Below are 57,516 nucleotides of genomic sequence, written 5' to 3' on the forward strand. Positions count from 1 at the left end.
TGCGACCGTGATCGATGTCGGCATCAACCGGATCGCGGCACCGGAGCGAGGCGAAGGCAAGAGCCGGCTGGTGGGCGATGTCGCCTATGGTGAAGCCTCAGAAATCGCTGCCGCCATCACGCCGGTTCCGGGCGGTGTCGGCCCGATGACGATCGCGATGCTGATGGCCAATACCGTCATCGCAGCCTATCGCTCAGCCGGCAGAAAGCCGCCGAAGTTTTAGGCCGGTGCGACACCGGTCGAGGCGCGCACGATCAATTCGGCTTTCCACAATTCCTGCGCCGGAAATGTCTCCGTATGCTTGATTTCGCCGATCAGCCGTTCGGCGATGCGCACGCCGGCTGCACGCAGTGACGAGCGCGTGGTCGTCAGCGGCACGGTGAAGTTCTCTGGCTTGAGCAAGGTCAGCACGTCGTCGTGGGCGATCATCGATATGTCTTCGCCCAGTTTCAGCTTTGCCTGATTGATGGCGCGAACGGCGCCGAGCGCCAATACGGTACTCGAGCAGAGCACCGCAGTTGGGCGCTTGTCCCTCTCCATTTGCAGGATGCGCTCCATGGCTAGCAAGCCCTGTTCATCCGTCATCGGCGTATGGCTGACGCAGGTTTCGTCGAGCGCCAGGCCACGCTCGGCAAGGGCTGTATCCATGCCGTTCTTCCGGCGAATGGCGAAATCGAAATAGATCGGGCCGTTCAAGAGGGCGAAGCGCCGGTGTCCGAGCTGCAGAAGCAGCTTCGTGGCGTCATAGAAGGCGGCTTCGTTGTCGATGTCGAGGAAGGGATAGTCGGGCTCGGAGCCGATGGAGCGTCCATGCACCAGGAAGGGCATGGATAGAGACTTCAGCATCTCCAGGCGCGGATCATGACCACGCATATAATTGACGAAGAGGGCATCGACATTGCCGCTGGCCGCCAATCGCCTGAGGGCGCCGACTTCGTCATTCGGATCAGCAGGCGTCAGGACGAAATGGAAATCGTGCCGCAAGGCCTCTTCTCCCAGTCCCGTCAGGAACTCGCTGAAATGCACGTCCGAAGAATTGCCGGGCGAAGTCGGCATCACAAGTCCGATCGAGCCGGCCTTGCCGGTCGCAAGTCTTTGGGCTGCCTTGTTGGGCCGATAGCCGGTTTCGCGAACCGCTTTGAGAACGCGTTCGCGAGTTTCGCGATTGACTTCCGGATATCCGTTCAAGGCCCGGCTGACTGTCGTCTGCGACAGCCCGAGCATCTGCGATAGCTGTTTCAGATTCACGGTATTCCAGCTCCTCCCACTGCACGCCGCCAAGATGCCGAGACAACCTCCTGAAAAGCCCCAGGCTTCCAAAGCGCTTTCAATTATGTAACAGGAGAAGTGCGCGAGACAAGATAAATAGCAAAAAATCGATCTGTATTCCATGTTGCAGCGCGAGAATTGCTGTGTACATCCGCCAAAATCTGAAAATCGCTTGACTTTAGCCCGCGCTCAATGGATGAGAGAGGTAGCCAAAGCGCTTTGAGGAATGGAGCGCGTAGCACAAGACCGTGTTTGGGCTCATGGGTTTCGTTATTTGGGAGGACAACGCATGAAAAAGATGTTCTTGATGACCGTTGCTGCCGCTGCCTTGGTGGCCGGTACGGCGATGGCGGCCGATCTGAAGTTCCAGCCCGGCCAGGACTCCAAGTTCAACTGGAAAAGCTACGACGAGTTCAAGTCGGCGCATGCCGACCTGAAGGGCGAGACGCTGACCATCTTCGGCCCCTGGCGTGGCGAGGACGAGGCTCTCTTCACCAGCGTCCTCAAGTACTTCACCGAAGCGACCGGCGTGAACGCCAAATATTCGTCCTCGGAAAACTACGAGCAGCAGATCGTCATCGACACGCAGGCCGGTTCGCCGCCGAACGTCGCCATCCTGCCGCAGCCGGGCCTTCTCGCGAACCTTGCCAGCAAGGGTTATCTGACGCCGCTCGGCGATGATCTCGCAAGCTGGGTCAAGACCAATTACGGTGCCGGCGACAGCTGGGTCGGCTACGGCACCTACAAGGGCAAGGACGGCAAGGACGCCTTCTATGCCTTCCCCTACAAGGCCGACCTGAAGTCGCTGGTCTGGTACGTTCCGGAAAACTTTGAGGAAGCCGGCTACAAGGTCCCGACGACCATGGAGGACCTGATCAAGCTTTCGGATCAGATCGTCAAGGATGGCGGCACCCCCTGGTGCATCGGCCTCGGTTCGGGCGGTGCCACCGGTTGGCCGGCAACCGACTGGGTCGAAGATCTGATGCTGCGCCTCAACACGCCGCAGGATTACGATCACTGGGTCGATAACTCGCTGAAGTTCAACGATCCGAAGGTCGTTGCGGCGATCGAGGAGTTCGGCAAGTTCGCTAAGAACCCGAAATATGTTGCCGGCGGCGTTGCGGCCGTTGCCTCGACCGACTTCCGCGACAGCCCGAAGGGCCTCTTCACGGTTCCGCCGAAGTGCTACCTGCACAAGCAGGCATCCTTCATTCCGTCCTTCTTCCCGGAGGGCACCAAGCTTGGCCAGGATGCGGACTTCTTCTACTTCCCGCCCTCCGCCGCGCATCCGGAACTCGGCAAGCCGGTTCTCGGCGCCGGCACGCTCGCTGCCATCACCAAGGATTCGAAGGCTGCACGCGCCTTCATCCAGTTCCTGCAGACGCCGATCGCCCAGGAAGTCTGGATGGCCCAGTCCGGCTTCCTGACGCCGTACAAGGCCGTCAATACCGCGGCGTATGCCAACGACACACTGCGCAAGGAAGGCGAGACCCTGACCACGGCCACCACTTTCCGCTTCGACGGTTCCGACCTGATGCCGGGCAAGATTGGTGCGGGTTCGTTCTGGACCGGCATGGTGGATTTCGTCGGCGGCAAGTCTGCTCAGGATGTAGCCGACGGTATCCAGAAGTCCTGGGACGCCATCAAGTAAGACATCATAGCCCTATCGCCGCCGGCAACTTGCCGGCGGCGCCATACTGCATATGACGACGCGCCCTTCAGCGCGGCCGATGCCCGACTGATGGACAAAAGCAGATAATTCGGGGAGGGAAGGGATGTTTTCGCAGATCGTATCGGCGATTGGCGCCATGATATTCGGCGTTGCCATTTGCGCCGCTTATTTCTGGTTTTCCAACAAGCTCTTGGACTTGATCTTTCCGGCAAGGGAAGGGGACGACGTTCATCGGGCGGCCGTCAACCTTCGCCGCCGCGGTCTCATTCGCCCCTGGCTGTTCCTGGGGCCGGCACTGTTCCTGCTCGTTGTCTATCTCGTCTATCCTGTCGTCGCGACCTTCATTCTATCCTTCTACGGGCCCGATGGCAGCAAGTTCGTCGGCGGCGCCAATTATCTCTGGGCGCTCAACGACACCGAATTCCGCCAGTCGATCTTCAACAACATTCTCTGGCTTGCCGTCGTGCCGGCCGCCTGCACCTTCTTCGGTCTTGTTATCGCCGTGATGACCGACCGCATCTGGTGGGGCAATATCGCCAAGGCCGTCATCTTCATGCCGATGGCGATCTCCTTCGTCGGCGCGTCCGTTATCTGGAAGTTCATCTACGAATATCGCGGCGGCACCGACGCGCAGATCGGCCTTCTGAACGCCATCGTCCAGCTGTTCGGCGGCACGCCGGAAGTCTGGATCACCATTCCGTTCTGGAACAACTTCTTCCTGATGGTCATGCTGATCTGGATCCAGACCGGCTTTGCCATGGTCATCCTCTCGGCGGCTTTGCGCGGCATTCCGGAGGAGACAATCGAAGCCGCCGTCATCGACGGCGCCAATGGCTGGCAGATCTTCTGGAAGATCATGGTGCCGCAGGTCTGGGGCACGATCGCCACCGTCTGGACCACCATCACCATCCTCGTTCTCAAGGTGTTCGACATCGTTCTCACCATGACCAATGGTCAATGGAACACGATGGTGCTCGCCAACCTGATGTTCAACTGGATGTTCCGTGGCGGCGGTGACAGCGGCCGAAGCGCCGTTATCGCGCTCGTCATCATGGTCGCGGTCACGCCGATCATGATCTGGAACATTCGCCGTGCAAACGCTGAGACGAAGGGGCGCTGACATGATTGGAAATCTCGGTCGCATCGGCCCCGCTCGCATCTTCGTTCATGCCGCGGTGCTCCTCATCGTCCTTCTCTGGCTATTGCCGACGCTCGGCATTTTCGTCACTGCGCTGCGTGATAAGGACCAGATCGTCGCTTCCGGCTGGTGGACGGCCTTTGCCGGCTCGTCGCGCACAACGGCAGCCCGCCTCGACGGTCCGGACAAGGCAAAGCCGGACGGCGCAAATTTCGTGATTGCAGGTACCCTTAATGTGGAAGGCGACGGCAAGATCCAGTCCTTCGGCCTGCGCGTGCAGGAGCCGGCAGCCTACAAGGCAGGCTCCCCCGCCGAGATCGAGAACGGTGAAACGCTGACGATCAACTCTGATGGCAGCTATCGCTATCAGAAGAACGGCGCGTTTGGAGCGGATGCCCGGGCCAAGCGCGTCTATTTGACCGTTGCCACGCCGCCGCAATTCACGCTCGACAACTATCGCAACGTACTGGGCGGCGAGGGTATCGGCCAGTCCTTCATCAATTCGCTGACGGTAACGATCCCCGCAACCGTCATTCCGATCCTGATCGCCGCTTTTGCGGCCTATGCATTGGCCTGGATGGAATTTCCCGGCAGGGCGATCCTGATTGCGCTCGTCGTCGGCCTGATCGTCGTGCCGCTGCAGATGTCGCTGATCCCGCTCTTGCGCATCTATAACGAAATCGGCCAGTTGTTCGGCGTGTCGTCGAAGACCTATCCCGGCATCTGGCTGGCGCACACGGCCTTCGGCCTGCCGCTCGCCATCTATCTCCTGCGCAATTACATTGCCGGTCTGCCCAAGGAGATTATCGAATCCGCCCGCGTCGATGGCGCCAGCGATTTCGACATTTTCGTCAAGATCATCCTGCCGCTGTCCTTCCCGGCGCTCGCTTCCTTCGCGATCTTCCAATTTCTTTGGGTCTGGAATGACCTTCTGATTGCCATGGTGTTCCTCGGCACCGACAAGGATCACCTCGTACTGACCGCCGCCCTCAACGCGCTGCTCGGCTCGCGTGGCGGCAACTGGGAAATCCTGACGGCTTCGGCCTTCGTCACCATCCTTATCCCACTCCTCGTCTTCTTTGGTCTGCAGCGCTATCTCGTGCGCGGTCTGCTCGCCGGGTCGGTGAAGGGGGGCTGATTCAAAAACACGCACTTACTACAGGACCCATTCAGCATGAGCATTGCTCTTCAATCGGCTTCGGAAGTTGACAAGGACTGGTGGCGCGGCGCCGTGATCTATCAGATCTATCCGCGTTCCTATCAGGACTCCAACGGTGACGGCATTGGCGATCTCAAGGGCATCGCCGTCCGCCTGCCGCATGTCGCGTCGCTTGGCGTCGATGCGATCTGGATTTCGCCGTTCTTCACGTCGCCGATGCGCGATTTCGGCTATGACGTCTCCAATTACGAGGACGTCGATCCGATCTTCGGTTCGCTTGCCGATTTCGATGCGATGGTGACGGAAGCTCATCGCCTGGGCATCAAGGTGATGATCGATCTCGTGCTGTCGCACAGCTCGGACCGCCATCCCTGGTTTGTCGAAAGCCGCTCGAGCAAGAATAACCCTAAGGCCGATTGGTATGTATGGGCTGATGCCAAGCCGGACGGCACACCGCCCAACAACTGGCTGTCGATCTTTGGCGGCTCTGCCTGGGCGTGGGATCCGACCCGCATGCAATATTACATGCACAACTTCCTGACTTCGCAGCCGGATATGAACCTGCATAATCCTGAGGTGCAGGACCGCTTGCTTGACGTCGTCCGTTTCTGGCTTGACCGCGGTGTCGACGGCTTCCGTCTCGACACCATCAACTTCTACTTCCACGACAAGGAATTGCGCGACAACCCGGCGCTGGAGCCTTCGCGGCGAAACGCATCCACAGCGCCGGCCGTCAATCCCTATAACTTCCAGGAGCATCTCTACGACAAGAACCGTCCCGAGAACCTGGAATTCCTGAAGCGCTTCCGCGCCGTGCTCGACGAATATCCGGCGATTGCCGCCGTCGGCGAAGTCGGCGATAGCCAGCGCGGCCTCGAGATTGTCGGCGAGTACACATCCGGCGGCGACAAGATGCACATGTGCTACGCCTTCGAATTCCTGGCGCCGGACGCTCTTTCGCCGGATCGCGTCGAAGAGGTGATGAACGACTTCGACACGGCAGCTCCGCAAGGCTGGGCTTGCTGGGCCTTCTCCAACCACGACGTCGTGCGCCATGTCAGCCGCTGGGGCAATCTGGTGGCCGACCGCGATGCTTTCGCCAAGCTCTATGCGGCGCTGCTGCTGACCCTGCGCGGCTCCGTATGCATCTATCAGGGCGAGGAACTGGCGCTCACGGAAGCCGATCTCGCTTATCAGGATCTGCAGGATCCCTACGGCATCCAGTTCTGGCCCGAGTTCAAGGGCCGTGATGGCTGCCGGACGCCGATGGTCTGGGACAGCCAGGTGGCGCAGGGCGGCTTTTCCACCGTCAAGCCGTGGCTGCCGGTCCCGGTCGAGCACATTCTGCGCGCCGTCAGCGTCCAGCAGGGGGATGAAAATTCGGTGCTGGAGCAGTATCGCCGCTTCCTCGCCTTCCGCAAGCAGCATCCGGCCTTCGCCAAGGGCGAAATCGCCTTTTCGGAGCCGCAGGGCGACGTGCTGATCTACACCCGCACTTATGCCGGTGAGACCATTCTCTGCGTCTTCAACATGAGCCCTGTCGAAACGCTGGCAACCTTGCCTGATGGCAATTGGCAGGCGTTGACGGGACATGGATTTACCAGCAACAACTACGGTAACAAGATCGATATTCCGGCCTGGGGCGCCTATTTCGCGCGTCTTGCCTGACCTTTGGGAGGAGGAAGCATAATGACTGGACTTGTTCTGAAGGATATCAAGAAATCCTACGGCAGCGTGCACGTGCTGCACGGCATCGATCTGGAGATCAACGAAGGCGAGTTCATTGTCTTCGTCGGCCCCTCCGGCTGCGGCAAGTCCACCTTGCTCAGGATGATTGCCGGGCTGGAGAGCATCACCGCCGGGGATATGATGATCGCCGGGCAGAAGGTGAACGAGGTGCCGCCGTCACGGCGCGGCATCGCCATGGTCTTCCAGTCCTATGCCCTCTATCCGCATATGACCGTCTATGACAACATGGCCTTCGGCATGCGCATTGCTGGCGAAAGCAAGCAGGAGATCGACCGCCGCGTGCGTGCGGCGGCAGCGAGCCTGCAGCTCACGCAATATCTGGAGCGTTTGCCGAAGGCACTCTCGGGCGGTCAGCGGCAGCGCGTCGCCATCGGCCGCGCCATCTGCCGCAACCCCAAGGTCTTCCTCTTCGACGAACCACTGTCCAACCTCGACGCCGCCCTGCGTGTGGCGACCCGCATCGAGATCGCCAAACTTAGCGATTCCATGCCCGAGACGACGATGATCTACGTCACGCACGACCAGGTGGAAGCCATGACGCTTGCCGACCGGATCGTCGTGCTGTCGGCGGGCCGGGTCGAGCAGGTCGGCGCTCCCCTTGAGCTCTACGAGCGCCCGGCCAACCTGTTCGTTGCAAAATTTATCGGCTCGCCGGCCATGAACATCATCCCGGCAACGGTAACCGAAACAGGCGCTGCGACGACGGTGACGCTGACCGGCGGCAAATCGGTAACGCTGGACGTGCCGACAGAGGCCTCCGAAAAGGGCAAGACCGCGAGCTTCGGCGTACGTCCGGAAGATCTTCGTCTCGCGACGGGCGATGACTATCTCTTCGAAGGCGAGGTTTCCATCGTCGAGGCGCTCGGCGAAGTGACGCAGCTCTATATTGAAGGCCTCGTCGATGGCGAGCCGATCATCGTCAAGATCCCCGGCATTGCCGATATTCATCGCGGCCAAAAGATGCGTTTTGCCGCCGACCGTCAGAAGCTGCATCTTTTCGACGCCAGCGGCCACTCCTATCGCAAGTAGGCGCTTACCGGATGCCCCGGCCCAAGTAAAAATGAACAACAAAATTCATCTTGGGCCGGCGCACTCAAACCTTCTGTTAAAGACCGGCTGATAGTCTCCTTTTCATAATATACTTCAGGGGTCTACCAAGATGGCCGCGTTCGGCAGAGCTAATTCAGGTCAGCATTTCCTTAACAAGGAAGAATCCTTCATGTATGACCGCGAAGTGCGGTTTCGCATGGAAGATACCATGAATGCCGCCCGCCTCGAATACACTGAAAAGGGCGTGATGAATCTTGCGTCGCGCCGCTGCGATATTATCCGTATCTCGCAGAGCAGCGCGGTTCTTGCGATCCTCACCCAGTATAATCTGCCGAAGCAGTTCTACCTGGATATTCCTGACGCCCGCATCACCAAGGTCGGCTGTGTGCTGATGAAGGTCTTCTCCAACAACACGGTGGAAGTTCGCTTCCTGCGGCTTCTCACGGAGAAGGAAATGAACAAGATCTTCGTCTACAGCACGCATCCGGCTCATAAGAACCGCGTGCTCGACATCAGATCCTGATCGACGACCCACAAGAAACGGCTTAGCGCGATCCGTTCGGCTGACGGATCAGATTTCCGTTCGCCATTTCGAAAGCGCATCCTCAAGATACTTGATCAGCGGCAGCCTGCCATTTTCCTGCAGCCATTTGTTGACCGAGAGGCGAAGCGGGCTCACTCCGATCATCGAAACCAGCTGCAGACCGTCGCGGTCCCTAGTCGGGAACAGTTCGCACAGGGCTTGGTAGGCGATTTGCTCAAGCTGCAAAGAGTTGCCCCGCGAACGGGCGCGCAAGGTCTCGCTTTGACGTAAAAGCTTGGCAGTCTCCAGAAGCCGCGGCGCTTCCGCCTCGATGCGGGCCACGAGTCCCAGGGTGGCTTGATGGATGACCTCAATGGGTCGCCCGGCTGAGGCATTCTCCATGATGCCAGTCCGCAGTGCGTCCATATATCGGCGCTGATGCGCCAGAAGAATATCGTCCTTGCTTTTAAAGTAATAAAAGAAAGTCCGGCGAGAAATCCCAGCCGCTGCCGCAATCTCGTCGATCGTCGTTTCCTGATAGCCTTTCGCGAGAAAGGATTTCATTCCGACGTCCGCTATGCGTTGAAAGGTCAGGCGGCGCTTCTGTTCGCGCAGCCCTTCCGGCTTTGAGGTTGCATTCTGCATCGGGCCATTCTGGCATGAGTCGCAACGCCGCTCAAATCATCGGCATGCCCCACGGGCCGCTCCTGGCAATCTCAATCTCAGGTGAAATAAATTCTCCGCTTCGCTTCTCGATTGCCGCAAATTGGCCGATATTAATATTACACTCAGTGCGATATTTAATGATGATGCTGATGTTCATAACCCGGTACAGGAGCGCAAACATCAATGCCAGTCGCTACACTCTCAAATCATGCTGTAAGCAGCGCCTATGGTCCGTCTGCCGCTGAAAGCCGTCGGAGGGTTGATATGTGGTCGATCGCCGTGCTGATGAGCGTGCTGGGCGGCTGTGCCTCCGCACCGCTGGATCGGGCGGGATCTTTGCGATCTTATGAGGGACTGACCCGATCGGACGGGCTGGTCGCACACTCGCTTCTAAGGGTAAGCAAGGATGATGTTCTTGCGGCCAAGACCGTGAAGATCATTCCCACGGCCTTTTCGATGCGCGCGGAAAGCGCTGCTTTCACACCCAAACAGCGCGATCTTGTCACCAATGCCGTCGATAGAGCGCTTTGTTCCGGATTGAGTGAACGCTTCGCCGTGGTCGGTCTATCTGAGCCGGCAGATCTCACCGTTCGCGCCGTCGTGACGCAGGTAAAGGCAACGAATGCAGCCGCCGTCGGAGTCTCGAAAATTGCCTCTGTGGGCAAGAGCGTGTTGTTGCCGGGTGTACCGGTGCCCGTTCCGCGTATTCCGATCGGCATGGGCAGCCTCTCGCTGGAGGCGGAGGCTTTCAATCCGCAGGGTGCGCAGAAGGCTGTCATGATCTGGGGACGTGGTGCTAACGCATTTTTTGATTCGGGCACCGTCGCCAAGGAAGGGGATGCCTACAGCCTCGCCGCCAAATTCGGTGGCGATTTCAGCAAGATGCTGGTCAAGGGCAAGACGCCGTTCGGCGCGGCGCCCTCCTTTCCATCCAGGGCGAAATTGGCGTCACTCGTTGGCCGGGCATCGAAAGACGACGCCTGCAGGGTATTCGGGAAGTCGCCGGGCGTGACGGGCTTCGTGGGCGCGCGCCTTGGTCTTCCGCCGGCATGGACGGACAAGGCTCCGCCGGAAGCAGGAACCACAGCATCCAAAGCTCCTTGATCAGCCTTCGATACCGTCCTGCCGAAATCCGGCGGACAATCTCAGTGGCGGAACAGGACGCTTGCACCCTGATCCGCCGGTCCCGCGGCGTGGCGGAACGGAACGAAGAGCTCCCGGCCCATACCGAATTCATTCTCCGAGAGATCGGCCACGACCGGCTCGCGCTCCGCCATATCGGCGGCATCGACCAGCACCTCCAGCGTACCGGCAATCGCATCGATGCGGATGATGTCGCCTTCCCTGATGCGAGCGATCGGGCCGCCCTCGACGGCTTCCGGTGTCACATGGATGGCGGCAGGCACCTTGCCCGATGCGCCCGACATACGGCCGTCGGTCAAGAGCGCCACGCGGAAACCACGGTCCTGCAGCACGCCGAGCGCCGGCGTGAGCTTGTGCAGCTCGGGCATGCCGTTGGCCTTCGGTCCCTGGAAGCGGACGACGGCCACGAAATCTCGGTTCAGCTTGCCGTCCTTGAAGGCTTGCTGCATTTCCAGCTGATCGTGGAAGATCACGGCCGGCGCTTCGATGATGTGGCGCTCCGGCTTGACGGCGGAGATCTTGATGACCGCCTTGCCGATATTGCCCCGCAGCATCTTCAGGCCGCCATTGCTTTGGAAGGGTGTGTCGATGCTTGCCAGCACCTTCGGGTCGTGGCTTTTGTCCGGGGCGGGTTCGCGCACGACATTGCCGTCGGCGCCGAGCTTGACGTCGATGGAGTAGCTGTCGAGGCCCTGGCCGTAGACGGTGCGGACGTCGTCGTGCAGCAGACCCTTCTTTAGGAGCTCCTTGATGAGGAAGCCCATGCCGCCGGCGGCGTGGAAATGATTCACGTCGGCAAGCCCGTTCGGATAGACGCGGGCGAGCAGCGGGATGATGTCGGAAAGCTCGGAAATATCCTGCCAGGTGAGCACGATGCCGGCCGCGCGCGCCATGGCGACGATGTGCATCGTGTGGTTCGTCGAGCCGCCAGTCGCATGCAGGCCGACCACGCCGTTGACGATCGAGCGTTCGTCGATCATCTCGCCGGCCGGTGTGAACTCATTGCCCATGGCGGTGATGGCGAGCGCGCGCTTGGTCGCCTCGCGCGTCAAGGCTTCGCGCAGCGGCGTGCCGGGATTGATGAAGGAGGCGCCCGGCATGTGGAAGCCCATGATCTCCATCAGCATCTGGTTCGAATTCGCCGTACCGTAGAAGGTGCAGGTGCCGGGACCGTGATAGGACTTCGATTCTGCCTCCAGCAATTCGGGGCGGCCGACCTTGCCTTCTGCATAGAGCTGGCGCACGCGCGACTTCTCGTCGTTCGGCAGGCCCGAGGTCATCGGCCCGGCCGGAATGAAGACGGCGGGCAAATGGCCGAAGGAGAGGGCGGCGATGACGAGGCCGGGGACGATCTTGTCGCAGACGCCGAGGAAGACGGCCGCATCGAACATATTGTGTGACAGGCCGACGGCTGCCGACATGGCAATCAGGTCGCGCGAAAAGAGCGAGAGCTCCATGCCCGGCTGTCCCTGCGTGACGCCGTCGCACATGGCCGGCACGCCGCCGGCAACCTGGGCAATGCCGCCCGCTTCGGCCGCCGCTTCGCGGATGATCGCAGGATAGGTCTCGAAGGGCTGATGCGCCGAGAGCATGTCGTTATAGGAGGTGATGATCCCGAGATTGGGCACCTGGTCTCCCGCCAGTGCGTCCTTCTCGGTGGGGGAACAGATGGCGAAGCCATGCGCAAGGTTGGCACAGCCTAGCACGGAGCGTTGCGCTCCCTTGGTTGCAGCACTGCGCAGGCGGTCCAGATAGCGCTCGCGCGTCGGCTTCGAGCGCTCGACGATACGTGCGGTAATCGCTGATATGCGGGCGTCAGCGGCCATGGTCGATCTGCCTCCGTCTGTTCTGCGCAATGCCCTTGATACCTATTCGCCAGAGGGCACGGCGCGGGGTCTAAAAGTCAATGCTTTGCCGTTGCGCCCGAGGGGCACATGGCGCAGCACAGGTTGCTGTGTCTGTCAGGGTTCGATGACCAGGCCTTCCGGCCGTATCACGGAGCCCAATAAATCTCGACCGGGGAAGCCGCCCGGCGCAGCATGGCGCGGATCGGCATCTCGGTTTCTTCGCCCGGCGCTTCGGCCTTGGCCAAAACATCCTTCTTTCCTTCTCCCTCGATATGGAGCACCAGCAATCGGGCATCCTGAAGGCTGGAGAAAGTGAAGGTCAGCCGCGGCTCGCCGGCACCTTCCGCTTCCATCGTGATGATACCACGCGGGGTGTTCGGATCGAGTGCGGTCTTGAGATTGCTGCCGCCCGGAAAGAAGGAAGCCGTGTGGCCGTCATTGCCCATGCCGAGGATGGCGACATCGAAGGGATGGCCGATAGCCTCGGTCTTTTCGGTGGCGATGACGGCGGCCTCCTCGACGGAAGCCGCAGCCTGATAGAGCGGAAGGAAGTTGGCGGCTGCCGCCTTGTCCTTCAGCAGGTTTTCCTGGACGAGCAGATGGTTCGAACGCGGATTGTCCGCCGGCACGAACCGCTCATCGACGAGGGTGACCGTCACCTTGCCCCAGTCGATCGAGTGCGATGACAGCGCTTGGAAAAAGGCCTTCGGCGTCGAACCGCCGGAGACCGCGATGCTTGCGGAGCCGCGGACGGTAATCGCAGCCGAAAGCGTTTCGGCCACCTTGTCCGCGAGCTTGCCGGCGAGTTCGGCACCATTGGCAAAAGCATGCATGTTGGCTGTCATCGTTCTCGTCCCGGTTTAGATATCGTCGTGCCAGGTACGGCCGTCACGCTCGATGAGCGCAATAGCCTGGCTCGGACCCCAGGTGCCGGCCGTATAGCCCTGCACCTGCTGGCCAGCGTGTTCCCAGCCCTTGAGGATCGGATCGACCCACTTCCATGCGGCTTCCACCTCGTCGCGGCGCATGAACAGCGTCTGGTTGGAGCGGATGACGTCCATCAGCAGGCGCTCGTAGGCATCCGGATTGCGGACGTTGAAGGCCGAAGCAAAGCTCATGTCGAGCGAGACGTTGCGCAGGCGCATGCCGCCCGGACCCGGGTCCTTGATCATCAGCGACTGCTTGACGCCTTCGTCCGGCTGCAGGCGGATGATCAGCTGGTTGGCAACGATGCGGCCGGCGGCCTGATCGAAGATGGTGTGCGGAATGTGCTTGAAGGTGATGACGATCTCCGACATGCGGCCGGCCAGGCGCTTGCCGGTGCGGATGTAGAAGGGAACGCCCGCCCAGCGCCAATTGCCGATCTCGGCCTTGATGGCGACGAAGGTTTCGGTGTTAGAAACGCCGCCTTCCAGCTCGTCGAGATAGCCCTTGACCGGGCCGCCCGCCGAAGCGCCGGCGCGATACTGGCCGCGAACCGTCGCCTGCTCGACGTTCGACGCGTCGATCGGCTTCAGTGCGCGCAGAACCTTGAGCTTCTCGTCGCGAACGGCTTCCGAATCCATGGAGGAGGGGATTTCCATTGCGGTCAGGCAAAGCAGCTGCAGGATGTGGTTCTGTACCATGTCGCGCAGGGCGCCAGCCGTATCGTAATAGCCGGCGCGGCCTTCGAGGCCGACCGATTCCGCCACCGTGATCTGCACGTGGTCGATGTGGTTGGCGTTCCACAGCGGCTCGTAGAGCGCATTGGCAAAGCGCAGCGCCATCAGGTTCTGCACGGTTTCCTTGCCGAGATAATGGTCGATACGGAAGATCTGCTCTTCCTTGAAGACCTTACCGATGGTGTCGTTGAGCTGCAGAGCCGAGGCAAGATCGCGGCCGATCGGCTTTTCGACGACGATGCGGGTCTGCTTGGTGATCAGCTTGTGATCGTGGATCTTCTGCGAGATGTCGCCGAAGATGCCCGGAGCGACAGCGAGATAGAAGGCGCGCACGCGCTCCTTGCCTTCGTCCAGGATCTTCTTAAGCTGATCCCAGCCGGCATCGCTGCGAGCGTCGACGGGCACGTAGAACAGGCGAGCCAGGAACTTCTTGACCTCGGCGTCGTCATATTCGCCCTTCTTCAGGTGTTCTTTGAGGGCGGCATCTGCAAATTTGCGGTATTCTTCATTGGAAAGCGCGCTGCGCGAAGCGCCGATGATGCGCGTCGGCTCGGAAAACTGGCCTTCGACCTGACGATGGTAAAGAGCGGGCAGGAGCTTGCGTTCGGCAAGGTCGCCGCTGCCGCCGAAAACGACATAATCAAATGGTTCAACGGGAATGATCTGGCTGCTCATGAGCTATCTCTCAATCGGTCTTGGTTGAGGCCCCTTTTAATCTAATCGATTTAAAAAGGCCAGTGTGCATCGCAAAAATCAGATGCGGCTTTTTGGAGCGGATTGCCGGCGGAAGAAATTATCCTCCGGTTTTCAAAACCTGTCGCGCAACGCAAACCATGAGAGCGCCAGGAACAGCAGAGGCGCCCGCATGCGCGCACCGCCGGGGAAGGGCGGTATGTTCAGCTCTCTGAAGAGATGAAGTTCATCCGCATTCCCGAGAACCGTTTTCGCATAGAGTTTACCGCAATAATTTGACAACATTACCCCATGGCCGGAATAGCCGCCGATCGATGTGACACCCGGCATGACCTCGCGCACGAAGGGCTGGCGCGGCATGGTGATGCCGACCGAGCCGCCCCAGGCATAATCGATGCTGATATCGCCAAGAGCCGGATAGATTTCGGTGATTTGCCGGCGGATGTGCTGCGTTATGTCGCGCGGATTGTCCGCTGTATAAGCCTCGCGCCCGCCGAAGAGCAGGCGTCCATCTTTGGATTTGCGGAAATAGCGCACGACGAATCGCGAATCGGCGACGGCCTCATTGCCGGGCAGTACCGCCGGAAAGCGGTCGAGCGGTTCGGTCGCGCCGATGAAGGAGCGGATCGGCATGACGTGACTTGCTGTCACCGGCTCCAGATTGCCGATATAGCCGTTGCAGGCGATCAGCACCCGGTCGGCTGTGATCTCGCCGCCATCCGTTTCGACGATCGTCTTGCCGCTGGCTTGCCGAAAACCCTTCGCCTTGGTCATTTCAAAGAGCGACGCACCGGCCTCTGCCGCGACGCGGGCAAGGCCGATGAGCAGTTTCAGGGGATGGATATGACCCGTGCCCATATCCCGAACGCCATAGAGATAGAACGACGACCCCAGCCGCTCCTGGGTTTCGGCCTCATCCATGAATGTCATGTGCGGATAGCCGTAGCGCGTCGCTGCGATCTCCGCACTGTCCATATAGTCACGCTTGTAGCTGCGCTTGTGCGTGACATTCATCTGGCCGGGCAGGAAATCGATGTCGATGCCATGCTCGGCGGAAAAATCGAGAAGATGCCGCTTGGCGTCCTCGGCCAGATCGAACAGGGCCTTCGACCGCTCATAGCCGATCTTCTCTTCCATCTCTTCCGGCCACCAGCGCTGGCCGGTGCCGAGCTGCCCGCCATTGCGGCCGGAGGCGCCGTCGCCGAAGCGGTTGGCATCGATCAGCACGACCTCCGCGCCACCTTTGGCAAGATTGTATGCGGCCTGAAGACCGGTATAGCCGCCACCGATAATCGCGACATCCGCGCGGCGCGAGCCGTCGAGCTTCGGATAGCTCGCACGCGGGCCGACGGTCGCTTGGTAGAAGGAAAGGCCGGGCGCGATCGGGCTTTGCCATGTTTCCTGCAGCGTCATGGGCGCCTCCTTCACACGTTGAGCAGAAGGAATTCCCGCTCCCACGGGCTGATCACCTGCATGAAGGTTTCGAATTCGCCCCGCTTGACGCCGGCATAGATGTCGATGAAGTCCTTGCCGAGCACCTCCTCGAAGGCCGGCTCGTCCTCAAGCAGCGCAATGGCTTCCAGAAGGCCGCGCGGCAGGTCGATCGAGCCTTCATTGGCCGAATCCTCGGTCGGCGCGGTGGGTTCCACCTTTTTCATGATGCCGAGCAAGCCGGAGGCGAGTGAGGCGGCGAGTGCGAGATAGGGATTGGCGTCGGAGCTCGGCAGCCGGTTCTCGACGCGCCGCGCCTGCGGATCGGAAACGGGAACGCGGAAGGCGGTTGTGCGATTGTCGTAGCCCCAGGCATTGTTGACCGGGCACGACATGTTCGGCGCCAGCCGTCGATAGGAATTCACATAGGGAGCGAGCATTGCGAGCGCATTCGGAACGTAGCGCTGCATGCCGCCGATGAAATGAAAGAACTCCTGCGAAGGGCTGCCGTCCGGATTGGTGAAGACATTCTTGCCGGTCTCGATGTTCACGACCGACTGATGGATATGCATCGCCGAGCCGGCCTGGCTCTGCATCGGCTTGGCCATGAAGGTCGCGTAGATGCCGTGCTTCAGCGCCGCCTCGCGAATGGTGCGCTTGAACATGAACACCTGGTCGGCAAGTTCGATCGGGTCGCCATGGCGCAGGTTGATCTCGAGCTGCGCCGGACCCTCTTCATGGATCAGCGTATCGATCTCCAGACCCTGCTTCTCCGAGAAATGGTAGATGTCATCGATCAGTTCGTCGAACTCGTTGATGCCGGCGATCGAATAGCCCTGTCCGCCGAGGATCGAGCGGCCGGAGCGGCCCTTCGGCGGGTGCAGCGGATAGTCCGGATCGTCATTCTTGGCGACGAGATAGAACTCGATTTCCGGCGCCACCACGGGCTTCCACCCGCGCTCGCGATAGAGCCCCATGATCCGCTTCAGCAGATTGCGCGGCGTGTAGGACACCGCATGTCCTTCCGAATTGACGATATCGCAGATCACCTGCGCCGTCGGATCGCTCTCCCAGGGCACGACCGAAAGCGTCGAAAGGTCCGGCACCAGCTTGAGATCGCTGTCGCGCGGTTCGTAGCGGAAGCTTTCGGTCTCCTCCGGATACTCGCCGGAAATCGTATGGCGATAGATCGCGGAGGGCAGCGCCAGCGACGTGTTGGAGGTGAATTTCGACGTCGGCATCATCTTGCCGCGCGGCACGCCGGCGAGATCCGGCGTGATGCATTCTATGTCCTCGATCCCGCGTGCCCGCAGCCATTGCGCCGCTTCCTTCCAGTTTGCCACGCCGCGTGCCGATCTCAGAGAAGGAGGTACTGTAGGAGCTTTCGAGACGGGTATGGAAGCTTTCAGCGGGGTCTTTCTCGCGGGCATAAAACACCGTATTTGGGTTGATCGACGACTGCATCATAACTGCAGTTTGCCAATTGGCGAGGGGGAAACCGCTCGGACTTTCGCCGTATGATGGAAACATGGCGAGAGAGCGCGGCGAAGAATGAAGGGCTAAAGCGTGGCTGGCAGATATGATGTGATCGTCCTCGGTGCGGGCGCGGCAGGCATGATGTGCGCCATCCGCGCCGGCCGGCGCGGGCGGTCCGTCCTCGTGCTTGATCACGCCGCGGTGCCGGGTGAAAAGATCCGCATTTCCGGCGGCGGCCGCTGCAATTTCACCAACATCCATGCCGGCCCGAAGAACTTCCTGTCGGCCAATCCGCACTTCGCCAAATCGGCGCTCGCCCGTTTCACACCGCAGGATTTCATCGCCATGGTCGAACGCCATGGCATCGCCTGGCATGAGAAGACGCTCGGCCAGCTCTTCTGCGACAGCAGCGCCAAGGACATCATCCGCATGCTCACAGACGAGATGCGCGAAGCGGGCGCGCAACTGCGATTGCGAACGGAAATCGGCGATATCGAGCAGACCGCCGTCGGCTATCGCGTCAGCACCTCGGAAGGCGCCTTCGACGCATCCTCGCTTGTCCTCGCCACCGGCGGCAAATCCATTCCAAAGATGGGCGCCACCGGCTTTGCCTATCGCATCGCCGAGCAATTCGCGTTGCCTATAGTCGAAACCCGACCGGGCCTCGTGCCGCTGACACTCGATCCGCAATTGCTTCAGCGCCTCGCCCCGCTTTCCGGCATTGCTGCGCCCGCCGAGATCCGCCATGGCAAGACGGCGTTCCGCGAGGCCCTGCTCTTTACCCATCGCGGCCTCAGCGGCCCCGCCATCCTGCAGATCTCCTCCTATTGGCGGGAGGGTGAGGAGATCATGGTCGTGATCGAGCCCGATATCGATGTCTTTGCGCTTCTCAAGAAAGCCAAGCAGGGGAATGGCCGACAGTCGGCGCAGACCGCGCTTGCGGAAATCCTCCCGAAGCGGCTGGCCCAGTATGTCGTCGAGAGCGAAGGCATCTCCGGCAACATGGCCGATCAATCCGACAAGCGCCTGCAGCAGCTCGCGGCAGCCATCCAGTCATGGAGCCTCAAACCCTCGGGCTCCGAAGGCTATCGCACGGCGGAGGTGACGCTCGGCGGCATCGATACAGCTTGCCTCGATTCGCGGACGATGCAGGTGAAAACCATTCCCGGCCTCTTCTTCATCGGCGAATGCGTCGACGTCACGGGTTGGCTTGGCGGTTACAATTTCCAATGGGCGTGGGCTTCCGGCCATGTCGCCGGCGAGGCGGCCTGAATTGACCTTGCCAACAGGCCGCGAAACGGGCAAAGAGCATCTCCAGCGCGAAAATACTCAATGGAGACAATCATGACGTTTAAGGCTCTGCTATTCCGCGGCACAGTTCTTTCAGGTATCGTTACGGCCATGGCGATGCCGCTTGGCATGCTTACCGTCACGGCGTCCGTTGCGAGCGCTGCTTCTGCGCAATGTAAGAAGCTGGATCCGAACGGTCAGGATGCAGGCGGCGATACGAATTTCGCCATTGCGATCCGCGACAAGAAAGGCGATGTCGTCAAGAAGATGCTGGCCTGCGGTGCCAAGCTGGACATGAAGACGACGGAGGGCTGGTATCCGCTCCATACCGCGGCCTATTACGGTCCTCCCGAAATGATTGATTTGTTGGTTTCCAAGGGCGCCGACGTCAACGCGCCCGGCGATTACGATGGCTGGACACCGTTGCACATGGCGAGCCAGCAGGATGATCCGGCTGTCGTCAAGGCATTGTTGAAGAATGGCGCCGACAAGACCATCAAGTCTGCCTCCGGCAAGACGGCTGCGGAAACGGCGACGGATCCTGCTATCGCCGCATTATTGAAGTAGCGCGCTTCGGCCACAATTCGCGCATCTATTACGGTTAGCCGCGAGGCTTGCGGCCAACATCTGGTTTTCACGTTTTCTTTTCCTACATTTCTGTTTTGTATATTGCCTGTTGCGAAAACGGCCTTTTGCCGGTTATCGTGTCAGTGCGAAAATGGGAATATACTCATGAACAGAACACATCGTCGCGCTCGCGCCATTGCAATCGCTCAGACCCGTGACAATGCCAAGCTTCTGGCGGCAAGACTGTTGATGTTGGCGACCGGCGTGACAGCCGCTTGCATCGCTTATCTTGCCGTACGCGGCTTCTGAGTACAGCCGCCCCATTGTTCCTGGCTGCCGCCCTGCGGCAGCGTTGGCTCGCGCATATAGATAGGCCTTATCGCCCGCTTTTCAGCGTTTGGTTGTATGCTGTGGGTCGCACTACATCCTTATCTGAAAATTAATTAATCACACACACAATCTCACTCGATTTCTTGGGGCGCTCCACCGCAAGCTGGAGCCGAAGCAATGATTGCTTCCTGACTTATACTCAGGAACCCCGCCTGCGGATATTTCAAGAACGATGGTTATACATCCGGTCAGCGCCGAGGCGGCGTCGACGGGGGAGCGGTGTGAGGTCTGGGCCAAAATGTTCATTGACAAGATATTGTCGCGTTTCAACATCAGGACGAAGGTTCTGATATTCGTCCTGCCGTTCGTCATCAGCATTTCTGCCGTAGGCCTTACCGGGCTTTATGCGTCGGGCCTGCTTCAGGGACGTATGGAGATTTCCAACAGCGTCCTGCAGTCCTTGACCGGGTTCAAGAACCTGTATGGTTCCATGGATGATTTCCTGCGCATCACCAACACTCGCCAGCGCGACAAGCTCTATGAAGACATCAAGTCGCAGCAGAGCGTGCTCAATTCGACGCTGAGTCAGCTCGCTCCGGAGGCGGAGGGCCGCGACAACCTCACCGAAGCGACGACAAAGACCGCCGACATGTCCAACCTCGTCGGCAGGCTATGGTCGCTGCACGAGCAGGAACTGTCCCTGCGCAAGACGATCGACGACGGCCAGCGCGCCCTGATCAGCGCCCGCTTCAACGTCAATTTCAACAGTCAGCAGCTTGAAGACCAGATGCGCAAGGATCAGGCCGATGCGACCTCGACCCTGCGCTCGGCCGATCGGTTGCTGAAGGGCGGCGACCTGCTGGTTGCCGTGGCGCAAGACTTCAATAATGCGGCGACGCCGGCTGACAAGGTCAAGCTTCTGAAGGATCGTCTGCCGGATCTGAACAAGGCGCAGCGGTCGATCGACCTCGCATTGCCGCAGAACCAGAAGAGCGTCGTCCAGTCGCTGACGGGCACAATCAAGGATCTCGCCGCCTTTACTGAAAGCACCGATGCTCCGACCGATGACACGATCACCAATATCGGCCGGCTGCTCTCGCGCTTCCGTCAGACCTCGACCTACACGCAGCTGACGGCGACGCAGATGATGCGCCAGGCGACCACGACCTTCGTGTCCCTCGACGCCCGCGTCGCACAGACCAATTCGGTTCTGCAGGACACGCGCCGCCTGCAGGATTCCATCTATTCCCTGCAGCTCGTATTGGCGGATTTCAACGCCAATACCAACAAGGACAATCTCGTCCGCCTGCGTCAGGAAGTCTCAAAGCTCGGCGGCGATATCGATACGCTGAACCAGAGCGCCAAGAGCATGGATTTTGCCGGCGACATCGACTCGGCCATTCGTCCGGCGATCAAATCGATGGATGACGCCGGCGGCAAGCTGGTCGATACGATCAACCAGCGGATCGCCGAATATGCCGGCGCCCGCCAGCAGCTCGATCAGGTCTGGGGCCAGCTCACCGCCTTCGCCGAGACTCAGAAGCAGAGCGCCGGTAGCGAGCGCAACCAGGCAAATTCCATATCTATCCTGGCAACCGCACTCGGCATCATCCTTTCGGTTGCCGGCGGCATCGCGCTCGTCCTGACCCTGCAGCGACCGATCGGCCAGATCACCGCCGCCATGCGCCGCATCGCTGACGGTTTGCTCGAAACTTCGATCTCCGGCGAGCAGCGCCGCGACGAAATCGGCGATATGGCCCGAGCACTCGGCATCTTCAAGGAAAACGCCATCTCGAAGATCCGTATCGAGGAACAGAGTGATGAGGAGCGTGCGGCCGCAGAGCATGAACGTCAGCGCAACGACGCCGAAAAGCGCGAGCTCGACCGGCAGATCGACTATGCCGTCAGCGAGCTTGCTGCCGGTCTCGAGCGCCTTGCTCAGGGCGATATTTCGGCAACGATCGAAACGCCGTTCATTGGCCGTCTCGAACAGCTCCGCCAGGATTTCAACAGTTCGCTATCGCGCCTGCAGCAGACGCTGAGTCAGGTGCGCGACAATGTCGAGATGATTCAGAGCAACGGCAACCAGATGGCTGCTTCTGCCGAGGCTCTGTCGAAGCGCACCGAGCAGCAGGCGGCGTCTCTCGAGCAGACCGCCGCGGCCGTTGACGAGATCACGGTCACCGTCCGTTCGTCCGCCGAGCGGGCCAAGGATGCGGATGCCATCGTGCGCGAAGCCAAGCGCAGCGCCGATGACAGCTCTGTTGTTGTCGGCAACGCCATCGACGCGATGACCCGGATCGAAGATGCATCCCGCAAGATCGAGCAGATCATCGGCGTCATCGACGAGATCGCTTTCCAGACTAATCTCCTGGCGCTCAATGCCGGCATCGAAGCCGCCCGTGCCGGCGACGCCGGTAAAGGTTTCGCCGTGGTCGCCATGGAGGTGCGCGAGCTGGCACAGCGCTCGGCCGCTGCCGCCAAGGAGATCAAGGGTCTCATCAACAAGTCGACCGAGGAGGTCAGTTCCGGTTCGCAGTTCGTGCAGGAGGCCGGTTCGGTACTCGCGCAGATCAGCAGCCAGATCGTGACGATCAGCCAGCATGTGGAAATGATCGCCCGTGCCAGCCACGATCAGGCAAGCGCCCTGCAGGAGGTCAACTCGTCGGTCAATCACATGGACCAGATGACGCAGCAGAATGCCGGCATGGTTGAAGAAACCACGGCCGCCAGCCGGGAGCTTGCAGCCGAGGCCGATGCTTTGCTGCACCTCATTCAGCAGTTCAAGATCGAGGCTGGTTACAGCGCGAATTACATGCGCGAGCAGGCGGCAGCCTGACTGCAGCTATCATTGCCACTGCAGGCGGATCGGCCGATTTCCGGCCGGTCCGCCTTTTTCATTGCCTTGCGCCGAATGCCCGAAGCAGCAAATATGCGCTCAATCCATATGAAAAGCCGCGGCGGCTCGAGCCCGTAGTCGAGGTAGAATAAATCCTCGTCGCAGCGCCACTGCTCTTCGCGCGCTAGGCTTTGGATTTCTATGGCTTTCGCCAGAGCCATGCTGTCCATCATGGGATGTCTCCTTCCTGTGAGGCATCCCTTCAACTACACATTCGAATTTTCTTTATAAACAGCCATGATCGTCTTATGTTTTTCAATTATGAAAAACTCGTCATGGGATTCGTATCAGCTTTTTCTCGATGTGGCCCGCGGCGGCGGCTTGACGGGCGCAGTCCCTTCAAGCGGTCTCAGCCCAGCAACGATCGGTCGGCGCATGTTGGAGTTGGAAGCGCAGATCGGCCGCCCACTCTTCGAGCGCAGCCAGGCGGGCTACACGCTGACTGGCGACGGTCAGACGCTGTTCGATCAGCTGCTGGAGATGGAGGCGGCCGCTCGCAAGGTCGACAGCTGGCAGCGCGATGCCCAGGGCACGTCCGTGGTCCGCATCGCTGCCGGTACCTGGGTCGGCTGGCTGCTCAGCCAAAACATGCCCACGATCTGTTCGGAGCGGGACGGCTTCCGCATTGATCTGCATCTCGGCGAGCGCCGCGCCAGCCTCGCCCATCGCGAGAGCGATATCGGCATCCGTGCCTTCGAGCCGGAAGAAACCAATCTCGCCGCCATCAAGATCGGGGATGTCGCCTATGCCGCCTATCAGGCCCGCAATATGCGCTTTGTCGGCCCGCAGCGCTGGATCGCGGTGGCGGAGGAGGAAGCGATCTCGGCCTATCTGCGCTGGCCGCATCAGAATAGACACGAGGAAATCGCTTTCACGGTCAGCCGCCCGCGCTCGCTGCACGATCTGGTGCTCGCCGGATCCGGCATTGCCGTTTTGCCCTGTTTCGTCGGAGATCAGGAGCCGAGGCTGGAGCGGGTCGGCGAGGAAATCCACGAGCTGCGCCACCGGCAATGGATCGTCATGAACAATGTCGACCGCCACCGCCAGGAAATCCGCACGGTGGTCGACCGCATGATCAAGCTGTTGAAAAGCCACGCCGAACTCTTTGCCGGCAAGCGCCCGACCTATCTGTGAAAGAGCCGACGGCAATTGACCGCCGGTTCGTACTTCTTCAACGGGCCGCGTCACCCCAGCGATATTCGACAGTGGCTTCGTCAAGCTTGGTTTTGAGCTCCGGATCGAGCTGCAGATCGATGGCGGCCAACGTGTCTGTCAGTTGTTCAGGACGGCTGGCGCCGATGATGGCTGAGGTGATGACCGGATTGGCCGCAACCCAGGCGACGGCAAGCTTGGTAAGCGATTGCCCGGCCTCTTCGGCAATGCCGCGAAGCTTCTCGATGGTCGCGAATTCGCGCTCGTGCCAATAGCGCTGCAGATAGTTGCTGCCAGCGCTGCGAAGCTGCGCACTGAAGCGGCCTTCTGTCGGCGCGACATCATGCTTGTGCTTGCCGGTAAGGAGGCCGCCGGCGATCGGGTTATAGGGGATGACGGCGAGACGCTGTTCTTCGGCAAGCGGCAGCAGTTCGCGCTCGATCTGGCGGAACAAGAGATTGTAGCGCGGCTGCACCGAGACGAAGCGGGCGGTGCGCAGGAAATCGGCGCGGCCGAGCGCCAGTGCCAGCCGGTAGGCGAGGAAATTCGACACGCCGACATAGCGAGCCTTGCCCGAGCGCACGATGACGTCGAGCGCCTCCAGCGTCTCGTCGATCGGCGTTTCGCGATCGTCCGAATGCAGCTGGTAAAGGTCGACATAATCGGTGCCGAGCCGCTGCAGCGAAGCGTCGATGGCGTCGAGGAGATGCTTGCGCGACGCACCCTGATCCCAGGGAGACGGGCCGACCTTTCCGACAGCTTTGGTCGCGACGATGAAATGGTCGCGCTTGCCCTTCAGCCAGCGCCCGACGATCTCTTCGGTGCGGCCGGCAAGCTGCTCGCCGCCGCCGAGCGGGTAGACATCGGCCGTGTCGATAAAGTTGACTCCGGCATCTGCCGCCTTGTCGAGAATGGCATGAGCGATGTCTTCCTGCTCGATCTGCAGGCCGAAGGTCATCGTGCCTAGGCAAAGACGCGAGACGCTGAGACCGGTATTGCCGAATTTCTGATACTGCATGATGAACCCCTGGTGATGGGTTTGAGTTTGCCCGCTGAGCGGAGCGGCGAAACAGGTTTGAAAATGTTCGCGAGCGAGAACGTCGCGATGTTAGCAAAGCCGGCTTCCGTATTCACGCGTGAAGCAGGCCTTGAGTTCACGATTGCGTGCGAACGGCAGCCATTTGCAGAGCGCTCGATCGTTTTTGGGCAAAAAAGCTAAAGCGCGCGCTGACCTACCTTTTTCCCTTGTCGCCTTTCGATTTCCTTTCTAGTCTAACGGGAAAAACAGAGGGTTGGGCATCGGCTGGATGCCCTTGAACAAAACAGGAGAGACTATGAAGTCCATGTTCGCACGGCTTGCAGCAACGGCTTTTGCGGTCGTTTCGCTGGCGACGGTCGCTCAGGCAGAAGACAAGGTCGTCAATATCTACAATTGGTCCGATTACATCGACAATTCAATCCTGGCGGATTTCACCAAGGAAACCGGCATCAAGGTCGTCTACGACACCTTCGACCAGAACGAGACGCTGGAAACCAAGCTGCTGGCCGGCAAGACCGGCTACGACATTGTCGTGCCGACGGCTTACTTCCTGCAGCGCCAGATCAAGGCCGGCGTCTTCCAGAAGCTCGACAAGTCCAAGCTGCCGAATATCTCCAACATGTGGGATACGGTGCAGAAGCGCATTGCGACCTACGATCCCGGCAACCAGTACGCCATCGACTACATGTGGGGCACGAGCGGTGTCGGCTATAATGTCGACAAAGTGAAGCAGATCCTCGGCACTGACGATGCGCCCGATATCAACGTGATCTTCGATCCGAAGCTCGCCGCCAAGTTCAAGGATTGCGGCATCTACGTGCTGGATTCCCCGACCGACGTCATTCCGGCCGCGCTGCGCTATCTGGGCCTCGACCCGAATTCGACCAAGCAGGAAGACTTTAAGAAGGCCGAGGATCTCCTGACCGCGATCCGTCCTTTCGTTCGCAAGTTCCACTCCTCCGAATATATCAATGCGCTTGCCAATGGCGATATCTGCCTGGCGTTTGGCTATTCCGGCGACGTGCTGCAGGCCCGCAATCGTGCCGCCGAGGCGAAGAACGGCGTTAACATCGCCTATTCGATCCCGACAAAGGGCGCGCAGATGTGGTTCGACGTCATGGCGATCCCCGCCGATGCGCCGCATGTCGAGGAGGCGCATATCTTCCTCAACTACATCATGAGGCCAGAGGTCATCGCCAAGGCGAGCAACTTCACTTCCTATGCCAACGGCAACAAGGCGTCGCAGCAGTTCGTGAGCAAGGACGTACTGGAAGATCCGTCCGTTTATCCGACCGACGCGGTCCGCGAGAAACTGTACACGCTGACCCCTTGGGACTCTAAAACGCAGCGCGTGGCGACGCGCTTGTGGACAAAGGTCACGACAGGCCAATAAATCGAAGCGGCCCGGACGGCAACGTCCGGGCCTTTCCTTATGAGGATAATGCAGGAAATCACGAGCGCGCCGGGATGGGGAAGAGCCGGCGCGTCGAGCGCCCGTAGGGCATCCATTTGGGGATAGATAATGAAGTCACTCGGTAATATCCGGCGTTCCTTTGCTCCTTGGACCGACCCTTCGGCCAAGCCTTACATTTCCTTCAAGAACGTGACGAAGAAGTTCGGTGATTTCACCGCCGTCGATAACCTCTCCCTGAATATCTACAATCGTGAATTCTTCGCTCTTCTCGGCGCATCGGGCTGCGGCAAGTCCACGCTTTTGCGCATGCTGGCGGGCTTCGAGCAGCCGACGACGGGAGAGATCGTGCTCGATGGGCAAGATCTTGCGGGCACGCCGCCTTATCGCCGCCCCGTCAACATGATGTTCCAGTCCTACGCGCTGTTTCCCCATATGTCGGTGGAAAAGAACATCGCCTTCGGCCTGCGCCAGGATGGCATGCCGAAAGCCGAGATCGACGATCGCGTCGGGCAGATGCTGAAGCTCGTCAAGCTGGAGCAGTTCGCCAAGCGCAAGCCGAACCAGCTTTCCGGCGGTCAACGCCAGCGCGTGGCCCTGGCCCGCTCGCTGGCGAAACGCCCGAAGGTGCTGTTGCTCGATGAACCCCTTGGCGCGCTCGACAAGAAGCTGCGCGAGGAAACCCAGTTCGAACTCATGGATCTGCAGCAGAGCCTGGGGCTGACCTTCGTCGTCGTTACCCACGACCAGGAAGAGGCGATGACCATGGCCGACCGCATCGCAGTCATGAGCCACGGCAAGGTGGTGCAGGTGGCGACGCCGGCCGAGATCTACGAGGCGCCCAACTGCCGCTTCGTTGCCGACTTCATCGGCGATGTGAATATCCTCGACGGTAATGTCAACTCGGCACAATCGGGCATCGTCGAGATCGCGGTCGAATCGGGCTTCACGGTGCGCACGACTTCTGGCGACATACCATCGGCTGGAAGCCGCGCCAGTCTCGCCATCCGCCCGGAAAAGCTTCGGGTTTCGCCGCGTCCGCCGGCCAATGCCTCGGTCAATGCGGCAGAGGGCGAGATCTGGGACATCGCCTATCTCGGCGACATGACCGTTTTCCACGTCAAGCTGAAGAGCGGGCAAGTGGTCAAGGCCTCGTCGCTGAACGCAGTCCGCGCCGTGGAAGAGCCCTTCGCCTACGATCAGAACGTCTGGATCTCCTTCGATGAAAATGCCGGCGTCTTGCTGAAGGATTGATCATGAAAGCGCTCGGCTCCTCTATCTATCAGCGCCTCGTCATCATCGTTCCCTATGCCTGGTTGCTGCTCTTCTTTCTCGCGCCCTTCCTCATCGTCTTCCGCATCTCGCTATCGACGAAGGCCCTGTCGGTGCCACCCTATGATCCGTCCTTCGCTTGGACCGACAGTTTCGGCGACTGGTGGGACAAGCTGCAAACCATGTCGTTCGACAATTACATATGGCTTGCCGGCGACCCGCTCTACATGAACGCCTACCTGCAGAGCCTGCAGATCGCCGGCATCTCGACGCTCCTGACGCTGATCATCGCCTATCCGATCGCCTATGGCATGGCGCAGGCGCCGCGTACGATTCGGCCGACGCTGCTGATGCTGGTCATCCTGCCCTTCTGGACGAGTTTCCTCATCCGCGTCTATTCCTGGATGTCGATCCTGAGCACGACGGGCCTCCTGAACCAACTGCTGATGGCGCTCGGCATCATTCATGAGCCGCTTATCATCCTGAACACCAATACCGCCGTCTATATCGGAATGGTCTATTCCTACCTGCCCTTCATGGTGCTGCCGCTTTATTCCGCGCTGGAAAAGATGGATGGCACGCTGATCGAGGCCGCGCAGGATCTCGGCTGCACGCCGATCGGCGCCTTCTGGCGCGTCACCTTTCCGCTTTCGCTTCCCGGGGTCATCGCCGGCTGCATGCTGGTCTTCATTCCCGCCGTCGGCGAGTTCGTCATCCCCGACCTGCTCGGCGGCTCGCAAACCCTGATGATCGGCAAGGTGCTCTGGACGGAATTCTACAGCAATACCGACTGGCCGCTGGCATCGGCGGTGGCGACCATCCTGCTTCTGGTGCTCGTGATTCCGATAGTCTTCTTCCAGCATTTTCAGGCAAAAGCCGACGAGAAGGGGAGATAACAAATGATCCGCTGGTCCCGCTTCAACATCGTCTCGGTCACGCTCGGTCTGGCCTTCCTCTACCTGCCGATCCTGCTGCTGGTGATCTACTCCTTCAACAGCTCGCGCCTCGTTACAGTCTGGGGCGGCTTCTCGACGCAATGGTACGTTCATCTTTTCAGCAATGATACGATGCTGAATGCCGCGTGGCTGACGGTGCGCATCGCGCTGCTCTCGGCGACGATTGCAACGGTGCTCGGCACTTTCGCGGCGATTACCCTTGTGCGCTACACGCGTTTCCGCGGCCGCATCCTGTTTTCGGGCATGATCTACGCGCCGCTGGTCATGCCTGACGTCATCACCGGCCTGTCGCTGCTGCTGCTCTTCGTGACGTCGGGCGTCGATCGCGGATTCTGGACGATCGTCATGGCGCATACGACGCTGACCATGTGTTTCGTCGCCGTCGTCGTGCAGTCCCGCCTGCTCACTTTCGATCGTTCCATCGAGGAGGCGGCGCTGGATCTCGGCGCACCGCCGGTGCGCACCTTCTTCGAGGTGACGCTGCCGATCATCGCGCCGGCCGTCTTCTCCGGCTGGGTGCTGGCGCTGACCTTGTCGCTCGACGATCTGGTGATTGCGACTTTCGCTTCCGGTGCCGGCGCCAAGACCCTGCCGATGCTGATCTACAGCCAGGTGAAGCTTGGCGTGACGCCGGAAATCAACGCCATCTGCACCATTCTGATCGGCGTGGTCGCCGTCGGGGTCATCTGCACTTCCATCGTGACGAAACGTCGCGAGGTTCAGCGACAAAGGGATGAGCACGCCGCTGCAGCAGCTTGAAGTGCTGCAGGCAAACGGCGTGAAGAACTACGGCTGTTGTATCGGCTTTTGGAGAAGCGTTGCGACCGGCGAAATCACCGGGTTCGGCCAACTGCCGCCAATGAAGAAGGGCAGCATCGGCAATTCGTCGGCATCGGATGGTGAGGTCGCCTCGATCGCGCCGGAGAGGGCCAGCCCGTTGGTGCGGAACGGAACCACGCCGTTGAAGGTGATCGTTTCGTTGCGGCCCGTAACGGTTGCGCTCTGTACCTCGGCGGAGCCTTTGGCAAAACTTGCATCCGCGTTGATGCTGTCGAAGTCGAAAGACGAGTCGGCGATGTCACTCATCCGGAAGAATGCCTTCTGGGCGGCAAGCGTCCGGAAGGTGGCGAGATTGAATTGGCGAAACGACCCTGCCGACGAAGCGAAGTGCAGCGTGCCGGCGACGTCGCTGAGCGTGGCAACCCAGATCGGCTTCGAAGTGCTGAGCGCAAGATCCAGAGAAGCCGATGAAGGCATGGGCAGCGGGCCAATCAGCTTCAGGCGTGTGAAGAGCCCACCGAAATCGGCATTCCGGATCGATATCTGCAATTTGCCGCCGCCGTCGAAATCGCCCGGCGCGACCTCAAGATGCGCGGTCAGGGAACCATTTTCGAAGCCGCTGTCGCCTATGTCGAATTTCGCCTTGCCGCCCAACACCAGCAGGCTGGCGCCGATATCATCGAACTGGAAGGGGCCGAGAGCCGCCTTGTTCGATGACAGCCGCAGGTCGAGGTCGAGCCGCTGCAGCGGGTTGCCATTCAGCAGCGCATCGATGGCGGTTTCAGCCGCAAGGCGCATGGAGAAGGCGGCCAGGAAGGGATTGAGGTTCATCTGGTCGAAAGCCAGCGTGCCGGAAATCTTCGGTTTGCCCGCTTTCGTGTAGTTCAGGTCCATAATGCCGGAGGCAGCGGAATCGTTGACTTTGAAGCTCAGATTGTTGAAGCGCAGGCCGTTTTCGATCGCTGCGATGTTTGCGGTGAGCGAGATATTCTTGAGGGCATCTGCTGCCGGCAGGCGCTGACCGCTCCAGGCGATGAAGGAGGGAACGTTCGGCACGTTCAGATCCAGATTGCCCGAAAGCGCCGAAAAGTCCGCTATGCTGGTGATGCCGGTATAGGTCCAGTTGATCAGCGGCGAGACGAAGCTGGTCGTGGTGTTCACATTCTTGCCGGCGAAGAAGAGCAGGGGCTGCGTCGAATCGAAATTCAGCTTGATGTCCTGACCGTTGAAGCGGGCAAGGATAACGGCGCTCAGCGACTGGGAAAGTCGTGGCCATGCGATGTCGGCGTTGACGGCGTTGAGCTTATAGATATTGCCGCTGCGCTCGTCGGTCATCTCAACGCTGCCGTCCTCGATGGTCAGCATGCCGATGGCCGCGTCCTGTTCCTTGCTCATCCGCATGCCGTCGCCGGAGGAGGCCCCCGCCTGCTCGATCGCCTTGGAAAGCCGGCCTTCGTTCGTCCAGTCGATCAGGCCATTCTCGTCGCGGCGGATGTAAAGGGTCGGGCGCAGGAAATGGAATTCGTGAAAATGCGCGTGCCCGCGGATCGCCGACCACAGCGAGAAATCCGCGGAGAGGCTATCGACATGGCCGAGGACCTTGCCGTTCCTCGACGGTTCGCGGATGGTGACCTGGTTGAGCGTCACGCGTGGCGTCGGCCAGAAATCAAGTGTCGGGTCGCCTTCGATCTGGGCACGATATCCCGTCCATTCCGAAAGTGCCTTCTCGATGCCGGAGCGCACCAGGCCGCTTGAAATCAGGAAAGGTGCGGTCGCTCTGAAGACAGCGAACACGATGAGGATCGTGAGAAGAATGAGGCCGGTCGTGCGAGCAAAGGCAGGCAGCCAGCGCGAGGCCGAACGCATCGTCAACCGCCACTTGTTGTTTTTCGAAGCTCTCATGATCCCGAGGAGACTCTTGAACTGATAGGGATAGTCTGCCTGAGTTTGCCGGATATAGGAAATGTTTGCCCGATGCAAACATCACGCACTGGCAATGCCCACAACACCATGTTTTATAATGCGCTGCAACATCGCTATATAGAGCGAAAAGCGGGGAGAGAAATATGCAGGATCAGCAGCCGCTCTGGACGCCGTCGGAGGAATTTCGCAACCAGAGCCCGATGTTTGCCTTCATGCAGGAGTGCAACCGCCGCTTCGGCCTCTCGCTGGCAGATTTTGCCGGCCTCCATGCCTGGTCCATCGCCGATCGTGAAAACTTCTGGTCGGCGGCATGGGATTTCTGCGGCGTGAAGGGCAAGCGCGGTGAGCGGGCGCTGATCCATGGCGATGTCATGCTGGATGCCCGCTTCTTTCCCGATGCCGAGCTGAACTTCGCCGAAAACCTATTGTCGCGAAGCGGCGAGGGCGATGCGCTGGTCTTCTGGGGCGAGGACAAGGTGCGTGATCGTTGGTCATGGGACCGGCTGGCCGCGATGGTATCTCGCCTGCAGCAGGCCTACCGCGCCGAGGGCATCGGCAAAGGAGACCGCGTGGCGGCCATGATGCCGAACATGCCTGAGACCATTGCCTGCATGCTGGCGGCCGCGTCGATCGGCGCGATCTGGTCCTCCTGTTCGCCGGATTTCGGCGAACAGGGCGTTATGGATCGTTTCGGCCAGATCGAACCGAAGCTCTTCATTGCCTGCAGTGGCTATTGGTATGGCGGCAAGCTGCAGGATGTCACTGCAAAGGTCAGCGCCATCGCTCAGCGCCTGAAAGCGCCCACCGTAATCGTGCCCTATGCCGGCGATGCCGAGGCGATCGTGGCGGCAACGCCGGGCGCGCGAACCCTCAACGATCTGGTTGCCCCCTTCGAGGCGAAAGCGGTCGAGTTTGAGCCCGTCTCCTTCTCCCATCCGCTCTTCATCCTGTTTTCCTCGGGCACGACGGGTGTCCCGAAGTGCATCGTGCATTCGACCGGCGGCGCGCTGCTGCAGCTCCTCAAGGAGCATCGCCTGCATTGCGGCGTCGTGCCGGGTGAGAAGGTTTTCTACTTCACCACCTGCGGCTGGATGATGTGGAACTGGCTGGTGACCGGCCTTGCCGCCGGCGCGACGCTCTGCCTCTACGACGGATCGCCCTTCGCACCCGATGGCAACATTTTGTTCGACTATGCGCAGGAAGAGAAATTCGCGCTGTTCGGCACCTCGGCCAAATATATCGACGCCGTCCACAAGAGCGGCCTCACGCCGAAGACCTCTCACGATCTTTCGAGCCTGCGGCTGATGACCTCCACGGGCTCGCCGCTGTCGCCCGAGGGCTTCACCTTCGTCTATGAGGGCATCAAGGGCGATATCCAGCTCGCCTCCATTTCCGGCGGTACCGATATCGTCTCCTGCTTCGTGCTCGGCAACCCGCTGCAAGCGGTCTGGCGCGGCGAGATCCAGGGGCCGGGCCTTGGCCTCGCCGTCGATGTCTGGAACGACGAAGGCAAGCCGGTGCGCGGCGAAAAGGGCGAGCTCGTCTGCACCAAGGCCTTCCCCTCCATGCCGGTCATGTTCTGGAATGATCCCGAGCGCGCCAAATATCGCGCCGCCTATTTCGAGCGCTTCGACAATATCTGGTGCCACGGCGATTTCGCGGAGTGGACAGAGCATGGCGGCCTCGTCATTCACGGCCGCTCCGACGCCACACTCAATCCCGGCGGCGTGCGCATCGGCACGGCCGAGATTTACAATCAAGTCGAGCAGATTCCCGAGGTTCTGGAGGCGCTCTGCATCGGTCAGGATTGGGACGATGACGTCCGCGTGGTGCTTTTCGTTCGCCTTGCTGCCGGCGTCGCCCTGACCGAAGACCTGGTCAAGGCGATGAAAACCCGGATCCGCACCGGCGCCTCGCCGCGCCATGTGCCGGCCAAGATCATCGCGGTTACGGATATTCCCCGCACGAAATCCGGCAAGATCGTCGAGCTTGCGGTACGCGAGGTGGTGCACGGCCGTCCGGTCAAGAACAAGGAAGCGCTCGCCAATCCGGAAGCGCTCGATCTCTTCGCCGGGCTGGAAGAACTCAAAAGTTAAGGTGAGCCTTAAAACCGACGGGCAAACGATGACCATCGTTTGCTAACCTCGCGTTAAGAAAGCTTGGTCAAAAGTAAAGGCCAACTTGAGACCGTTCGCATGAGCTGGAGCGGATTGGAGCCACTCTCGGCTCCCGAGACATGAAGTTCCCCGACTCGAGCTGGCTTTTCGACAGCATAAACTTCAAAGGCAGCGCGATTCGCTGCCTTTTTTTCGTTTCGCCCCGCACGAAAACGCGTCTGCTCTGTACATTGCCGCCTTGAGCAAGTATGTGCACGCGTGAAGAAGAGGTTCGCGACGTGCGAGCCACGATGATCGCCGCCTGATGGCGCGCGAAGAATTCCGAAAGACAGATGATGACTGAATTCGAAGGCATCGCTCCTGCGATTGCCCAGGCTTTGGCGAAGCGCGGTTACGAAACGCTGACGCCGGTGCAAAAGGCCATGCTCGATCCGGGCCTGGCCGGCAAGGATGCGCTTGTCTCGGCCCAGACCGGCTCGGGCAAGACGGTTGCCTTCGGCCTGGCGCTGGCGCCCGGCCTGCTTGATGGCGCGGAACGTTTCGGCCGCGCCGGCGCGCCGCTGGCGCTGGCGATTGCACCGACCCGCGAACTGGCGCTTCAGGTCCAGCGCGAGCTGGAATGGCTCTATGGGCTCACGGGCGCCACGATCGCCTCCTGCGTTGGCGGCATGGATATGCGCACGGAACGGCGGACACTGGAACGCGGAGCCCACATCGTCGTCGGCACGCCGGGGCGTCTCTGCGATCACATCCGCCGCAATTCGCTCGATATCTCCGAACTCAAGGCCGTCGTACTCGACGAGGCCGACGAGATGCTCGATCTCGGTTTCCGCGAGGATCTGGAGTTCATTCTGGAATCCGCGCCGTCTGATCGTCGCACGCTGATGTTTTCCGCCACCGTGCCGCGTTCGATCGCCAAGCTCGCCGAAAACTATCAGCGCGACGCCGTCCGCATCGCCACCGCCTCTGAGGCCAAGCAGCATGTCGATATCGATTATCGCGCGCTGACCGTCGTGCCGAGCGACAGGGAAAACGCCATCATCAACGTGCTGCGCTATTATGAGGCGCGCAATGCCATCGTTTTCTGCTCGACGCGTGCTGCCGTCAATCACCTGACGGCTCGCTTCAACAATCGTGGCTTTTCGGTTGTTGCGCTCTCAGGTGAGCTTAGCCAGAACGAGCGCACCCACGCCCTGCAGGCCATGCGCGACGGCCGCGCCCGCGTCTGCATCGCCACCGACGTGGCCGCCCGCGGCATCGACCTGCCGGGTCTTGAACTGGTCATCCATGCGGACCTGCCGACCAATCCGGACACGCTGCTGCATCGCAGCGGCCGCACCGGCCGCGCCGGCAACAAGGGCGTCAGCGCCCTCATCGTGCCGCTCAGCGCCCGCCGCCGTACCGAACGCCTGCTGGAAGCAGCCCGCATCCGCGCCACCTGGGCAAAGCCGCCGTCAGCCGATGAAGTGAGCCAGCGCGACGACGAGCGTCTTCTCGCTGATCCGGTCTTTGAAGCGCCGCTTGCCGAAGACGAGGAGTCGATCGTCCGGCAGCTGTTGGAGCGCCACGGCGCCGAGCAGGTTGCTGCCGCATTCCTGCGGCAATATCGCGCCGGCCATTCCGCGCCCGAGGAATTGCAGGACGTGCCGGCCGAAGGCGAGCGCCGAAAGCCCCGCCGGGACGATTTCCCGGTCACGCCTCGCGATGAGGGCTCGTCTGCTGGACGCAACGACTTCACCGATGGTCTCTGGGTATCGCTCTCTGTCGGACGCAAGCAGAATGCCGAGCCGCGCTGGTTGATCCCCATGCTCTGCCGCAACGGCAATCTGACCAAGCGCGACATCGGTGCCATCAAGATGCAGCCTGAGGAAACCTTCGTCGAGCTCTCGACGGAAAGTTTTGAGCGCTTCCTCGCGGCCATCGGCCCTGACAAGACCCTGGAGCGCGGCATCAGGGTCAAACCGCTCGCCGGCATGCCGGATTTCCAGGCCAAGCGGGAAGGCGGCTTCGCAAAGAAGAAGCCCTTCGCTGAGAAGGGCGCCCGTTCGAATGACGGCCCGAAGCCGAAATGGAAGTCCGACCGCAAGCCGGAGCGGGCGAATGCAGGCGAGGGCAGCGTTTCCGAGCGTTCCGACAAGAAGCCCTGGGCGAAAAAGCCCGGCAAGCCGGGCTTCGCCAAGAACGACGGGCCGCCAGCAGGCAAGCAGAATTCGAGGGCCAAGCGCAAAGCCGCGCGCGTTCAGGGGGAATAATTTCTATCTCTGAGTTCAAGGGGGCGGCAGCCCCCTTGGCGCTATCTCCGCATCCCCGGCAAGAGGAGACGGGTACTCCGGGCACCGCTACTCGAAGAAGATCAAGCTTGCCGGCGATGGTGGTAGTGGCTTTACTCTCACATTATGAAAACCGGCACGCCTAGCCATCTCGGTCAGGCCCTTCTGCGTGTAGGCTTCGCCTTTTGGCGTACTGGCCAGCATCTCCCATGAGAAAGCGGCTGGGAAGGGCGGCGAGACGAGATCGTCGTTGGGCACGAAGTCCACCGCAACCACCTTGCCCTCGGCGCTCAAGGTCGCCCGGCTCTTCCTAAGCAATCCGGCGCAGGTTTCCAGGTCGAAGTGATGCAGGAAGTTCGGCAGCAGGATAAGATCATAGTCCGTGCCCCAGTCGACTTCGAATGCGCTGCCGGCAATGACCTTGTAGCGTTCGGTGACGCCAAATTGCTGCGCATTCCGTTTGGCCAATTCCAGAACGGAGCCCCAATCGACCGCAACGATCTCGGCCGAAGGAAAAGCCTTCGCCATCTCGATCCCGAAAAGCCCGTGCCCTGCGGCGATATCAAGTATCTTCCTTGGCTGTATGGGCAAGTTGGCCATTTCGGTGGCGAGGCTGATCGCGCTGCCGCCAGTGAACGAGCCCATGCCGCGAGCAAATTTCACCCACACCGGATTGTCCGGAGACATGTTTGCCAATCCAATGGACCCGCCGTTGCGGACATACGAAGACGGATCGTCCAGGATCTGCTTGAGGATCTCCGGGGCGGCCAGGAATTCGATGGCCCCGCCCATATAGGCTGGTGAATGCCGGTCGAGGAAAACTCGGCTGGATGGGGTCAGAGCATATTGATCGCCTGTTTTCGTGAGAAAGCCGTTCACAACGAGATAGTCGCACAGAATGCGCACGCCTCTTTCGGCTGCATTTGTTGCGGCCGCCAGGGATGCTGCATTGCTGCCGTCGCCAATCAAGGTAAAAAGATCGAGTTCTATGGCGGCTACGATGGCGGCCGTCTTTCGGCACGCAAACATCGCATCGACCACTAGATTGGGCGAAACTTCGCCTACGTCTGCTTCTACTGCCGTCGATGACATTGGATCCCCCTATGTGCCCAATGACCGACCGGAATAGTCGGTCGCAAGGATGAATTATCTCACAGAAGGCGCCTGAGTTTAAGTTTGCCATCGATAATACTAAGAAGATACATCAGATATTCTTGGCCGTCGGCGCGGTTGACGTCGTCGGGACCTCCCATCGTCGCGACAGAACTTCACGACAACCGCGACGTTACGATCAATTTGCAAGTGGTTGCGGAAGCCGAGGAATGTTTGCCCGGTGCGGCACGCGGTTATTCGGCTTGACATTTAAAGCACGTCAGGCAGAAAATTGATCATGGGGCTGCGATCACCCCACGAGGCTACGGCTGAAGAATCGCGTCCGTGAAACCGAGCCAACGGAGGACGCGCTATGCCGTCATTTCTGGAAATTACACCCGACAAGCTCAATCGCATTATCGGCACGCCCAATTTGCCTGCGATTATCGATGTCCGTAATGACGAGGATTTCGCCGCTGATCCTCGTCTTATTCCCGGCTCCAGTCGTCGCGACTATCGAAGGGTAGCCGACTGGGCGAGCGAACTGGCGGGGCCTGCCATCATTCTCTGTCAGAAAGGACAGAAACTCGCCCACGGAGTTGCTGCCCATCTGCGCGTCGTGGGAAAGGAGGCGGAGGTCCTCGAAGGCGGGTTCGAAGCGTGGCGCAGCGCGAAGTACATGCTGGTCGCCGAGGAAAAGCTGCCTCCCCGCGATGCCAAGGGGCGGACCGTATGGGTAACGAGGGCACGGCCGAAGATCGATCGTATCGCTTGCCCATGGCTGATTCGCCGCTTCATCGATCCGTCAGCGATCTTCCTGTTCGTTCCTGCAACCGAAGTTTCGGCCGTCGGCGATCGCTTTAAAGCGACACCATTCGATATAGAGGATGTCTTCTGGAGTCATCGCGGCGAGCTGTGCACCTTCGATGTCATGATCGAGGAATTCGGTCTCGGCACAGAACCTCTCCTTCATCTTGCAACCATCGTTCGGGGCGCCGATACCGCCCGGCCGGACCTGGCACCTGAAGTGCCGGGGCTGCTTGCGGCCTCGCTTGGGCTTTCGCGAATGTTCAACGACGACCTGCAGCAGTTGGAAGCCGGCATGGCGCTTTACGATGCCTTCTATCGTTGGTGTCGTGATGCGACGGAAGAGACGCACAATTGGCCAAATCCGAGGAAGATGTAAGAGACTATGACCGACCTCGCAAAAAATGTAGCCGAGCGATCAAGCGCGGCTGATCGGGACATCGTTCCCCTCCATGAGGCCATTAAGGTCTGGATCCGCGTCGCCGCCCTGAGTTTCGGCGGACCGGCTGGGCAGATCGCCGTCATGCACCGCATCGTCGTCGACGAGAAGAAATGGGTGGGAGAGCACAGGTTCCTTCATGCCCTGAACTACTGCATGTTGCTGCCGGGCCCAGAAGCGCATCAGCTTGCAATCTATATCGGCTGGCTGCTGAACAGGACCCTGGGTGGGATGATCGCCGGCATTCTGTTCGTCCTGCCAGGCTTCCTGGCAATTCTCGCGCTCAGTTACGTCTATGTCCTGTTCGGGAACCTGACCTTTATCGAAGGGATGTTCTTCGGGCTCAAATGCGCCGTGCTGGCGGTCGTCGTCCAGGCGGTCTTTCGCATCGGGAGCCGAGCCCTCAAGAGCAGGGTTATGGTTGCTTTGGCCGCCGCTGCCTTCGTGGCGATCTTCTTCCTGCATGTTCCGTTCCCCCTCATCATCGTTGGAGCCGGGCTTATCGGCTACCTGGCCTCTCGGGCGGGGGTCGCCGCCTTCAAGATGGGCGGCGGGCACAAGTCGGGCTCCGGGACAATTCTGGAAGATAAGGACTCTGTTCTCGGCGAGGAGATCCCTTTGCACGCTCGACCAAACCTCGCCTGGTCTTTGAAGACCTCGGGTGTGCTGGCGGCCGCATGGCTCATTCCGGTTGCGGCCCTCGTGATGACGCTCGGCCCCGACAATGTCTTTTCCAAAATCGCGATATTCTTCAGCGAGATGGCAATCGTGACTTTTGGGGGCGCCTATGCCGTGCTGGCTTATGTTGCACAGGAGGCCGTGCAGCAATTGGGTTGGCTGCGACCGGGCGAGATGCTGGACGGTCTGGGGATGGCGGAAACGACTCCGGGACCGCTGATCATGGTTACGCAGTTCGTCGGTTTCCTGGCGGGTTATCGCAATCCCGGCACCCTTAGCCCCCTTGCGGCGGCGACCTTCGCTGCCATGCTGACAACATGGGTCACCTTTCTGCCGAGCTTCCTTTGGATTTTTGCAGGTGCGCCGTTCATCGAGAAGATGCGCGGCAATGTCGTGCTGACCGGCGCCATGTCTGCGATAACGGCAGCTGTCGTGGGCGTCATCCTCAATCTGGCGATTTGGTTCGGACTCCATGTGCTGTTCCGAGAGACCACAAGCTTCACCTACGGCTCCTGGACGATAGATGTGCCCGTCCTTACCTCGCTTTCATTGCCCTCGCTGGTGCTGACCTTGCTTGCCGCCATCGCCATATTTCGCCTGAAGATGTCGGTGATATCGACCTTATTGGCATCTGCAGCTTTGGGCGTTGGCTGGACTGTCTTCGTTTCCTGACGGCAGACGCATTCGCCGTGTCGGTGGCCCGGAGTGAGAATTCGTGTCGTTCCGTGTATTTGCGGGGATTTCGTGACCAAGGCAGAATACTGCCTTCGACCAAGCAGCGAATGGAGCGGTGTACCCATGCTGATCGGCTCGTGTCATTGTGGTAAATCAGGCTGGACGCTCGAAGGCGATCCAGGCTCGATTACTGCCTGCAACTGTACGCTCTGCCGGCGCTACGGCACGCTATGGGCCTACGACTACGAAGGAGAGCGGGTCTCCGTCACGGGCCAGACTGCCTCCTATACCCGCGCCGGCAAAGACAGGCCGTCTCTCGAAATACTGTTCTGCCCGTCCTGCGCCTGCGTGGTGAGCTGGCGCGGCCTGAGGCTGCAAAAGGATGGCCGCCGGCGCATGGCGGTCAATGTTCGGCTGGCGCCGCCGGATCTCGTTGCCGACCTGCCGATCGATCACTTCGATGGGCTCGACACGTTTGAAGATCTTCCTTCAGGCGGGCGATGCGTGCGCGACCTTTGGTTTTGATGGCACGCCGAGATCATCTCAATTCGCCAATACCCGCGGCGAGGGGAAGGTGATCTCGACCAGCGTGCCCTCGTTAGGGGCTGAGTTGATCGAGAAAGTCGCCCGGTTGGCGTCGACCATCGCCTTGGTCAGAGGCAGTCCCAGGCCCGTGCCATCGCCGCGCTTGCGGGAATTGGTGGACACCTGCCGGAAGGGCTTCATCGCCTGCTCCAGCTCCGAGCGTGTCATGCCGACGCCGGTATCGCGGATGCGCAGGACGACGCTGCCATTGCCCTCATACGCAGTCGACACGACGATCTGGCCGCCCGATGGGGTGAAGCGGATGGCGTTCGAAAGGATGTTCAGCGCAATCTGCTTGATCGAACGCAGATCGGCCACGACATTCGGCACGGCTTGCGACAGAGCGGTGCGGATGATGACGCGCTGGCTGTTGGCCTGCGGCTGCACCAGCGACACCGCTTCGGTAATCGCTTCGTTCAGGCCGACCGAGGCGAAATCCAGATCCATCTCGCCGGCTTCGATCTTCGAGATATCGAGAAGGTCGTTCACGATGTCGAGCACGTGGCGGCCGGAGCGGCCGATATCGGTGGCATATTCGATGTAGCGTGAGTGACCGATCGGCCCGAAGCGCTCGCCGGCCATCATGTCGGAAAAGCCGATGATGGCATTGAGCGGCGTGCGGATTTCATGGCTCACTCGGGCAAGGAAATCCGTCTTGTGGGCATTGGCGGTTTCCGCGGCGCGCTTGGCGTTGCGCAGCTCTTCTTCGGTACGTTTCCATTGCGTGATGTCGCGGATGACGGCGCAATAGCCGTTCGATGAGTTCAGCCGGCCCATGGTCATGAACAGCGGCACGAAGCCGCCGGAAGCCTCGCGTCCGATCACCTCGCGGCCGTCGTTCAGCACACTGGCGACGCCATGGCCCGAAAGGCCGCCAAGATAATCGAGCACCGCCTTCTGGCTTTCATGGGCAAAGAGCATGACGAAGGGTTTGCCGCGGGTTTCCTGGTCATCGTAATTGAAGAGGGCGCTCGCCGAGCGGTTCATCGAGCGGATCTCGCCGTCCTGGCCGATGATGATCACACCGTCGGTTGCCGTTTCCAGCGTCGAGCGCAGCTCCTCGATCTCCACCTGCAACTTGGCGACCTTTTCGAGGATGCGCTCGGGGCGGGCTTCTTCAGGAATTGGCTGTGGCGGCGGTGCGGGCGGCTCGCTCTTTTCCACCGGCATCAACGCCAGCATCAAGGCTGTGCCGTCTTCCCACCGGATCGACTGCAGCCGGGCCGTCACCGGCACCAGCGCATCGTCGGCGCGCACGACCATCATCGCGCCGGGCTGCTCGGTCTTGCCTTCCAGGTCATTGCGCTGCAGCAGCGCATCCAACCCGCCGACCTGTTCGAGTTCATCGAGGCTGTCATAACCGGTCAGCCGTAGGAATTCCGGATTGCCGTGGATCAGGCGGTCACCGGCGTGGATGAGGATCGCGAGCGGCAGCTGGTCGACGATGTCGGACGACAGGCCCGTGCGCATCTTCACGCGTGACGGAATGGCGTTGTTCAGGACATCGAGAGGGTCGAAATCTTCCTCCGGCTCGGCTGATGCCGGCGCAACTTCGGTGGTGGCCTCGTCAGCCGTTTTCGGGCTGTTATCATCCGCCGCTTCAATGAACGTCACGACCGGCGGCGATGCTTTTTCTTCTACACCTGGTATAGCCGGCTGCTGGTCGTCGACGTGGCCATTTTCACCGCCCGTTTCGGAGGTCTCGGAAAGGATCTCGTCTGTCGCATTCGGTTGCGGCGGGGTGTCGGTACCGTCCTCATGCCGCTCGTCACCAGGCTGCTCCCCAGACGGTTCCGCGCGTTTGCCCAGAGGTTCAAGCTGTCGGGCTATTTCGCGGAAGGCTGCCTGTTCGCTGAGTGAAAGGCCGGTTTGCGCCAATGTCCGGCGCTCATGCAGGCGAACGACCTTGTCCGACTCTCGACGGTTCGGCGTCTCGGAAATCCGCAGGGCGGGCGGTTCGTAAGTGGGAGCCGGGTCGGCTTCCACACTATCCTGAGCGGAGCTCTCTATTTCTTCTGTCGTCTGAGGGGTTTCAACTTCGGGGGCGAGAGGCTCGTTCGATACCGCCTCTGCTTCCGGGGGCATTTCGGCATCCGCCGCGGCGTCGTCAGCCGCCTGCGTGCCGAGAGCCATGCCGCGCTTCATCGGATCTTCGACGGCATCCGCCAGGCGGACGACGCCAAAGCCCCTGAAGCCATCGAATTCGCGGCTGCGCGTATAGGTCGGCAGGGCGGCAAGGTCGACCGGCACGGTCAGGCTCGTCCCTTCCACCGGCCAGTAGATCGTGCGGCCAGACCATGTGTCGCGCCGCGCCAATAGTTCCGCGATCTTGCCGTCCGGATCGAGATTGAAACGGCGGGCCACATCGACAAACGCCGTGCCGGCTATCTGGGCGGCATGCGGCCCCACCGCATCGGCAAATTCGCGCGAAACCTCGCTGAAATGGCCGGCGGCATCGATCTTCCAGACGAAACGGGTGGCGCGTCCGTTGCGCTTGAAATTGAAGCCTTGTGCGGGCGTGTTTTCGGTATCTGCATGGGCTTCCCGCGAAGACGGCTCTGCAGCTGCCGTCGCCTCTGCGGCAGCATTGTCTCCGCCGTCCTTCACGGTTTCCGGCTGATGCTCATCGGCGTCAGCTTCGGTTTCGGCCATTGCGTCGGTCGCGATATCCGCATCGGCAGCCGCTTCCGTTCCGGCTTCGCTCGAGCTTCCGGCCGCCGGAGCCGCCTCCTGTTGCTCGTCCTCGCGATATTCCGGTGTCTCGTCCAGTTCCTCGATCTCAGCCACCGCATCGATGATGTCGCCGAAGGGTGCGGCGGGCGCGGGCTTCGGCTCCTCATCCGGCACTGCTGCCTCGAGCTCATTGCGGACTTCCTCCGCCTGCGGCTCGCTGGCCGCAGCGGGGCGGGCTTCGTCGGCAAGGCTTTCCGTCGGGTCGAGATGGCCAAGCACCGTTTCGACGACGAACAGCAGGTGCAGGGCCGGGATTTCGGAGAGCTTGCCGATGGCGGCGGGCAGATAACCACGCCCGGTCGGGATCGGTCGCTTGATCAGCCGATCCGGCTGTGCGCCGGCCATGGTCGTCATCATCCGCGCGGTCTGCGGCGTGACGCCAAGCGCCCTGAAGCCGGCTGAGGCGGTAACGATCTCGCCATCGCGGCCGATGACGGCCATATGGGTATCGGGATCGTCGAACCCATCGATCATGCGCTTGGCGCATTCGGCTGATGTGAGCGGCTTTGAGGAGACCGGAGAGGAGAACAGCACGGCTTCTTCGCCGGCCTGGATGCGGATGAGTTCGACAGCCGCATTGACGACGGCCCGCTGGAAGCCCGAAGCCATACGGATCAGGAATGTGCGCTGGTCGCCGACCGCACCGAGGCCACGCGCGGTCGCCTCGATCTGGCGAAACGAGATGTCGCCGGACTTCGGTCCCTGCTCGAGGAAATCGTAAATGATGTTATAGCCGAAAAGGTTGGCGCCGGCGGCGTTTGCCCATAGCACGCGGTCCATGCCGGTCGAGAACATGACCATGGCTTCACCGCGCGCGAAACGTTCCCGAACGCGCGGATGCACGGCAATGTCAATGAACGGATATTGAATTGCGGGCATTTTCCAACCTGTTTTGCGGGCGTAACCGCCTCTCGTGATTTAACGGTTTATTAATAACGGCACGCCGCTTTTCGGTCCAGCGAACGGTCCATTTTTCGGCCGGAAAGGTTAACGCCTTGTGCGGCGCACAATTATGTTGCACTGCACAATAATTTATATTATATACTCCTCACACAGGTTCACGGCGGCCCCTCAAGGAGGGCCCTTTTAGGAGCATAATCATGGCTACTGTAAAGAAAGACGACGTTTTTTCAACGGCGGCATTCGACCCGTCAAAGTTCTCCGAATCCTTCCGCGACTTCGCGGAAAAGGGCGCTGCCCAGTCCAAGGAAGCCTTTGCAAAGCTGAAGGCCGCCACCGAAGAGGCAGGCAAGACGGTTGAAGCAACCGTTCAGACTGCACAGGCTGGTTCCGTAGAAATCGGCCTCAAGGCCATCGACGTTCTGCGCACCAATGCTGAAAGCTCGCTGGCTCACATGGAAGCCCTGCTTCGCGTCAAGTCAGCGGCGGAACTCTTCGAACTTCAGACCGCTTTCATCCGCAAGCAGGCCGAAGTTACCGTCGAGCAGGCCAAGTCCATTCAGGACACCACCAAGAAGGTTGCTGAAAAGCTGGCAAAGCCCGCCAAGGACGCCGCTGAAAAGGCAATGGCCTCCTTCAAGGCCTAATCATTTCCGATAAGCCTCCCAAGGCACGAATGTCCCGTTCCCAGGTGAAAGCCGGGGGCGGGACTTTTCATTTGCAGCAGAAGCCGGCCTGACCGGTATCTGACCGAGCATCATCATTTGGATATCCGCAAAGCTTTTTCATATTGCGGGGAGATAGGACTTGAAATAATTTCAAAGTCCTCGTATGTCACCCCCGTTCGCGGCGACGCGAGCAAGTGCGGTTGTAGCTCAGTTGGTTAGAGCGCAGGTTTGTGGCACCTGAGGTCGGAGGTTCGAGACCCCCCAACCGTACCATTTTCTCCCTGGTTCGTTCGTAGAAGATGCCGACGCCTTTGGCCTTGCGGGCCTACTTCTTGTCTTCAGGCTTCTTCGAGACATGGCCGGGCGATATCGGATCGCTTGCCGGAAAAGTCTCCTCCAGCGCTTCCTCCAGATAATCGTCCTGTTCCTTGTGTTCCTTCTCGTCCAGTTTCTGCTGCTTCTTGTCGCTCATCGTCCTGGCTCCTGATCTCTCCGCGAAAATACTAGGCTTCACCCGGCCTTTGTCCAGCAGCAAGGCGTAAGGGTGGCGAACCGCGCCTCTATCGCAAACGCTGCCCGCATCCCAAATTATCTTGGAACCGGCGGCATCGCTCATCGTTGTGTCCATATCGGCAAGCAGACGAAAGGAGCGGGCATGTCTGTACCGAACGAGCCTATTCCCGATACGCCTCCGATGCCGGAGCCAGGCTGGGCGCCGAAGCCGCCGATTGGAGAGCCGGAGCCGGACAGGTTGCCGGATGAAGCTCCCGTGCCCAACCCCGACGAGAACGAGGAGCCGCCGAAGCATGCGGAGGCTCAACCGCCGCATGCGCCATCATGGTGGTGCAGCTTGATGCCGTGACCATTACCTTCGAGCCGGAGGCGCCTCCATCGGCGTCATTTACAGGAAGATCCGCCGCTCCTCGCTGACCAGTTCCTGCAAAAAGTCGGCAACAGTGCGCACACGCACGAGATCGCGAGCGCTCTCATGATAGGTCGTCCAATAGGCACGCTTGATGGAGACATCCGGCAGAATGCGGGTGAGCTCCGGAAACTGCCTTGCGATATAATCATGCAGAATGCCGACGCCTGCGCCGGAACGCACTGCTTCCGTCTGGCCGATGGCCGTGGAGATCTCGAACGAGGCGTCCCAGCTGCGCATGATCTCACCGGAAAAATTGAGCGATGCCGTGAAGATCAGGTCTTCGACATAGCCGACGCGCGGATGCAGCTTCAGCGCCTCGACGCTGTCGGGCAATCCTGCCTGCTCGAGATAGGCTTTCGAAGCATAGAGCCCGAGCGTGTAATCCGTCAGTTTCGATGAGACCAAACGTCCTTGCTCCGGCCGTTCCAGGGTGATGGCGATATCGGCCTCGCGCTGCGACAGCGAGAAGGAGCGGGGAACGGGCACGAGCTGGATGCGCAGCTCCGGATAGCGGGCGATCAGCCGCCCGAGCCGTGGCGCGAGGAAGGAAACCCCGAAGCCGTCGGGCGCACCGATGCGAACCGTGCCTGTGATCGCGCTGTCGAGGTGACCGACGCTTGCCTGCGCGCGCAGCATCTCCGTTTCCATGCGCTCTGCCGCGTGAAGGAAGATCTCTCCTTCCGCCGTCAGGTCGCAGCCATTGGTGCGGCGCACGAGCAGCCGCGTCTTCAGACGTTCCTCCAGCGTCGTCACGCGGCGGGAGAGGGTGGCATGGTTGACGCCCAGCCGTTTCGAAGCGGCCAGGATCTGCCCGGTGCGCGCCACAGCGAGAAACATGCGGACATCATCCCAATCCATCAGCATATCCTCTCTTGCACTTTAAATCCTGTGGTCTTCCGCATGTCGCTATCGCAAAAACCGCTATACACTTTTGCGCGACATGCTTTCGGACTTTAATTTTTGCACAACGGTTGCTTATAGCAGCTCATTGATTTGTGCAAATTGAAGTGCCATCCTGTCACCATCCAAGAAAGCGAGGAGGCACATCCATGCGTGAGATCGGTCATTTCATCGGCGGCAAGCACGTCGCCGGCACGAGCGGACGCACGAGCAACGTCTATAATCCGGCAACCGGCGAAATGCAGGCAACCGTCGCGCTCGCGGGCGTCGACGAACTGCGTGCAGCCGTCGAAAATGCCAAGGCTGCGCAGCCGAAATGGGCCGCCACCAACCCGCAGCGCCGCGCCCGCGTTTTCTTCAAGTTCGTCGAACTGCTGAACCAGAACATGGATGAGCTGGCGACCCTGCTCTCTTCGGAGCACGGCAAGACGGTCGAGGATTCCAAGGGCGATATCATCCGCGGCCTCGAAGTCTGCGAATTTGTCTGCGGCATTCCGCATCTGCAGAAGGGTGAGTTCACCGAAGGCGCCGGCCCGGCGATCGACATGTACTCCATCCGCCAGCCGGTCGGTGTCGGCGCCGGCATCACGCCGTTCAACTTCCCAGGCATGATCCCGATGTGGATGTTCGCGCCGGCGATCGCGTGCGGCAACGCCTTCATCCTGAAGCCGTCAGAGCGCGATCCGTCCTTGCCGATCCGCCTTGCCGAACTCATGATCGAGGCCGGCCTGCCGGCAGGCATCCTCAACGTGGTCAATGGCGACAAGGCTGCCGTCGATGCCATCCTGACGGATCCGGATATCGCTGCCGTTTCCTTCGTCGGCTCCACGCCGATCGCCCGCTACGTCTATGGCACGGCCGCGATGAACGGCAAGCGCGCTCAGTGCTTCGGCGGCGCCAAGAACCACATGATCATCATGCCCGACGCCGATATGGACCAGGCCGTCAACGCCCTGATGGGCGCCGGCTACGGCTCGGCCGGCGAGCGTTGCATGGCGGTATCGGTCGCGGTTCCGGTCGGGGAGGAGACGGCCAACCGTCTCGTCGAGAAGCTGGTTCCTAAGATCGAATCCCTGCGCATCGGCCCCTATACCGATGAGAAGGCCGACATGGGCCCGCTCGTCACCAAGGATGCCTATAACCGCGTCAACGGCCTGATCGACCGTGGCGTCGAAGAAGGCGCCAAGCTGGTCGTCGATGGCCGCGGCTTCAAGCTGCAGGGCTATGAAGACGGCTATTTCGTCGGCGGCACGTTGTTCGACCACGTCAAGCCGGAGATGGACATCTACAAGACCGAGATCTTCGGGCCGGTTCTGTCGGTCGTTCGCGCCAAGAACTACGAGGACGCCCTCGACCTTCCGATGAAGCACGAATACGGCAACGGCGTTGCCATCTACACCCGTGACGGCGATGCAGCTCGCGATTTCGCTTCGCGCATCAATATCGGCATGATCGGCATCAACGTTCCGATCCCGGTTCCGCTCGCCTACCACTCTTTCGGCGGCTGGAAGGCTTCGAGCTTCGGTGACCTCAACCAGCACGGCACGGACTCCATCAAGTTCTGGACGCGCACGAAGACGATCACCGCGCGCTGGCCGTCCGGTATCAAGGATGGCGCCGAATTCGTCATGCCGACGATGAAATAAGCATCGCAATCATTGGCTTCCATCGGCCGTCGTCCGGAATTTTTTCGGACGGCGGCTTTTTTATTGCGTTTGTTTTCGATGGAGTCATCTTGTCAGGGCCGCTGTTTTCATTTAGAACAAAACAAGAACAACGGGAGGGCCGCGCGATGGCCGTGACCTATCAGATCGACTATCTCGAATTTCCGTCGAAAGACGGCCTGAAGACCCGCCGCTTCTTCGAGGAAGCCTTCGACTGGAGCTTCGTCAGCTATGGACCGACTTACCATGTCATCGAGGCGGCCGGAATAGATGCCGGCATAGACGGGGACGCGGGGGAGGCGGCCGGCACGCCTTTGCCCGTCGTGCGCACCACCGATCTGGAAGCCGCCCAGCGCGCCGTCGAATTCGCCGGCGGCGTCATCACCCGCCCGGCTTTCGATTTTCCTGGCGGTCGTCGGTTCCATTTCCGCGAGCCGGGCGGCTGCGAAATGGCGGTCTGGATTTCCGTGCCCTAAGGTTCGAACATGGCCGGTTGGAGATCGCACGGCTGGATGGCCGGCTTTCTAAATAAGCTGAATATGAATTTCATATTTTGGAATTGTTCAAAACTAAGAAAGCCACTATATACGGGACCAGCCCCTAAGCAGCCTCGATTCCAGGAGATCGGCATGCGTTTGACCAAGCAGACCAATTACGCAGTGCGCATGCTGATGTATTGCGCCGCCAATGAAGGCCATCTGAGCCGAATTCCGGAAATCGCCAGGGCATACAGCGTATCTGAGCTGTTTCTCTTCAAGATTCTGCAGCCGCTGACCAAGGCTGGCCTTGTCGAAACGGTGCGTGGCCGCAATGGCGGCGTGCGCCTTGGCAAGCCGGCGACCGATATCAGCCTGTTCGATGTCGTCCGTGTTACCGAAGACAGTTTCGCCATGGCGGAATGCTTCGAGGATGGCGTGGTGGAATGCCCGTTGGTCGATAGCTGCGGTCTCAACTCGGCGTTGCGCAAGGCGCTCAATGCTTTCTTCGACGTTCTGACCGAATATTCCATCGACGACCTCGTCAAGGCTCGCCCGCAGATCAACTTCCTCCTCGGCCTTACCGACAAGGATCACAAGGCGATTGCGAAGAAGCCGGTAGTTGCAGCCCCGGCCGCCTGATCGGTCCTCTGAAATTCGAACATGTTTCAGTCCGCAGTTACCGCCGGTAGCTGCGGATTTTCGTTTGTATTGCCTCCTATCCGGGCAATAGGCGGTTGGCGGATTGGAAGAGGAAAACGGCAAATCGTGCTGAATCTGCTAAAAGCGTGCAAATTTTTGCCAGAAAATTACCAATTCAGAGGTTTTTTCGTCCAAAAATTTCCAAACTCTAGAAATTGGAAAAATTTTAGGCGGCGCTTGTTGCTTTCAAACTTAAAATAAAGTTCCATCGGCGCGATCCGAATAGGAACCTCTGGTGGTGTCCACGGCTTCAAAAGAATAACAAATCTGGGAAACGATATCATGAAAAAGATTTCTGTCCTGCTGGCAGTGACAGCCCTGGCTTCGGTCATGGCGACGTCCGCCTGGTCAAAAACGCTTGTCTATTGCTCGGAAAGCTCGCCGGAAGGTTTTGACCCGGGTCTCTACACCGGAGGCAACACTTTCGACGCCTCGTCGCGCACGGTCTATAGCCGCCTTGTCGAATTCAAGCATGGCAGCACCGAAATCGAGCCGGGCCTTGCCGAAAGCTGGACCGTGTCTCCGGACGGCAAGGAATACACCTTCAAGCTCCGCAAGGGCGTCAAGTTCCAGACCACCGACTTCTTCACGCCGACGCGTGACCTCAACGCTGATGACGTGATCTTCTCGATCAGCCGTCAGCTCGGCACGGACAGCCCCTGGGCGAAGTATGTCGCCGGCGGTACCTACGAATATGCCGATGGCATGGGTTTCCCGAAGCTCATCAAGTCGATCGACAAGGTTGACGACCTCACCGTCAAGTTCGTGCTGAACCGCCCGGAAGCTCCGTTCCTCGCCGACCTCGCTATGGACTTCGCCTCGATCCTCTCGAAGGAATATGCAGACAAGCTGCAGGCCGACAAGAAGATGGAGCAGATGAACCAGCAGCCGCTCGGTACTGGCGCATTCACCTTCGTCGCCTACCAGCCGGATGCCGTCATCCGCTACAAGGCGAACGAAACCTACTTCAAGGGCAAGGAAAAGATCGACGATCTCGTCTTCGCGATCACGCCGGACGCCTCCGTTCGTGCGCAGAAGCTGAAGTCCGGTGAATGCAACATCATGCCGTATCCGAATGCGGCCGATATCAAGGATCTGAAGGCCGACAAGAACCTCAAGGTTCTCGATCAGGCAGGCCTGAACGTTTCCTATCTCGCCTACAACACGCTGGTTGCTCCGTTCGACAAGGTCGAGGTACGCAAGGCCATCAACATGGCTGTCAACAAGCAGGCCATCGTCGATGCCGTTTTCCAGGGTTCTGCCAAGGTTGCGACCAACCCGATCCCGCCGACCATGTGGTCCTACAACAAGGACATCAAGGACGACGCGTTCAATCCGGAAGAAGCCAAGAAGCTGCTCGAAAAGGCCGGCGTCAAGGATCTCAGCATGAAGATCTGGGCGATGCCCGTGTCGCGTCCCTACATGCTGAACGCTCGCCGTGCTGCCGAACTCATGCAGGCGGACCTCGCCAAGATCGGCGTCAAGGTCGAGATCGTCACCTATGACTGGGCGCAGTACCTGAAGCTCTCCTCCGCCAAGGACCGCGATGGCGCGGCCATCCTCGGCTGGACCGGCGACAACGGCGACCCGGACAACTTCCTTGACACGCTGCTCGGCTGCGACGCTGTCGGCGGCAACAACCGTGCACAGTGGTGCAACAAGGAATTCGACGGTCTGGTGAAGAAGGCCAAGCAGACGGCTGACGTCAAGGAGCGCACCAAGCTCTACGAAGAGGCTCAGGTCGTCTTCAAGCGCGAAGCACCGTGGATGACGATCGATCACTCGGAAGTCTTCATGCCGATGACAAAGAATGTCACGGGCTACTTCCAGGATCCGCTCGGTATTCACCGCTTCGACGGCGTCGATATCGCCGAATAACGAAAAATCTGTGAGAATGCCCGGCTAGGGTCGGGCGACCCGGCGGTCAGGCAACTTGCCTGACCGCCGGAAAAATTTGGACAACTGTCATGTTGCGATTTTTTTTCAGCCGCCTTGCGGTTCTGATCCCGACGTTTCTCGGCGTATCGATCGTCGCCTTCTCTTTCATCCGCCTGCTTCCCGGCGATCCTGTCATGCTGCTATCGGGCGAACGCGTCATGTCGCCGGAACGCCATGCGCAGATCTCGCACGATCTCGGCTACGACCAGCCGATGGTCGTGCAGTACGGCCGATATATCTGGAATGCCCTTCATGGCGATCTCGGCACCTCGATCACGACAAAGCGTGACGTGCTGACCGACTTTTTGACCTTCTTCCCGGCCACGCTCGAGCTGTCGATCTGTGCCATGATCCTCGCGATCTGTCTTGGCATACCGGCCGGCGTTTTCGCTGCCGTGAAGCGCGGCACATGGTTTGACCAGAGCGTCATGGGCGTCGCCCTCGTCGGCTATTCCATGCCGATCTTCTGGTGGGGCCTGCTGCTTATCATCGTCTTCAACGGTTATTTGCACTGGACGCCGGTGTCGGGCCGTATCGGACTCATCTATTTCTTCAAGCCGATCACCGGCTTCATGCTGATCGACAGCCTGCTGTCCGGCCAGAAGGGCGCCTTCTGGTCCGCTTTCAATTCGCTGATCCTGCCGACCATCGTGCTTGGCACGATCCCGCTCGCCGTCATCGCGCGCCAGACGCGCTCGGCGATGCTCGAAGTGCTCGGCGAGGATTATGTGCGCACGGCTCGTTCCAAGGGCCTCTCGCCACTGCGCGTCGTTTCCGTGCATGCATTGCGAAATGCGATGATCCCCGTCGTCACCACGATCGGCCTGCAGGTCGGCGTGCTGCTCGGCGGCGCCATCCTGACGGAAAGCATCTTCTCCTGGCCGGGTATCGGCAAGTGGATGATCGATGCGGTCTTCAAGCGTGATTATCCGGTGGTGCAGGGCGGCCTCTTGCTGATCGCCGGCATCGTCATGCTCGTCAATCTCGTCGTCGACCTGCTCTACGGCTTCGTCAATCCACGCATTCGTCACTAGGAGCGGCCCATGAGCACGGTTAGCGTCAAAACGGTTAGTGTCAAATCCGACCGTCCTTCCGCTCTTGCGGAGTTCTGGTATTATTTCTCTCGCAACAAGGGCGCCGTCATCGGCCTTGCGATCTTTCTTTTCGTCCTGTTTCTGGCGATCTTCGCCGGTCTCGTAGCGCCGCATAATCCCGATGTGGCCTATGGCAGTGACATGCAGCGCCTGCCGCCCGCCTGGGCGGAGGGCGGCAACAGCAGCTTCCTACTCGGCACCGATGCCAATGGTCGCGATCTCCTGTCGCGCCTCATCTACGGCACGCGCTTCTCGCTGTTCATCGGCCTCGTCGTCGCCTCGCTTTCGGCGATCGTCGGCATTTTGATCGGACTTATCGCCGGCTACGCCCGTGGTCGTGTCGACACGATCATCATGCGTGTCATGGACATCATTCTTGCGGTTCCGTCGCTGCTGCTCGCCCTGGTGCTCGTGGCAATCCTGGGCCCGGGTCTGATCAATGCGATGATTGCAATCTCGATCGTCAACCAGCCGCATTTCGTCCGTCTGACGCGCGCCTCCGTCATGGCTGAGCGCGACAAGGAATATGTGATCGCTTCGCGGGTTGCCGGCGCGGGCCATCTGCGGCTGATGTTCAAGACCATACTTCCGAACTGTCTGGGTCCGCTGATCGTGCAGGCGACGCTCGCCTTCTCGGCTGCCATTCTCGAAGCCGCCGCGCTCGGCTTTCTCGGTCAAGGCGCCCAGCCGCCGACGCCGGAATGGGGCACGATGCTTGCCGACTCCCGCGAATTCTTCCAGAGCAACCCTTGGCTCGTTACTTTCCCCGGTCTCTGCATCCTGATCACGGTGCTCGCCATCAATCTGATGGGCGACGGCCTGCGCGATGCGTTCGACCCGAAGCTGAAGAGGTCGTAATGGCACTTCTCGATATTGAAAACCTCTCCGTCGAATTCCAGACCTCGTCCGGCTTGTTCCGGGCCGTCGATGGCGTCTCGCTGACGTGCGACAAAGGAGAAATCCTGTCGATCGTCGGCGAATCCGGTTCCGGCAAATCCGTATCCATGCTTGCCATGATGGGCCTTCTGCCCTGGACGGCGAAGATCACCGCCGACCGCATGATGTTCGACGGCAAGGACCTGCGCGGTATCTCCTCGCGTCAGCGCCGCAAGATCATCGGCAAGGACATGGCCATGATCTTCCAGGAGCCGATGTCGAGCCTCAACCCGTGCTTCACGGTCGGCTTTCAGCTCGGCGAGACGCTGCGCATCCATATGGGCCTCGACCGCAAGGCGCGCCGCGAACGCGCGATCGAGCTCTTGAATCTCGTCGGCATTCCAGCCCCTGCGGATCGCCTGTCGAACTTCCCGCATCAGATGTCCGGCGGCATGAGCCAGCGCGTCATGATCGCCATGGCGCTTGCCTGCAATCCGAAGCTTCTGATCGCCGACGAGCCCACGACCGCCCTCGACGTGACGATCCAGGCGCAGATCCTCGACCTGCTCGTGCGCCTTCAGCGAGAGCAGGGCATGGCGCTCGTGCTCATCACGCATGACATGGGCGTCGTCGCCGAAACGGCAGAGCGCGTGCAGGTGCAATATGCCGGCCAGAAGGTCGAGGAGCAGCCGGTCAAGGAACTGTTCCGCGACCCGCATCATCCCTATACGGCAGCCCTTCTTTCGGCTCTGCCGGAGCGCGCCGAAGTCGGCGAGCGCCTGCCGTCGATTGCCGGCGTCGTTCCTGGTCAGCACGATCGGCCGACGGGCTGTCTCTTTGCGCCGCGCTGCTCCTTTGCAACGCCGGAATGCGACAAGGGCGTGAGGCGTCAGGGGCCTGAACTGGGCGTAGCCCTATGCAATTATCCGCTGGAACATGGCAAGCCGCTCGGTCACCCCGGCATTGCCGCCACGCAAAAAGCAGGAGGTGCCGCATGACCGGCGCTGTTCTCGAAGGGCGCGATCTCGCCCGCTTCTACACCGTCAAGCGCGGCACCTTCAAACCGGAAGCGACCGTCAAAGCGTTGAACGGCGTCAGCTTCAGCCTGCAGTCGGGCCGCACGCTCGCTGTCGTCGGCGAATCCGGCTGCGGTAAGTCGACGCTCGCTCGCCTCGTGACGATGATCGAAAATCCGACGGCCGGCGAATTGTTGATCGACGGCAAGCCCGCCAGGCTCGGCGACCGCAGCCTGCGCAGTGCCGTGCAGATCGTGTTTCAGAACCCCTATGGCTCGCTGAACCCGCGCCAGAAGGTCGGCTCCATCCTGGAAGAGCCGCTGAAGATCAACACGGATGATGATGCCGCGACCCGACGCCGCAAGGTGGAGGAGATGATGGCACGCGTCGGTCTGCGTCCGGAACATTATGATCGTTACCCGCATATGTTCTCGGGCGGCCAGCGTCAGCGCATCGCCATCGCGCGTGCCCTGATGTTGCGGCCGAAGGTGCTGGTGCTCGATGAGCCGGTGTCCGCACTCGATCTGTCGATCCAGGCGCAGGTCCTGAACTTGCTGATGGATCTGCAGAAGGAGATGGGCCTTGCCTACCTCTTTATCTCGCATGGCCTCTCCGTCGTCCGTCACATCGCAGACGACGTGATGGTGATGTATCTCGGACGCCCGGTGGAAACCGGCACGGCGGACGAGGTCTTCAGCCGGCCGCGCCATCCCTATACTGCGGCCCTTCTGTCGGCGACGCCGATCGCCGATCCGGATCGCGAAAAGAACCGCATCCGCCTCCAGGGCGAGTTGCCGTCGCCCCTCAATCCGCCGAAGGGCTGCCACTTCAATCCGCGCTGCTGGCGTGCCCAGGACAAGTGCCGGCAGGTCGAACCGGAACTGGCGGGCGACGGAACGCATAAATTTTCCTGTTTCTTTCCGCTGGATTGATCCAAGTTGTGAGTCGGGCATGGCTGAAGAGCGCCGTGCCCGGTTTGAAATCAATCATTTCGGATAGGCCTATGCGCGATAATCAGGACACCCCGCTTGCCATCATCGTCATGGGTGTCAGCGGCAGCGGTAAATCCTCGATCGGTGAGGGTGTGGCGGCCAGGCTCGGCATCCATTTCATCGAAGGCGATGCTCTGCATCCGGCAGCCAATGTCGAGAAGATGAGCAAGGGCATTCCGCTGACGGATGAGGATCGCTGGCCCTGGCTGGAAAAGATCGGCCAGGAAATATCGGCAAGTCTTGCGAAAGGCGAAGGCGTTGCCGTGACCTGCTCGGCGCTGAAGCGCGTCTATCGCGAGCGCTTGCGGGCCTCCGCCGGCGGTCACCTCTATTTCATCTATCTCGAAGGCTCCAAAGAGCTGCTGACGAAGCGCATGGGCGAGCGCAAGGGGCATTTCATGCCGACCTCGCTGCTCGAAAGCCAATTGCAGACGCTGGAAGTGCCGACGGGCGAGCCCGGTGTCGTCACCGTCGATATCGACGCCACGATCGAAGAAATCGTCGATGCGTCTGTCAAAAGCCTCCGGGCAATCCTCTGAAGCAATTCCAGGAAAAGTGCGTAGCGGTTTTCCGTCCGGAATTGCGTGAGATAGAGCAGTTCAGGGAGCAAACCGGCCCGGAGCATAAGCCGAAATATCGATGAAGGGCTTCTCGCCGGTGATGAGCTCGGCGAGCACGCGGCCGGTCACAGGCCCGAGCGTCAGCCCGTGATGGGCATGCCCGAAGGCGAACCATAGGCCGTTATGGCGCGGCGCCTTGCCGATGATCGGCATCATGTCGGGCGTGCAAGGCCGTGCTCCCATCCAGGGTTCCGGATCGAGCCGTTCGCCGAGCGGGAAGGTGGTGCGCGCGACGGCTTCGGCACGGTCGAGCTGGACCGGTGTCTTCGGAGCATCGCGCAGGGCGAATTCGGCGCCGGTCGTCAGCCGGATGCCCCGGCTCATCGGCGCCAGCAGATAGCCGCGCTCGGCATCCAGCGTCCAGTTGTTGAGGATGGCGTCGCCCTCGGTGGCGTAATGCATGTGATAGCCGCGCTTGACGCCGAGCGGGAAGGCATAGCCGAAGCGTTTCGTGACGATATCGGCCCAGGGGCCGAGTGCGACGACGACATCCTCCGCCTCGATCGACCCTTCCGCCGTCACCATTCTCCAGGCCGAGCCGGCCATTCCGAGTGAGACGGCATCTCCCGTCGTCACACGCCCGCCAATGCTTTCGAAATATCGGCGATAGGCTGATGTCAGCCCGTGCGGGTCGAGCACCGACCAGGGATCACGCCAACGAAGCGCGCCGGAAAAATTGCCTCTGAGATGCGGCTCCATGGTTGTGATCTCCGCACCGCTCAAAGCGTCGTAGCCGATCCCGAATTCACGGTTGAGACGCTCCGCTTCTGCAAACTCGGCGTCGCGCTTCTCGTTCGAACGGAACAGCTCCACCCAGCCGTTTTTACGAATGAGCTCTTCGGCATGCGAGGCTTCGATGAGATCGTTGTGCTCGCTGACGGAATGTTCGATCAGCGGCGCATAGGCACGCGAAATCATCTCGTGGCGCTTGGTATTGGAGTTCCACCAATAGCGCGCGAGGAAGGCGATTTGCGCCGGCAGAGCGCGCAGATGATAATGCGCGTCGATGCGATTGTTGAAGGCATAGCGCAGCAGCAGGCCGAATTGCTGCGGGAAGCCGTAGGGCACCACGCCCTCGCGCTGGATGAGGCCGGCATTGCCGAAGGATGTTCCCTGGCCTGGTGGCTGGCGATCGACGAGGACGACTTGCCGTCCCCGCCGCTGCAGATGGATTGCCGTCGAAACACCGACGATGCCCGCACCGAGAACGATTGCGTCCTTTGTCATTTTATCCTGCTATCCGCATGCCTATTGCATTGCCGCCCGGTCGTTCCGTATTGTCTGACCGCGCTCTAAGCATCGAAAATGCCTGCCAAATTTCGCCGGCGCAATTGAAAAATGCGGTCAGGCCGTACTCTGTTTCAGGCAGGCGTTTTCGGCGTGGATGCGGATCGTAAGAATGATGCCGTTGAGCAGCGAAAAGATCGCGGCGTAAAGCGGCATGCCGAAGGCAAGCGGCAAGACAGCGATCTCGCCGACGACGACGGCATAGTTCGGATGGCTGAGGAAGCGATAGGGTCCTTTGGTCACCAGCGCCGCGTCGGGCAAGATGATGATGCGCGTCGTCCAGCGTTCCCCAAGCGTCGCCAGCACCCAGAGGCGCATTGCCTGCAGCACCATGAACAGCACGAACCATAAGGGATCGACCGGCCGGCCGATGGCTAAGAACCACAATCCGATCAGCCAGGCCGCATGCGTCGCCACCATGAAGGGATAGTGCTCCGCTGCATATTCACGGGCTCCGCGGGCAAGGAGCGCTGCGGTGTTATGCTTTGCATAGACGAGCTCCGCCAGCCGCTGCAGCGTCACGAAAGTCAGAAGTGCGATCGATGGCCACGGCATTAGGCGACCTTCCTCAAGGTGATGCAGCTTGCCGAAAATCCCGGTCCCATGGCGAGCAGGGCGGAACGCTCCGGCAAGCCGGTCGCAATCACCCGCTCCAGCACGAACAGTATCGTGGGCGAGGACATGTTGCCGTAGTCGCGGATCACCTCGCGTTCGATTTCGAGCGAACCCTCTTCAAGGCCGAGTGCGCTTTCGAGCGCCGCCAACACCTTGGCGCCGCCGGGATGGCAGATGAAGCGGTCGATATCGGAGATCAAAAACCGGGATCGCTCCAGAATGCCGGCAACGGCGCCCCTGAGATGCGTCTCGGCAAAGACCGGCAGTGATTGTTCGAGGATGATGCCGAAGCCGGTGTCATCGATCTTCCAGCCCATGATGCCGAGGCTGTCGGGGAAAAGATGTTCGCCC

49 protein-coding genes, 1 tRNA gene and 1 pseudogene (1 of these 51 only partly in view) are annotated in these 57,516 nt (G+C 60.3%); 34 read left to right on the forward strand and 17 right to left on the reverse strand.

The features are described from left to right. Positions 1-223: pseudogene (locus AC13QE_RS23850) on the forward strand (bifunctional methylenetetrahydrofolate dehydrogenase/methenyltetrahydrofolate cyclohydrolase); the annotation flags it as partial. On the opposite strand, the gene AC13QE_RS23855 reads toward AC13QE_RS23850, so the two are convergent. Beyond that, entirely contained in the window at positions 220-1,248 is a 1,029-nt protein-coding gene (locus AC13QE_RS23855; RefSeq protein WP_488485529.1) for a substrate-binding domain-containing protein, read from the reverse strand. The pseudogene AC13QE_RS23850 and the gene AC13QE_RS23855 sit on opposite strands and share 4 nt — an antisense overlap. Positions 1,249-1,558: 310 nt before the next feature. Here AC13QE_RS23855 and AC13QE_RS23860 point away from each other — a divergent pair, with 310 nt between their 5' ends. The 6 genes from AC13QE_RS23860 to AC13QE_RS23885 all read left to right on the forward strand — a co-directional run bounded on the left by AC13QE_RS23860 (position 1,559) and on the right by AC13QE_RS23885 (position 8,560). Beyond that, positions 1,559-2,920 (forward strand): ABC transporter substrate-binding protein, encoded by a 1,362-nt coding sequence (locus AC13QE_RS23860; RefSeq protein ID WP_488485530.1) that lies wholly within the window; start codon positions 1,559-1,561, stop codon positions 2,918-2,920. Between the two features lie 124 nt (positions 2,921-3,044). Next, positions 3,045-4,061, forward strand: coding sequence for a carbohydrate ABC transporter permease (locus AC13QE_RS23865; protein WP_132715842.1), 1,017 nt, complete (start codon positions 3,045-3,047; stop codon positions 4,059-4,061). Between the two features lies 1 nt (position 4,062). Beyond that, positions 4,063-5,217: a carbohydrate ABC transporter permease gene (locus tag AC13QE_RS23870; RefSeq protein WP_132715843.1), complete on the forward strand. Its 1,155-nt coding sequence runs from the start codon at positions 4,063-4,065 to the stop codon at positions 5,215-5,217. Positions 5,218-5,253: 36 nt separating this feature from the next. Then, positions 5,254-6,906 carry a beta-galactosidase BglA gene (gene bglA, locus AC13QE_RS23875; protein WP_488485531.1) on the forward strand — a complete coding sequence of 551 codons (1,653 nt, stop codon included), beginning with the start codon at positions 5,254-5,256 and terminating at the stop codon, positions 6,904-6,906. A gap of 21 nt (positions 6,907-6,927) precedes the next feature. Continuing rightward, positions 6,928-8,016 carry an ABC transporter ATP-binding protein gene (locus AC13QE_RS23880; RefSeq protein ID WP_015338841.1) on the forward strand — a complete coding sequence of 363 codons (1,089 nt, stop codon included), beginning with the start codon at positions 6,928-6,930 and terminating at the stop codon, positions 8,014-8,016. Between the two features lie 190 nt (positions 8,017-8,206). Next, positions 8,207-8,560, forward strand: a complete 354-nt coding sequence (locus AC13QE_RS23885) for a hypothetical protein (protein ID WP_112335318.1) — start codon at positions 8,207-8,209, stop codon at positions 8,558-8,560. 48 nt (positions 8,561-8,608) lie between these two features. Here the strand turns inward: AC13QE_RS23885 and AC13QE_RS23890 are convergent, their stop codons facing one another. Beyond that, entirely contained in the window at positions 8,609-9,205 is a 597-nt protein-coding gene (locus tag AC13QE_RS23890) for a TetR/AcrR family transcriptional regulator (RefSeq protein ID WP_488485532.1), read from the reverse strand. 204 nt (positions 9,206-9,409) lie between these two features. Here AC13QE_RS23890 and AC13QE_RS23895 point away from each other — a divergent pair, with 204 nt between their 5' ends. After that, the gene (locus tag AC13QE_RS23895) at positions 9,410-10,330 is read left to right on the forward strand and encodes a DUF3313 domain-containing protein (protein WP_488485533.1); all 921 of its coding nucleotides are present in this window, start codon (positions 9,410-9,412) and stop codon (positions 10,328-10,330) included. A 41-nt stretch (positions 10,331-10,371) separates the two neighbouring features. Here AC13QE_RS23895 and edd read toward each other — a convergent pair whose 3' ends face one another. From edd to AC13QE_RS23920, 5 genes are all read right to left on the reverse strand, one after another. After that, positions 10,372-12,195: a phosphogluconate dehydratase gene (edd, locus tag AC13QE_RS23900; protein ID WP_488485534.1), complete on the reverse strand. Its 1,824-nt coding sequence runs from the start codon at positions 12,193-12,195 to the stop codon at positions 10,372-10,374. A gap of 167 nt (positions 12,196-12,362) precedes the next feature. Continuing rightward, positions 12,363-13,061, reverse strand: a complete 699-nt coding sequence (gene pgl / locus AC13QE_RS23905; protein WP_488485535.1) for a 6-phosphogluconolactonase — start codon at positions 13,059-13,061, stop codon at positions 12,363-12,365. Positions 13,062-13,076: 15 nt separating this feature from the next. Further along, the gene (gene zwf, locus AC13QE_RS23910) at positions 13,077-14,552 is read right to left on the reverse strand and encodes a glucose-6-phosphate dehydrogenase (RefSeq protein WP_015338847.1); all 1,476 of its coding nucleotides are present in this window, start codon (positions 14,550-14,552) and stop codon (positions 13,077-13,079) included. Positions 14,553-14,684: 132 nt separating this feature from the next. Then, positions 14,685-15,983, reverse strand: a complete 1,299-nt coding sequence (locus AC13QE_RS23915) for an NAD(P)/FAD-dependent oxidoreductase (protein ID WP_488485536.1) — start codon at positions 15,981-15,983, stop codon at positions 14,685-14,687. Between the two features lie 11 nt (positions 15,984-15,994). Beyond that, positions 15,995-17,431: a glutamine synthetase family protein gene (locus tag AC13QE_RS23920; protein WP_041677220.1), complete on the reverse strand. Its 1,437-nt coding sequence runs from the start codon at positions 17,429-17,431 to the stop codon at positions 15,995-15,997. 136 nt (positions 17,432-17,567) lie between these two features. Here AC13QE_RS23920 and AC13QE_RS23925 point away from each other — a divergent pair, with 136 nt between their 5' ends. The 4 genes from AC13QE_RS23925 (at position 17,568) to AC13QE_RS23940 (ending at position 22,503) form a co-directional block, all read left to right on the forward strand. Then, complete coding sequence (locus AC13QE_RS23925) at positions 17,568-18,749, forward strand: BaiN/RdsA family NAD(P)/FAD-dependent oxidoreductase (protein WP_488485537.1); 1,182 nt, start codon at positions 17,568-17,570, stop codon at positions 18,747-18,749. A 72-nt stretch (positions 18,750-18,821) separates the two neighbouring features. Further along, entirely contained in the window at positions 18,822-19,334 is a 513-nt protein-coding gene (locus tag AC13QE_RS23930; RefSeq protein ID WP_488485538.1) for an ankyrin repeat domain-containing protein, read from the forward strand. A gap of 165 nt (positions 19,335-19,499) precedes the next feature. Then, the gene (locus AC13QE_RS23935; RefSeq protein WP_015338852.1) at positions 19,500-19,643 is read left to right on the forward strand and encodes a hypothetical protein; all 144 of its coding nucleotides are present in this window, start codon (positions 19,500-19,502) and stop codon (positions 19,641-19,643) included. Between the two features lie 319 nt (positions 19,644-19,962). Beyond that, positions 19,963-22,503, forward strand: coding sequence for a methyl-accepting chemotaxis protein (locus tag AC13QE_RS23940; RefSeq protein ID WP_488485633.1), 2,541 nt, complete (start codon positions 19,963-19,965; stop codon positions 22,501-22,503). Here AC13QE_RS23940 and AC13QE_RS23945 read toward each other — a convergent pair. Further along, complete coding sequence (locus AC13QE_RS23945; RefSeq protein ID WP_488485539.1) at positions 22,476-22,736, reverse strand: hypothetical protein; 261 nt, start codon at positions 22,734-22,736, stop codon at positions 22,476-22,478. The genes AC13QE_RS23940 and AC13QE_RS23945 overlap by 28 nt on opposite strands. A gap of 88 nt (positions 22,737-22,824) precedes the next feature. Here AC13QE_RS23945 and AC13QE_RS23950 point away from each other — a divergent pair, with 88 nt between their 5' ends. Further along, positions 22,825-23,697 carry a LysR family transcriptional regulator gene (locus AC13QE_RS23950; RefSeq protein WP_488485540.1) on the forward strand — a complete coding sequence of 291 codons (873 nt, stop codon included), beginning with the start codon at positions 22,825-22,827 and terminating at the stop codon, positions 23,695-23,697. 37 nt (positions 23,698-23,734) lie between these two features. Here the strand turns inward: AC13QE_RS23950 and AC13QE_RS23955 are convergent, their stop codons facing one another. Next, complete coding sequence (locus AC13QE_RS23955) at positions 23,735-24,733, reverse strand: aldo/keto reductase (protein WP_488485541.1); 999 nt, start codon at positions 24,731-24,733, stop codon at positions 23,735-23,737. A gap of 325 nt (positions 24,734-25,058) precedes the next feature. Here AC13QE_RS23955 and AC13QE_RS23960 point away from each other — a divergent pair, with 325 nt between their 5' ends. The 4 genes from AC13QE_RS23960 (at position 25,059) to AC13QE_RS23975 (ending at position 29,152) form a co-directional block, all read left to right on the forward strand. Beyond that, positions 25,059-26,147: a polyamine ABC transporter substrate-binding protein gene (locus tag AC13QE_RS23960; RefSeq protein ID WP_488485634.1), complete on the forward strand. Its 1,089-nt coding sequence runs from the start codon at positions 25,059-25,061 to the stop codon at positions 26,145-26,147. Between the two features lie 129 nt (positions 26,148-26,276). Beyond that, on the forward strand, positions 26,277-27,419 hold the full coding sequence (locus AC13QE_RS23965) for an ABC transporter ATP-binding protein (RefSeq protein WP_488485542.1): 1,143 nt from the start codon (positions 26,277-26,279) through the stop codon (positions 27,417-27,419). 2 nt (positions 27,420-27,421) lie between these two features. Next, on the forward strand, positions 27,422-28,333 hold the full coding sequence (locus tag AC13QE_RS23970) for an ABC transporter permease subunit (RefSeq protein ID WP_488485543.1): 912 nt from the start codon (positions 27,422-27,424) through the stop codon (positions 28,331-28,333). 3 nt (positions 28,334-28,336) lie between these two features. Then, complete coding sequence (locus AC13QE_RS23975; RefSeq protein ID WP_112398702.1) at positions 28,337-29,152, forward strand: ABC transporter permease subunit; 816 nt, start codon at positions 28,337-28,339, stop codon at positions 29,150-29,152. A gap of 27 nt (positions 29,153-29,179) precedes the next feature. Here the strand turns inward: AC13QE_RS23975 and AC13QE_RS23980 are convergent, their stop codons facing one another. Further along, positions 29,180-31,075 carry an AsmA family protein gene (locus tag AC13QE_RS23980; RefSeq protein WP_488485544.1) on the reverse strand — a complete coding sequence of 632 codons (1,896 nt, stop codon included), beginning with the start codon at positions 31,073-31,075 and terminating at the stop codon, positions 29,180-29,182. Between the two features lie 164 nt (positions 31,076-31,239). On the opposite strand from AC13QE_RS23980, the gene AC13QE_RS23985 reads away from it, so the two are divergent. Both AC13QE_RS23985 and AC13QE_RS23990 read left to right on the forward strand, forming a co-directional pair. Then, positions 31,240-33,192 carry an acetoacetate--CoA ligase gene (locus AC13QE_RS23985; protein ID WP_488485545.1) on the forward strand — a complete coding sequence of 651 codons (1,953 nt, stop codon included), beginning with the start codon at positions 31,240-31,242 and terminating at the stop codon, positions 33,190-33,192. Between the two features lie 356 nt (positions 33,193-33,548). Next, the gene (locus tag AC13QE_RS23990; RefSeq protein WP_488485635.1) at positions 33,549-35,465 is read left to right on the forward strand and encodes a DEAD/DEAH box helicase; all 1,917 of its coding nucleotides are present in this window, start codon (positions 33,549-33,551) and stop codon (positions 35,463-35,465) included. Between the two features lie 87 nt (positions 35,466-35,552). Here AC13QE_RS23990 and AC13QE_RS23995 read toward each other — a convergent pair whose 3' ends face one another. Then, a complete protein-coding gene (locus AC13QE_RS23995; protein WP_488485546.1) occupies positions 35,553-36,575 on the reverse strand; it encodes a class I SAM-dependent methyltransferase in 1,023 nt (340 codons plus the stop codon). Between the two features lie 373 nt (positions 36,576-36,948). Here AC13QE_RS23995 and AC13QE_RS24000 point away from each other — a divergent pair, with 373 nt between their 5' ends. From AC13QE_RS24000 to AC13QE_RS24010, 3 genes are all read left to right on the forward strand, one after another. After that, positions 36,949-37,761, forward strand: coding sequence for a chromate resistance protein ChrB domain-containing protein (locus tag AC13QE_RS24000; RefSeq protein WP_488485547.1), 813 nt, complete (start codon positions 36,949-36,951; stop codon positions 37,759-37,761). A gap of 6 nt (positions 37,762-37,767) precedes the next feature. Next, positions 37,768-39,171, forward strand: coding sequence for a chromate efflux transporter (gene chrA / locus AC13QE_RS24005; protein WP_488485548.1), 1,404 nt, complete (start codon positions 37,768-37,770; stop codon positions 39,169-39,171). Between the two features lie 126 nt (positions 39,172-39,297). Beyond that, positions 39,298-39,699: a GFA family protein gene (locus AC13QE_RS24010; RefSeq protein WP_488485636.1), complete on the forward strand. Its 402-nt coding sequence runs from the start codon at positions 39,298-39,300 to the stop codon at positions 39,697-39,699. Between the two features lie 18 nt (positions 39,700-39,717). Here the strand turns inward: AC13QE_RS24010 and AC13QE_RS24015 are convergent, their stop codons facing one another. Then, a complete protein-coding gene (locus tag AC13QE_RS24015; protein ID WP_488485549.1) occupies positions 39,718-43,371 on the reverse strand; it encodes an ATP-binding protein in 3,654 nt (1,217 codons plus the stop codon). A gap of 221 nt (positions 43,372-43,592) precedes the next feature. Here AC13QE_RS24015 and AC13QE_RS24020 point away from each other — a divergent pair, with 221 nt between their 5' ends. Then, positions 43,593-44,039, forward strand: coding sequence for a phasin (locus AC13QE_RS24020; protein ID WP_015338867.1), 447 nt, complete (start codon positions 43,593-43,595; stop codon positions 44,037-44,039). Between the two features lie 217 nt (positions 44,040-44,256). Continuing rightward, a tRNA-His gene (locus tag AC13QE_RS24025) sits at positions 44,257-44,333 on the forward strand. Between the two features lie 52 nt (positions 44,334-44,385). Here AC13QE_RS24025 and AC13QE_RS24030 read toward each other — a convergent pair. Next, positions 44,386-44,532 carry a hypothetical protein gene (locus AC13QE_RS24030; protein ID WP_015338868.1) on the reverse strand — a complete coding sequence of 49 codons (147 nt, stop codon included), beginning with the start codon at positions 44,530-44,532 and terminating at the stop codon, positions 44,386-44,388. Positions 44,533-44,715: 183 nt separating this feature from the next. On the opposite strand from AC13QE_RS24030, the gene AC13QE_RS24035 reads away from it, so the two are divergent. Further along, the gene (locus tag AC13QE_RS24035) at positions 44,716-44,922 is read left to right on the forward strand and encodes a hypothetical protein (protein WP_015338869.1); all 207 of its coding nucleotides are present in this window, start codon (positions 44,716-44,718) and stop codon (positions 44,920-44,922) included. A gap of 39 nt (positions 44,923-44,961) precedes the next feature. Here the strand turns inward: AC13QE_RS24035 and AC13QE_RS24040 are convergent, their stop codons facing one another. After that, the gene (locus AC13QE_RS24040; protein WP_132715875.1) at positions 44,962-45,843 is read right to left on the reverse strand and encodes a LysR family transcriptional regulator; all 882 of its coding nucleotides are present in this window, start codon (positions 45,841-45,843) and stop codon (positions 44,962-44,964) included. Positions 45,844-46,034: 191 nt separating this feature from the next. Here AC13QE_RS24040 and AC13QE_RS24045 point away from each other — a divergent pair, with 191 nt between their 5' ends. From AC13QE_RS24045 to AC13QE_RS24085, 9 genes are all read left to right on the forward strand, one after another. Beyond that, positions 46,035-47,531: a CoA-acylating methylmalonate-semialdehyde dehydrogenase gene (locus AC13QE_RS24045; protein WP_488485550.1), complete on the forward strand. Its 1,497-nt coding sequence runs from the start codon at positions 46,035-46,037 to the stop codon at positions 47,529-47,531. A 146-nt stretch (positions 47,532-47,677) separates the two neighbouring features. Next, the gene (locus AC13QE_RS24050) at positions 47,678-48,025 is read left to right on the forward strand and encodes a VOC family protein (protein WP_015338872.1); all 348 of its coding nucleotides are present in this window, start codon (positions 47,678-47,680) and stop codon (positions 48,023-48,025) included. A gap of 153 nt (positions 48,026-48,178) precedes the next feature. Next, positions 48,179-48,667 carry an iron-responsive transcriptional regulator RirA gene (gene rirA / locus AC13QE_RS24055; RefSeq protein WP_015338873.1) on the forward strand — a complete coding sequence of 163 codons (489 nt, stop codon included), beginning with the start codon at positions 48,179-48,181 and terminating at the stop codon, positions 48,665-48,667. Between the two features lie 342 nt (positions 48,668-49,009). Continuing rightward, positions 49,010-50,605 (forward strand): ABC transporter substrate-binding protein, encoded by a 1,596-nt coding sequence (locus AC13QE_RS24060; RefSeq protein ID WP_488485551.1) that lies wholly within the window; start codon positions 49,010-49,012, stop codon positions 50,603-50,605. 89 nt (positions 50,606-50,694) lie between these two features. Next, positions 50,695-51,699, forward strand: a complete 1,005-nt coding sequence (locus AC13QE_RS24065; RefSeq protein ID WP_132715880.1) for an ABC transporter permease subunit — start codon at positions 50,695-50,697, stop codon at positions 51,697-51,699. A gap of 9 nt (positions 51,700-51,708) precedes the next feature. After that, positions 51,709-52,617 (forward strand): ABC transporter permease subunit, encoded by a 909-nt coding sequence (locus AC13QE_RS24070; RefSeq protein WP_488485552.1) that lies wholly within the window; start codon positions 51,709-51,711, stop codon positions 52,615-52,617. Beyond that, complete coding sequence (locus AC13QE_RS24075; protein WP_488485553.1) at positions 52,617-53,633, forward strand: ABC transporter ATP-binding protein; 1,017 nt, start codon at positions 52,617-52,619, stop codon at positions 53,631-53,633. The genes AC13QE_RS24070 and AC13QE_RS24075 overlap by 1 nt, the downstream gene beginning before the upstream one ends. Next, positions 53,630-54,583, forward strand: a complete 954-nt coding sequence (locus AC13QE_RS24080; protein ID WP_488485554.1) for a peptide ABC transporter ATP-binding protein — start codon at positions 53,630-53,632, stop codon at positions 54,581-54,583. The genes AC13QE_RS24075 and AC13QE_RS24080 overlap by 4 nt, the downstream gene beginning before the upstream one ends. Positions 54,584-54,654: 71 nt before the next feature. Beyond that, positions 54,655-55,182 carry a gluconokinase gene (locus AC13QE_RS24085; protein WP_488485555.1) on the forward strand — a complete coding sequence of 176 codons (528 nt, stop codon included), beginning with the start codon at positions 54,655-54,657 and terminating at the stop codon, positions 55,180-55,182. A gap of 60 nt (positions 55,183-55,242) precedes the next feature. Here AC13QE_RS24085 and AC13QE_RS24090 read toward each other — a convergent pair whose 3' ends face one another. The 3 genes from AC13QE_RS24090 to AC13QE_RS24100 form a co-directional block, all read right to left on the reverse strand. Further along, a complete protein-coding gene (locus AC13QE_RS24090; RefSeq protein WP_488485556.1) occupies positions 55,243-56,490 on the reverse strand; it encodes an NAD(P)/FAD-dependent oxidoreductase in 1,248 nt (415 codons plus the stop codon). Positions 56,491-56,607: 117 nt separating this feature from the next. Then, a complete protein-coding gene (locus AC13QE_RS24095) occupies positions 56,608-57,105 on the reverse strand; it encodes an isoprenylcysteine carboxyl methyltransferase family protein (protein WP_488485557.1) in 498 nt (165 codons plus the stop codon). Next, positions 57,105-57,516: the final stretch of a type III polyketide synthase gene (locus AC13QE_RS24100; protein ID WP_488485558.1), read on the reverse strand. Its footprint extends 641 nt past the window's final position; 412 of the gene's 1,053 nt are visible here — the last part of the coding sequence; the start codon falls outside the window, past its right edge — the gene reads right to left on this strand; its stop codon occupies positions 57,105-57,107. The genes AC13QE_RS24095 and AC13QE_RS24100 overlap by 1 nt, the downstream gene beginning before the upstream one ends.

The organism is Martinezella sp. CNPSo 3957 (genome assembly GCF_057784395.1).

Coding starts and splice junctions, on each gene's coding strand:
- edd (WP_488485534.1), bottom strand. CDS start 12,195: ATGGCCGCTGACGCCCGCATATCAGCGATTACCGCACGTATCGTCGAG.
- AC13QE_RS24085 (WP_488485555.1), top strand. CDS start 54,655: ATGCGCGATAATCAGGACACCCCGCTTGCCATCATCGTCATGGGTGTC.
- AC13QE_RS24045 (WP_488485550.1), top strand. CDS start 46,035: ATGCGTGAGATCGGTCATTTCATCGGCGGCAAGCACGTCGCCGGCACG.
- AC13QE_RS23985 (WP_488485545.1), top strand. CDS start 31,240: ATGCAGGATCAGCAGCCGCTCTGGACGCCGTCGGAGGAATTTCGCAAC.
- AC13QE_RS23970 (WP_488485543.1), top strand. CDS start 27,422: ATGAAAGCGCTCGGCTCCTCTATCTATCAGCGCCTCGTCATCATCGTT.
- AC13QE_RS23880 (WP_015338841.1), top strand. CDS start 6,928: ATGACTGGACTTGTTCTGAAGGATATCAAGAAATCCTACGGCAGCGTG.
- AC13QE_RS23865 (WP_132715842.1), top strand. CDS start 3,045: ATGTTTTCGCAGATCGTATCGGCGATTGGCGCCATGATATTCGGCGTT.
- AC13QE_RS24030 (WP_015338868.1), bottom strand. CDS start 44,532: ATGAGCGACAAGAAGCAGCAGAAACTGGACGAGAAGGAACACAAGGAA.
- AC13QE_RS23965 (WP_488485542.1), top strand. CDS start 26,277: ATGAAGTCACTCGGTAATATCCGGCGTTCCTTTGCTCCTTGGACCGAC.
- bglA (WP_488485531.1), top strand. CDS start 5,254: ATGAGCATTGCTCTTCAATCGGCTTCGGAAGTTGACAAGGACTGGTGG.
- AC13QE_RS23975 (WP_112398702.1), top strand. CDS start 28,337: ATGATCCGCTGGTCCCGCTTCAACATCGTCTCGGTCACGCTCGGTCTG.
- AC13QE_RS23890 (WP_488485532.1), bottom strand. CDS start 9,205: ATGCAGAATGCAACCTCAAAGCCGGAAGGGCTGCGCGAACAGAAGCGC.
- AC13QE_RS24060 (WP_488485551.1), top strand. CDS start 49,010: ATGAAAAAGATTTCTGTCCTGCTGGCAGTGACAGCCCTGGCTTCGGTC.
- AC13QE_RS23955 (WP_488485541.1), bottom strand. CDS start 24,733: ATGCAGTATCAGAAATTCGGCAATACCGGTCTCAGCGTCTCGCGTCTT.
- AC13QE_RS24050 (WP_015338872.1), top strand. CDS start 47,678: ATGGCCGTGACCTATCAGATCGACTATCTCGAATTTCCGTCGAAAGAC.
- AC13QE_RS23920 (WP_041677220.1), bottom strand. CDS start 17,431: ATGCCCGCGAGAAAGACCCCGCTGAAAGCTTCCATACCCGTCTCGAAA.
- AC13QE_RS24090 (WP_488485556.1), bottom strand. CDS start 56,490: ATGACAAAGGACGCAATCGTTCTCGGTGCGGGCATCGTCGGTGTTTCG.
- AC13QE_RS23885 (WP_112335318.1), top strand. CDS start 8,207: ATGTATGACCGCGAAGTGCGGTTTCGCATGGAAGATACCATGAATGCC.
- AC13QE_RS23950 (WP_488485540.1), top strand. CDS start 22,825: ATGAAAAACTCGTCATGGGATTCGTATCAGCTTTTTCTCGATGTGGCC.
- AC13QE_RS24035 (WP_015338869.1), top strand. CDS start 44,716: ATGTCTGTACCGAACGAGCCTATTCCCGATACGCCTCCGATGCCGGAG.
- AC13QE_RS24065 (WP_132715880.1), top strand. CDS start 50,695: ATGTTGCGATTTTTTTTCAGCCGCCTTGCGGTTCTGATCCCGACGTTT.
- AC13QE_RS23860 (WP_488485530.1), top strand. CDS start 1,559: ATGAAAAAGATGTTCTTGATGACCGTTGCTGCCGCTGCCTTGGTGGCC.
- AC13QE_RS24010 (WP_488485636.1), top strand. CDS start 39,298: ATGCTGATCGGCTCGTGTCATTGTGGTAAATCAGGCTGGACGCTCGAA.
- AC13QE_RS23895 (WP_488485533.1), top strand. CDS start 9,410: ATGCCAGTCGCTACACTCTCAAATCATGCTGTAAGCAGCGCCTATGGT.
- AC13QE_RS24075 (WP_488485553.1), top strand. CDS start 52,617: ATGGCACTTCTCGATATTGAAAACCTCTCCGTCGAATTCCAGACCTCG.
- pgl (WP_488485535.1), bottom strand. CDS start 13,061: ATGACAGCCAACATGCATGCTTTTGCCAATGGTGCCGAACTCGCCGGC.
- AC13QE_RS24040 (WP_132715875.1), bottom strand. CDS start 45,843: ATGGATTGGGATGATGTCCGCATGTTTCTCGCTGTGGCGCGCACCGGG.
- AC13QE_RS23990 (WP_488485635.1), top strand. CDS start 33,549: ATGACTGAATTCGAAGGCATCGCTCCTGCGATTGCCCAGGCTTTGGCG.
- chrA (WP_488485548.1), top strand. CDS start 37,768: ATGACCGACCTCGCAAAAAATGTAGCCGAGCGATCAAGCGCGGCTGAT.
- zwf (WP_015338847.1), bottom strand. CDS start 14,552: ATGAGCAGCCAGATCATTCCCGTTGAACCATTTGATTATGTCGTTTTC.
- rirA (WP_015338873.1), top strand. CDS start 48,179: ATGCGTTTGACCAAGCAGACCAATTACGCAGTGCGCATGCTGATGTAT.
- AC13QE_RS24095 (WP_488485557.1), bottom strand. CDS start 57,105: ATGCCGTGGCCATCGATCGCACTTCTGACTTTCGTGACGCTGCAGCGG.
- AC13QE_RS23935 (WP_015338852.1), top strand. CDS start 19,500: ATGAACAGAACACATCGTCGCGCTCGCGCCATTGCAATCGCTCAGACC.
- AC13QE_RS23945 (WP_488485539.1), bottom strand. CDS start 22,736: ATGATGGACAGCATGGCTCTGGCGAAAGCCATAGAAATCCAAAGCCTA.
- AC13QE_RS23995 (WP_488485546.1), bottom strand. CDS start 36,575: ATGTCATCGACGGCAGTAGAAGCAGACGTAGGCGAAGTTTCGCCCAAT.
- AC13QE_RS23930 (WP_488485538.1), top strand. CDS start 18,822: ATGACGTTTAAGGCTCTGCTATTCCGCGGCACAGTTCTTTCAGGTATC.
- AC13QE_RS23960 (WP_488485634.1), top strand. CDS start 25,059: ATGTTCGCACGGCTTGCAGCAACGGCTTTTGCGGTCGTTTCGCTGGCG.
- AC13QE_RS24020 (WP_015338867.1), top strand. CDS start 43,593: ATGGCTACTGTAAAGAAAGACGACGTTTTTTCAACGGCGGCATTCGAC.
- AC13QE_RS24070 (WP_488485552.1), top strand. CDS start 51,709: ATGAGCACGGTTAGCGTCAAAACGGTTAGTGTCAAATCCGACCGTCCT.
- AC13QE_RS23940 (WP_488485633.1), top strand. CDS start 19,963: ATGTTCATTGACAAGATATTGTCGCGTTTCAACATCAGGACGAAGGTT.
- AC13QE_RS24000 (WP_488485547.1), top strand. CDS start 36,949: ATGCCGTCATTTCTGGAAATTACACCCGACAAGCTCAATCGCATTATC.
- AC13QE_RS23980 (WP_488485544.1), bottom strand. CDS start 31,075: ATGAGAGCTTCGAAAAACAACAAGTGGCGGTTGACGATGCGTTCGGCC.
- AC13QE_RS23915 (WP_488485536.1), bottom strand. CDS start 15,983: ATGACGCTGCAGGAAACATGGCAAAGCCCGATCGCGCCCGGCCTTTCC.
- AC13QE_RS24080 (WP_488485554.1), top strand. CDS start 53,630: ATGACCGGCGCTGTTCTCGAAGGGCGCGATCTCGCCCGCTTCTACACC.
- AC13QE_RS24015 (WP_488485549.1), bottom strand. CDS start 43,371: ATGCCCGCAATTCAATATCCGTTCATTGACATTGCCGTGCATCCGCGC.
- AC13QE_RS23870 (WP_132715843.1), top strand. CDS start 4,063: ATGATTGGAAATCTCGGTCGCATCGGCCCCGCTCGCATCTTCGTTCAT.